Genomic DNA, 54,898 nt, shown 5'->3' with positions numbered 1-54,898 from the left:
TTCGACACGCTGGAAAGCGTGCGCATGCGCGTCGGCGCGCTGCCGCAATATCCGTCCAACGCACTGAACTACAATCTGACTTGGAGCACCGACGGCGTCATCAACGAATATTGCGAGCCCTGCGAGGCGATCGTCGAGGGCGAGCTGATCGAAGTGCCGCCGCTGGAGGAGCGCGAGGAATTCTCGCTCGACGGCGTCACTTACGAAGCCTTCAACACCTCGGGTGGGTTGGGCACCTTGGCCGAGACGCTGAAGGGCAAGGTGCGAACGCTGAACTACCGCACCATCCGCTATCCCGGCCATGCCGCGATCATGAAGGCGCTGCTCAACGATCTCGGCCTGCGCCACCGCCGCGACGTGCTGAAGGACATTTTCGAAAGCGCCCTGCCGGCGACGCTGCAGGACGTGGTCATCGTCTTCGTCACCGTGTCGGGCCGCCGCAACGGCCGGCTGCTGCAGGAGACCTACGCCAACAAGATCTATTCGCAGCGCGTCGGCGGCGTGGTGCGCAGCGCCATCCAGATCACCACCGCGTCCGGCATCTGCGCCGTGCTCGACATGCTGGCCGATGGCTCGCTGCCGGCGAAAGGCTTTGTCCGCCAGGAAGACATCGCGCTCGACACCTTCCTCGCCAACCGCTTCGGCCGCGCCTATGCCCAGCACGAAATGGTGAGCCGGCTGGCGAGCTGAGCTGCGCCTTCTCCTTCTCCCCTTGTGGGAGAAGGTGGATCGGCGCGCCAGCGCCGAGACGGATGAGGGGTGTTCCAGGGAAAGCCGACGTCTCACTTCGCTGGAGCACCCCTCATCCGTCGCCTTCGGCGACACCTTCCCCCACAAGGGGGGAAGGGGGAGCTAAATATGCAGCGCGTGACCCAGCGCCTTGAGCGCTGCTTCCTGGAACGCTTCGCCCTGGGTCGGATGTGCATGGATGGTGCCGGCGATATCCTCCAGCCGCGCGCCCATCTCCAAAGCCAGGCCGAACGCCGCCGCCAATTCCGACACGCCCTGGCCGACCGCCTGGATGCCGAGCACCAGATGATTGTCCGCGCGCGCCACGACCCGCACGAAGCCGTCCTCGCCTTGCCTGGTCATCGCGCGGCCATTGGCGGCGAACGGGAACTGGCCGATCTTGATCTCGCCGCCCAGCGCCTTCGCCTCTTCGGGCGTGAGACCCGCGGTGACCAGTTCCGGATCGGTGAAGCAGATGGCGGGAATAGCGCGCTTGTCCCAGCTGCGTTTATGCCCGGCGACGATCTCGGCCACCATTTCGCCTTGCGCCATCGCGCGGTGCGCCAGCATCGGCTCGCCGGTGACGTCGCCGATGGCATGGATGCCGCGCATCGAGGTGCGGCACTGGTCGTCGATGCGGATGAATTTTCCGACCCTGCCGAGATCGATCTGCTCGAGGCCCCAGCCTTCGGTGAGCGGCTTGCGGCCGACCGTGACCAGGATCCTGTCGGCGGCGATCTTGGCGTTCTTGCCGTCCGCCGTTTCGACCAGCAGCGCATCGCCCTTGGTCGACAATCCCTTGGCTTTCGCCTGGGTCATCACCTCGACGCCGAGCTCACCGAGCCGCTTCAGCACCGGCCGGGTCAGATCGGCGTCATACTGCGCCAGCACACGCGGCAAGGCTTCGACGATCGTGACCTTGGCGCCCATCTTGGCGAAGGCCATGCCGAGCTCCAGCCCGATATAGCCGCCACCGACGACGGCAAGCGTCTTCGGCACCTCGCTCAGCGCCAGCGCCTCGGTCGATGAGATCACCGGGCCGCCAAACGGCAGGAACGGCAATTCCACCGGGGCCGAGCCGGTGGCGATCACCACGATCTCGGCGCGGATGATTTGCGTGCCGGTCTCGGTCTCGACCGCGACCGTCTTGCCGTCGCGGAACGTCGCCCAGCCCAGCACGGTCTTGACCTTGGCTTTCTTCAACAGCCCGGCGACACCACCGGTCAGCCGGCTAACGATACCGTCCTTCCAGGCGATCGTCCGCGCCAGATCGAGCGTCGGCGCCCCGACCTTGATGCCGAGCGGATCCTTGTCGCTGGCCATATGCGCGACCTTGTCGAACTCCTCGGCCGCATGGATCAGCGCCTTGGACGGGATGCAGCCGATCGTGAGGCAGGTGCCGCCCGGCTTCGCAACCTCGACGATCACCGTGTCGATGCCGAGCTGACCGGCCCGGATGGCGCAGACATAACCGCCGGGACCCGCGCCGATGACGAGCAGCTTGCAGGAGATTTCTTTCATCTTGGCACGCTCTTTCTGGCGAAGGCCCCCTCATCCGGCCGCTTCGCGGCCACCTTCTCCCCGCGGGGGAGAAGAGACTGGCGCCGGCGTCGACGACCTCCTCTCCCCTCGGGGAGAGGTCGGATTGCCCCGAATTGCCCTTCGCAATTCGGCTGGCAATCCGGGTGAGGGGGAGCCTTCAGCAACAACCTCATCCCCCTCAATCCACGAAAATCAGCGCCGGCGTTTCCAGCAGCGCCTTGATCCGCTGGACGAACACCGCCGCGTCCCAGCCGTCGATGACGCGATGGTCGAAGCTCGACGACAGGTTCATCATCTTGCGCGGGACGAACTGCGTACCGTCCCAGGCGGGCCGCACCATCATCTTGTTGACGCCGACGATCGCGACTTCCGGGTAGTTGATCACCGGCGTGGTCGCCACGCCGCCCATGGCGCCGAGCGAGGTGATGGTGATGGTCGAGCCGGACAGCTCCTCGCGCGTCGCCGTGCCCGACTTCGCCGCTTCGGCCAGCCGATTGACCTCGGCGGCACTTTCCCAGATGTCGCGCGCCTCGGCATGCTTGACCACCGGCACCACCAGTCCATTCGGCGTCTGCGCGGCGATGCCGATATGGATGCCTTCATGCTGATGGATGATACCGGCCTCGTCGTCGAACAACGCGTTGAGGTTGGGCTGGTCGGCGATCGCCTTGACCATCGCCCGCATCAGGAACGGCAGCAGCGTCAGCTTCGGTCTCTCCGCGCCGCTCTTGCCGGCGCGCTTTTCCTTGTTGAGCGCGGCGCGCAATTCCTCGAGCGCGGTGACGTCGATCTCCTCGACATAGGTGATGTGCGGGATGCGCGACTTGGCGATCGTCATCTTCTCGGCGATCTTGCGCCGCAACCCGACAATTTTGATGTCTTCGACCCCGTCCTTGGGCGCAAGGCCCGCCGCACGCGCCACTTGCGGGCCGCGCGCCAGGAAGGCGTCGATGTCCTCATGGCCGATGCGCCCCGCCGGACCGCTGCCCGCAATCTGGCGCAGATCGACGCCGGCCTCCTTTGCGCGCAGGCGAACGGCCGGCGACGCCAGCGGTTTTTCACCCTCCGGGCGCGGCGCACCGGAAGGGCCGGATGTCGCGCTGGTGGATTTCGCCCCGCCTGACGCAGCGCCGCTTATCTTGGAGCCGTCATCCTCGGGCTTGTCCCGAGGATCTACCGTGCGACGAGAATTGGACGCCACCGGTCCTGAGGCGTCGGCGGATCCTCGGGACAAGCCCGAGGATGACGACTGTGCGGGCTTTGAAGTTGATGGCGGCGCAGAGTCGGGAGAAGACGGTGCGAGGCCGGAAGACGATGGCGCGCTACCTGAGGGCGTCGCGGCTGTCCCATCCTGCACATTGCCTTCGCCGGCTACTTTCAACCGCACGATCGGCGAACCGATCGCCACCGTGTCGCCGATCTCGGCGCCCAGCCACAGAATCTCGCCATCGACGGGCGACGGGATCTCGACGGTCGCCTTGTCGGTCATGACGGCGGCCAGCACCGCATCTTCGCGCACCAGGTCGCCGACCTTGACGTGCCATTCAACGAGCTCGGCCTCGGCGACGCCTTCGCCGACATCGGGCAGCTTGATGACGTGCTCGCCCATGTCAGGCCTCCATCGTTTCAATCAAGGCCCGCCCAACCCGCGCGGGGCCGGGGAAATAATCCCACTCCTGCGCGTGCGGATAGGGCGTGTCCCAGCCGGCGACGCGGGCCACCGGCGCCTCCAGATGGTAGAAGCAGTTTTCCTGCACCAGCGAGACCAGCTCGGCGCCGAAGCCGGAGGTGAGCGTCGCCTCATGCACGACGACGCAGCGCCCGGTCTTCTTCACCGATGCGACGATGGCGTCGAGGTCGAGCGGCAGCAGCGTTCGAAGGTCGATGATCTCGGCGTCGATGCCGGTCTCCGCCGCGGCGGCCTCCGCGACATAGACCATCGTGCCATAGGCAAGCACGGTGACCGCGGAACCTTGCCTGCGGATCGCTGCCTTGCCGAGCGGAATCGAATAGTGGCCGTCGGCGACTTCGCCGAGCTCATGCTTTGACCATGGCGTTATCGGCCGGTCATGATGGCCGTCGAACGGACCATTGTAGAGCCGCTTCGGCTCAAGGAAGATCACCGGATCCGGATCCTCGATCGCCGCGATCAGCAAGCCTTTCGCGTCATGCGGATTGGATGGCACCACGGTCTTCAGGCCCGACACATGCGTGAACAGCGCCTCGGGGCTCTGGCTGTGCGTCTGGCCGCCGAAGATGCCGCCACCGGTCGGCATGCGCACCACGATCGGGCAGGTGAAGTCGCCATTCGAGCGGTAGCGCAGCCGCGCCGCTTCCTGCGTCAACTGGTCGTAGGCCGGATACATGTAGTCGGCAAACTGTATCTCGACGCAGGGCTTCAGCCCGTAAGCCGCCATGCCGATGGCCGAGCCGACAATGCCGGATTCGTTGATCGGCGCGTCGAAGCAGCGGCTGCGGCCGTACTTGGCCTGCAGCCCTTGCGTGGCGCGGAAGACGCCGCCGAAAAAGCCGACATCCTCCCCAAAGACGATGACACGCTCGTCGCGTCCCATCGAGACATCCATGGCGTCGCGGATCGCCTCGATCATGGTCTTTCTGGCCATGGTCAGACCCCCGCCTGCTGGCGCTGACGTCTGAGATGCGGCGGCATCTCTTCGTAGAGGCCTTCGAACATCTCGCGCGTCGACGGCTTGCCGCCGGCATGCAGCGTGCCGTGGCTTTCGGCTTCCTTCTGCGCCGCGATCACCGTTTCCAGGATTTCCGCTTCCGCCTGGGTGTGGCGCTCTTCCGACCAGACGCCCTTCAGGATGAGGTGGTTCTTCAGCCGGATCACCGGATCGCCGAGCGGCCAGGCATCCGATTCCGCCTTCGGCCGGTAAGCCGACGGATCGTCCGAGCTCGAATGGGCGCCGGCGCGGTAGGTGACATATTCGACCAGCGTCGGTCCGAGATTGGCCCGCGCGCGCTCGGCCGCCCATCTGGCGACCGCATGGACTGCCAGGTAATCATTGCCGTCGACGCGCAGCGCCGGGATGCCGAAGCCGAGCCCGCGCGCGGCAAACGTGCCGGAGCCGCCACGCGCGATGCCCTGGAATGTCGAGATTGCCCACTGGTTGTTGACGACGTTGAGGATGACCGGCGCCTTGTAGGTCGAGGCAAACACCAGGGCCGAATGGAAATCGGACTCCGCCGTCGAGCCGTCGCCGATCCAGGCCGCCGCGATGCGCGAATCGTTGGAGATCGCCGAGGCCATCGCCCAGCCGACCGCCTGGATATACTGCGTCGCCAGATTGCCGGAGATCGAGAAGAAGCCGTGCTCCTTCGACGAGTACATGATCGGCAGTTGCCGGCCTTTCAGCGGGTCGGCCTCGTTGGAATAGATCTGGTTCATCATCGTGACCATCGGATAGCCGTCGGCAATCAGCAGGCCCGCCTGTCGATAGGTCGGGAAATTCATGTCGCCCGGGTTGAGCGCCTTGCGGAAGGCGCAGCTCACCGCCTCTTCGCCCAGATGCTGCATATAGAAGGACGTCTTGCCCTGGCGCTGCGCCATCTGCATGCGCGCATCGAAGGTGCGAAGCGTCATCATGTGGCGCAGGCCTTCGAGCAGCTCTTCGTCCGAGAGCAGTCCCGCCCACGGCCCGACCGCCTCGCCGGCGCGGTTCAGCACACGGATGATCGAAAACGCCATGTCGCGGATGGTGCGCGGATCGACATCGATCTCGGGACGCGGCACCGAGCCGGCCTTGGGGATGGGCACATTCGAAAAGTCGGGTGTGCCGCCGGGCCGAACCTCGGGCTCCGGCACATGGAAGCGCAACATTCCAGCATCGGCCATGACCTTCATCCTCCAATGTTGCCGGTGCGATCTTTGCACATCCGCGCCGCCAATTCATCGGGCCAGATGATGAGCCGTCCCCTCGGTCATTCGCCCTCTCGAGGCGAAAGCGGCGCGCGCCGACAAGATGCAGATATGACAACGAAATTTCTTGTCGATGTTTTGGAGCGGAGCGCAATTTGGCGGAAGTTTGCGGGGCAATTGCCGCCAGATAAGGCCAATTGCGGGCATTGTGGGAGAAGGGAAGAACCCTCCGCCGTCCCGCTTCGCCGTTCACTCCGTCCTCTCGCCATGCTAACTCACCCCGCATGGCACAAAAGAAAGGATACGAGGTCGATTCGTGGCTCGCGCGGCCGGACCCTTCCATGGCCATCGTGCTGCTCTACGGCCCCGATCGTGGACTCGTCGCCGAGCGGGCGAAAGCTTTTGCCACGAAAACCGGCCTGCCGCTCGACGATCCCTTCTCGGTGGTCAAGCTCGACGGCGCGGAGGTCGACCGCGACCAGGGCCGCCTGCTCGACGAGGCGCGCACCGTGCCGATGTTTTCCGACCGGCGGTTGCTTTGGGTGCGCAACGCCAGCGGCCAAAAGGCGCTGGCCGACGACATCAAGGCACTGACCGCGGAGCCCGCGCGCGATGCGATCATCCTCATCGAAGCCGGCGATTTGAAGAAAGGCACGGGTCTCAGGGCCATTGTCGAGGCTGCCGCCAACTCCATTGCCTTGCCCTGCTACGCCGACGAGGCGCGCGACCTCGATACGGTGATCGACGACGAATTGCGCAAGGCCGGCATGTCGATGACATTGGACGCCCGCCAGGCGCTGCGCCGCAACCTCGGCGGCGACCGGCTGGCCTCGCGCGGCGAGATCGAAAAGCTGGTGCTCTATGCGCATGGCCGCAAGGAGATCGGCATCGACGACATCAACGCCATGTCGGGCGACGTCTCCGGTGCCTCCTTCGACGATGCGGTCGACGCGGTGCTCGACGGCAAGGTCGGCGACTTCGACATCGCGTTCAGCCGCCATTGCCAGTCCGGCGGCCACCCCTTCGTGATCCTGTCCTCGGCGATGCGTCAGTTGCAGGCGATCCAGGTGATGCGCGGCCAGATGGACTCCGGCGGCCGCAACGCCGCCTCGGTCGTCGCCGGCGCCCGCCCGCCGGTCTTCTTCACCCGCCGCAAGCTGGTGGAAAAGACCCTTGAGCGCTGGAATGTCGACGCGCTCGGCCGCGCGCTCGGCCGGCTGCAGACGGCAGTGCTGCAGACGCGCAAACGGCCGGATTTGTCGGAAGCGCTGGCAAGACAGGCGCTGCTCGGCATCGCGATCGAGAGCGCCAGGCTGGGACAGCGGTAACGGGTGAAATCGCCAATCGCCACCGGATATGGATTTCAACCTGGAATTGTGGTTTGATGCTCGGCGACACTGTTTTTGAGCGACGACCCCGGGGAGAAATGATCAAGAAGGTTGTTATCGGTTTCGGTTTCAGCGTGTTGTTGACGATCGCCTTTTGGCAGGTCACGGCGCGTCTGCCGCTTGGCCATGATCTGGACAACATCGCCTTCCTAGCCAGCCCGATCCTGGCGATTGTTATTTCGGTATTGCTCGTTCGCTCGAGGCTGATGAACAACAGCCAAGCAGGCGGATAGGCGAGCGATGCTTTCGTCCGGAAGCCTTCCTGGTCAATTCATCATCATTCCGTCGGCCGGCTGGAAGGTCGGCAGCGCCTGTGGAACGACCAGCACCGCCGCGCCATAAGCCAGCAGAGCGATGCCCGACAGCTTGGCTATGCGGTCTCCCGACGGGAGGGTCTTTTCCGCAAAGATCAGCAAGGTGACCACGGCCATTGCGGCGACATTCATGATCCCGAGCGGAAAAAGGGCGAGAAACAGCAGCCAGCAGCAGCCAAGGCAAAAGCCTCCATGCTCGAGACCCATGCGCGCCGCGCCCCAGCGGCCGTCGCGCCATGAGGTCAGGATGAAACCGATCGGCGTGCGGCATTTAGCCAGGCAAAGATCCTTCAACGGAGAGAGCTGGTAGGCGCCCGCAACGATCAGCAGCGCGCCGCCGATGCGCGCGGCGGTCGCGGTGGACATTCCCATCTGCCCGCCAAGCATCTCCGCGCCTGCCGCGCCGGCAAAGGCGAGAACGCCGATCGCGCTCCAGACCAGCATGTAGCCGGCCACGAACACCCAGGTGGCGACGAAGGTCTCGCCGCGCCCCTGCTTGGCCGCTTGAACCTGGTGAAACGTCAGGATCATGGGCGCGGCCGTTGGAAACATCATGGCAATCATCATGACGATCCAGACGGCAAGAAACAGCGGCGCCGTCATGCCCATAGTGGGAGAGTACATTTCCATACCCATGCCCGCGTCGATGTCGGTGTGCTGCCGGATAAGCACGGCCCACGACGCAGCGGCGCCGGCAATCAGCAGCGCGAGAATGATGTTCCGCTGCAATGTCAGCGTCATAGGCGAGCCCGTTCCGGCCTAAGGCTACGCCTGGCCTGACCAGTCGATTGGAGCGTAGTGCGCGTTCTGGCGGGAATTGTCCCAGCTCATGCCATGGTCGCTGAAAACGTTGCCTTCCACGCCCATTGCGAGGCCGAGCCAGTCGGGATTGACGGGATGGCCGGTGGCCGCCCACATCTGCCCGTCCTCGCGCATTGTCGGCAAGGGTTCGATCGCCAGTTGCATCACGCCGGCAACCTGCACCGACCGCTTCTTGTCGTTGACCTGGTACCTGATAGGCACCTTCTTGGCCCCGAGATTGGTGCTGATCATCGGCGCGAAGGCAGCCATGGGCCCACCGGCCGCGCCGGTGAAGATGGCGCCCAGCGCTTCCGTTTGCCGGTCATCCGCACGATCGTCGATATAGGCCGCCGCCGTCCAGTTGCCCTCCGCCATCGGACCTGGCGTGTGCGCGACCATCGCCACGCTGAGGCCATCCAATCGGACGTCGCCGAAATTGCCCTTGTCGATATGAAAGACCAAGGCGACGTCGCAAACGCCTTTCGTCGGCCTCGATGTCAACTGCGCTTTGGTGGAGATCAGGCAAGGACATACGACATCGCAGCTACAATTCTCGAAGTAGCTGCCAGATAATCGCCAACTGACTGCCATTTGCACCTCCCGTTTCGTCAGGCGCGTCGGCATGTCGCTTTGGAGAGCCGTTCACGACTATGTTGCGGGAACGGCAGGTGGCTCCCGCAGCGACTGTTCGGCACGCCAGGGTATTATATAAGCTACACCTAATTTCAGGTTACGCCCTTGCCCGGCACTGTCAAGCCGCAGGCATCACGGCTGGCGATTGGCGAAAAGCCAAAATGCCGGCTGACCTCTCCCCTTGCGGAGGAGATGGCCGGAGACCGGAGGGGGCCGCTGCTCCGCCAACCTGTCGGCAAGAAAGCGCCCCTCCGCCTTGCCGCATCTCCCCCTTTGCGAGCCCTCAGGGGGAGATCAACCAATCACCAGCGCCTTCGCCAATGGACCACCGCCCACAAAAAAAGGGCCGGCGCTACGCCCAGCCCTTCATTATCTATCACCGATATATCAGATATATCCAACCTTAAGCCAGAACCTCACATGCCAGCCGAATACCGTTATACCCCAGCCGACTACCGCTCATCCTTCAAGCGCCGGCAGATCTCATCGAGCTGCTCCAGCGAGCGATAGGCAACCTGCAATGTGCCGCCCTTGCCCTTATGGTCGATGGTCACGATCATGCCGATCGTGTTGGTCACAAGCTTCTCGAGCGCCAGCGTGTCGGGGTCCTTTTCCGGCGCGCTTGGCGCAGATTTGGTCTTGGCCGGCGTCGGCCCTGCAGGCATCTGCGCCAGCGCCTCGGCCTGGCGCACCGAAAGCCCCTCCTCGACGATCCGCTTGGCGAGCCCGGCCGGATCCTCGGCCGTCACCAGCGTGCGGGCATGGCCGGCCGACAGCGCGCCGTCGACCAGCATGTCGTGGATGACATTGGGCAGCTTCAACAGCCTGAGCGTGTTGGCGACGTGGCTGCGGCTCTTGCCGATCACCTGGCCGAGATCGGCCTGGGTGTAACCATGCTCGTCGATCAGCTGCTGATAGCCATGCGCCTCTTCGACCGGGTTGAGGTCGGCGCGCTGCACATTCTCGATGATCGCCAGCTCCAGCGCCGTGCGGTCGTTGACGTCGCGCACGATCAGCGGGATCTCGGTCAGTCCGGCGCGCTGCGCCGCCCGCCAGCGCCGCTCGCCGGCGATGATCTCGTAGCGACCAGGCTGCGACGGCGACGGCCGCGCCACCACAGGCTGCACCACGCCATGCTCGCGGATCGACTGGGCGAGATCGGTCAACTCGGCGTCGCCGAAATGCCGGCGCGGGTTCTTCGGATTGGGGCTGACGAACTCGATCGGCACCTTGCCGTCCGCCGCCACGGCTGCGTTCGGCTTTTCCGGTGCGGCCGGACGGTCTATCTCGCCGATCAGCGCTGCCAGGCCGCGGCCAAGTCTCTTTCGTGATTGGTCTTCACTCATTGGATTATCCAGATCGTTTCGGAATCGAATCGGCTAATTAACCAGGGGCTGAAAATTCAGGCGGCACGCAGCTTGCGCTCGCGGCGGATGACTTCCGAGGCGAGCTGCAGATAAGCCTGGCTGCCCGAGCACTTCAGATCATAGAGGATCGCCGGCTTGCCATAGGATGGCGCCTCGGACACCCGCACATTGCGCGGGATGATCGTCTCATAGACCTTGTCGCCCATATGCGTGCGCACGTCCTGCACCACCTGGTTGGCGAGGTTGTTGCGGCCGTCATACATGGTGAGCACGATGCCCTGTATGGTGAGATCCGGGTTGATCGTGCGGCGCACCTGCTCGACGGTTTCGAGCAGCTGGCTGAGACCTTCGAGCGCAAAGAACTCGCATTGCAGCGGCACAAGAACGGAATCGGCTGCCGCCATTGAATTCAACGTCAAAAGATTGAGCGAAGGCGGGCAGTCGATCAGCACATAGCCGAAGGGCGCCGCGCGTTCGGTGGCGGCGCGCAGCGCATTTCGCAACTTCAGCACCCGGTCAGGCGCCGAGGCGATCTCCATTTCGATGCCGAGCAGGTCGAGGGTCGAGGGAATGATCGACAGCCCGGGCACGGCCGTCGGCACGGCGGCGGCTTCGAGTTCGAGTTCACCGGTCAGCACATCGTAGGATGAGGTGGTGCGATCCTTGCGGTCGATGCCGAGGCCGGTGCTGGCATTGCCTTGCGGGTCGAGGTCGACGATCAGCACGCGCTCGCCGATCGCGGCCAGCGCCGTCGCCAGATTGATCGCCGTCGTCGTCTTGCCGACGCCGCCCTTCTGGTTGGCAACGGTGATGATACGCGGTCCAGTTTTCATGGGTCTATGCCACTGATTCATTGCAGATTCGCCGGGCGCAATTCGCTGATTTCCAGGATGACGCCATGGGCGTCCGTCATGCTTGAATGTTCTACCAGATCGAAGGCCCAGCGGTGAGCGCTTTCTTCCACTTCGGCGCGATAATCCCGGCCTTTATGGAAAAGCGCGCGTGCGCCTTTGGTCAGCCATGGCGCCGACAGATCGAGCAAATCGGGAAGCGCGGCAAGAGCCCGTGCGGTGACGATTTGCGGTTCAGGAACAAGAGCATAGCTGTCGTCAATGCGCCGCGCTATGACCCGCGCCGGCAAATCGAATTGGCCGGTGACCGATTGCAGGAAAGAAGCTTTCTTGCGGTTGCTTTCGACCAGGTCGATGGCCGCGCCAGGGCGCTCCGACAGCAGGAAACCCAGCACAAGGCCCGGAAAACCGCCGCCGGAACCGAGGTCGACCCAGCGTGTCGCATTGGGTGCGATTCGCGCGAGCTGCGCGCTGTCCAGGATATGGCGGCGCCAGACATCATCCAGCGTCGACGGCGCCGCCAAATTGATGCTGCGATTCCATTTCAGGAACAGCTGTTCGAACGTCTGCAGGCGTTCGAATGTTTCACGTGAAACTGGTCCTGCGGCATTCTGCAGGTCATCCCAGGCATCAGCACTCACGCGACGTTCCTTCGCGCAGCCAACTCGACATTGCGAACATGCGCGACGATGATCGCCAGCGCCGCCGGCGTCATGCCCTCCATACGCTGCGCATCGGCGATCGAACGCGGCTGCCGCGTCTTCATCTTCTGCTTCAGCTCGTTCGAGAGGCCGGGAACCTCCGAGAAGTCGATGGCATCCGGGATAAGGCGCGACTCCTCATGCCTGATCTGCGCGACATCGGCTTGCTGCCGGTCGAGATAGACGGAATATTTCGCCTCCGTTTCAAGCCGCTCGGCTGTCTTGACGTCAACAGCTGCAAAGCGCGGTTCGATACCCGTCAGCCAAGCCATGTCGACGCCCGGATGCGCCAGCAGCTCATAGGCGGAGCGACGCACGCCGTCCTTGTTGATTTCCAGGCCGTACCGTGCTGCCTCGTTCGGCGTGAAGGTCACCGATTTTGCCAGCGTCCGCGCTTGCTCGAGCCTGCCGTTGACATCATGGAAACGCCGCAGGCGCTGCGAAGAGGCAATCCCGAGTTTTGCCGCCAGCGGCGTCAACCGCTCGTCGGCATTGTCGGCCCGCAGCGACAGCCGGAACTCGGCGCGCGAGGTGAACATGCGATAGGGTTCGGCGATGCCGCGGCTGGTGAGATCGTCGACCATCACGCCGATATAGGCTTCAGTGCGGCTAAGCGTGACCTGATCATCACCGGACGCCCTGCGCGCCGCGTTAAGGCCGGCGAGCAGACCTTGCGCACCGGCCTCTTCATAGCCGGTCGTGCCATTGATCTGCCCGGCGAGAAAAAGACCGGCGACACGCTTCGTCTCCAGCGTGGTCAGCAGCTCGCGCGGATCGACATGGTCATATTCGATCGCATAGCCCGGCTGCAGCATCGTCGCCTTTTCCAGGCCTGGAATGGTCTTCAGGATATCGAGCTGCACATCTTCCGGCAGCGAGGTCGAGATGCCGTTCGGATAGACGGTGTCGTCGTCGAGGCCCTCGGGCTCGAGGAAAATCTGATGGCCCTCACGGTCGCCGAACTTGACGATCTTGTCCTCGATCGACGGGCAATAGCGCGGCCCGACGCCTTCGATCGAACCGGAATACATTGCCGAGCGGCCAAGATTGGCGCGGATCAGCTCATGCGTCGCCGGCATGGTGCGGGTGATGCCGCAATGGATCTGCGGATTGACGATTGCGTCGGTCATCAACGAGAACGGCACCGGATCCTCATCCGGCGCCTGGCTGTCCAGCGACGCCCAGTCGATCGTGCGGCCATCGAGGCGAGGGGGTGTCCCGGTCTTTAATCGGCCAAGCGTGAAGCCGGCCCGGCTCATCGTGGCTGACAGACCTAGGCTCGCCTGCTCGTTCATGCGGCCGGCGACGATCTTCTTTTCGCCGATGTGGATCAGACCGCGCAGGAAGGTGCCGGTGGTCAGCACCACGGCGCCGCATGCCAGGCGGCGATCGCCGGAAACCTGGACGCCCGTAATCCGCCCATCCACAATCTCGAAATCCAGGACCTCGCCCTCGACGACGTCGAGATTGGCTTGCTCGTTGATCGCGGCCTGCATGGCCAGGCGATAGAGCTTGCGGTCGGCCTGAGTGCGCGGTCCGCGCACAGCCGGGCCCTTGCGGCGGTTGAGCAAGCGGAACTGGATACCGGCCGCATCGGCGACACGTCCCATCAGCCCATCCATGGCGTCGATCTCGCGCACCAGATGCCCCTTGCCGAGGCCGCCGATCGCCGGGTTACAGGACATGACGCCGATCGTGTCGAAGCGCAGCGTCACCAGCGCGGTCCTGGCGCCGGCGCGCGCGGCGGCACTTGCCGCCTCGCATCCGGCATGGCCGCCGCCCACCACCACCACATCATAGTGATTGGTCATTTTCCAGGAATCCGCTTTCAGAGATTGCCCGACACATGTCCCTGCCGTGGCGCGCTGTCAAGAAGCGCTCGCCGTTTCACGTGAAACAAAGCTGCCCCGAGCAGACAGTCAAATGTTTCACGTGAGTCATTGGCTCGCCTTGTTTCACGTGAATCACTTGCCGATGCAGAATTGCGAGAAGATGACATCGAGCAGGTCTTCGACATCGACCACGCCGACGATCCGTCCCAGTCGGTCCGCGGCCAAACGCAGCTCCTCCGCGCGCAGCTCTTGACCTTGACCCGCCGAAGCCGCGACGAGGAAGCCCTTCGCTTCATTCAACAGGTCGACGTGCCTCAGCCTGGACGGCAGAACGTCGGCGGCGTCGCCGATCGCATCAGCGGCGCGCCGTCCAATCTCCTGCAGCAGCTGTCCCAGACCGGTCCCCACCTTGGATGAGATCGCCAGATCATAGGTGGCCGCGCTCGAAGGCTTGAGGTCAACCTTGGTGCCGACCCGGATCATCTCGACTCGTTCCGGGATGACGCCGACGGGCAGCGGTTCGACCACGTCCTCAAGCAACAACACAAGATCCGCGCTTGCAGCCTTGGCTCGCGCGCGCTCAATGCCGATGGCCTCAACCTTTCCGGTTGTCTCGCGCAAACCAGCCGTATCGACGATACGAACCCGCATTCCATCGAGGTCGAGAACAACTTCCAGCAAGTCGCGGGTCGTGCCTGGTTCATCGGTGACGATTGCCGCCTCGCGCTGGGCAAGCGCATTGAACAGACTGGATTTCCCGGCGTTGGGCGCGCCAAGGATAACCACCTCGAAGCCATCACGGATGATCTCGGCAGCCTTGTACCCGTCCACATGATGCTCGATCTCCCCGATCAAGGCCCTGACGTCCGACCAGACCGCATCCGAAACGGAACCGGGCACATCGTCTTCATCGGGAAAGTCGATCTCCGCTTCGATCATCGCCCGCGCATGGATCAGCCGCCGGCGCCAACTCGAATAGAGCTCGCTCTGCGCGCCTTCGGCGTTGCGCACGGCAAAGCGGCGTTGCGCCTCAGTCTCGGCGTTGACCAGATCAGCCAGCGCCTCGGTCTCGACCAGATCGAGCTTGCCGTTGAGAAAGGCGCGTCGCGTGAATTCGCCGGGCTCGGCATGCCGGACGCCTTCAAAGCCCACGATCGTTTCCAGCATCTTTGCGGCGACCGCCCGGCTGCCATGGACCTGGAATTCAGCGACATCCTCGCCGGTGAAGCTGCCCGGCCCGGGAAAGAACAGGACGAGGCCGTGGTCGATGAGCGAGCCGTCATCCGCGCGTAGCCTCCGCAGATTGGTAAACCGGTCCTTAACGGACCCGGCCATCGTTTCGACTACGAATCGAGTCCGCGGCCCGGAAACCCGGATCACAGCGATGCCGGCAGGCAGGCGACCGCTTGAAAGCGCTACGATCGTGTCTCGTGAAACCATTTGCCGGACCTGCCCAACCGCCCTAGCCTTTGCCCGTGTCAAACCAAGTCAAAACCATCAACCCGAGCCGCCAATCGTGACCTTGCCCGCCCAAAACCTGCTTGCCGACGAGGCGAGCCCCTATCTGCAGCAGCACAGCGACAACCCTGTGCACTGGCGGGCGTGGTCCCCGGCGGCGCTTGCCGAAGCCAAGCAGCTCGGCCGGCCGATCCTGCTCTCCATCGGCTATGCCGCTTGCCACTGGTGCCATGTCATGGCGCATGAAAGCTTTGAGAACGACGCCGTCGCCGCCGTCATGAACCGGCTCTATGTGAATATCAAGGTCGATCGCGAGGAGCGCCCGGACATCGACCAGATCTACATGGCGGCGCTCCACGCCATGGGCGAACAGGGTGGCTGGCCGCTGACCATGTTTCTGACGCCCGAAGGCAAGCCTTTCTGGGGCGGCACCTATTTCCCGCGCGAGGCGCGCTATGGCCGGCCGGGCTTTATCCAGGTGCTTGAAGCCGTCGACAAGGCCTGGCGGGAAAAGCAGCAGAGCCTCGCCGAAAGCGCCGACGGGCTGACCGCCCATGTCGAGCAGCGGCTTTCCGGCGCGAAGGGCAAGGCTGTCCTCGAGCGCGACGTGCTCGCTGATCTCAGCAACCGCATCGACGGCATGATCGACCGCGATCTCGGCGGCCTGCGCGGGGCGCCGAAATTCCCCAACGCGCCTTTCATGCACACGCTGTGGCTCTCCTGGCTGCGCGACGGCCAGGCCGCGCACCGCGACGCCGCGCTCGTCAGCCTCGAAAAGATGCTCGCCGGCGGCATCTACGATCATGTCGGCGGCGGCCTGTCGCGCTACTCTACCGACGCCGAATGGCTGGTGCCGCATTTCGAAAAGATGCTCTACGACAACGCCCAGCTCATCCGCTTGTGCAATTGGGCCTATGCCGCGACAGGCAAAGACTTGTTCCGGGTGCGAATCGAAGAAACCGTCGCCTGGCTGCTGCGCGAGATGCGGGTCGACGGCGGCGCCTTCGCTGCCAGTCTCGATGCCGACAGCGACGGCGAGGAGGGGCTTTTCTACACCTGGAGCAGGGACGAGATCGAAGCTGCGCTCGGTGACGATGCGGCGACCTTCTTTCGCTGTTTCGAGCTTGCCGCGCCGCATGGCTGGGAAGGCAAACCGGTGATTCGCCAGAACCAAGCGCAGCAGCGTGAAAGCCTCGCTGACGACAGCCGGATTGCGCCGCTGAAGGCCAAGCTGCTCGTCATCCGCGAACAGCGCGTCAGGCCTGGCCGCGACGGCAAGGCGCTCACTGACTGGAACGGGCTTGTAATTGCGGCGCTCACCGAAGCGGGCCGCTCGCTTGGGAGACGTGACTGGATCGACGCCGCGGCCAAGGCCTTCGCGCATATTGTCGGCGCCGGCGACAATGGCCGCTTGCCGCATTCCATGCTTGGCGCGAAGAAGCTCTTTCCGGCGCTATCGAGCGACTACGCGGCAATGACCAATGCGGCGATCGCCCTGTTCGAAGCAACCGGCGATCCGGCCTATTCGGACCATGCGAAGGCTCTCATCGCTGAACTCGATCGCTGGCACCAAGACAGCGACAAGACCGGCTACTGGTTGACCGCGTCGGACAGCGGCGACGTACCTATCCGCATCCGCGGCGATGTCGACGAGGCAATTCCGTCGGCCACCAGCCAGATCGTCGAAGCGCTGGTGCGGCTGTCTTCACTCACCGGGGATCTCGATGTCTGGGAAAAAGCCTGGACGACCGCCGAGCATGCCATGGGTCGCGCCGCGCAACTGGCCTATGGCCAGGCCGGCATCGTCAACGCCTGCGCGTTGGCGCTCGAGCCGCTAAAGCTGGTGCTGGTCGATTCCTCAGAGAGTCCAAGCCTCGTTCCGGTTGCGAATCGGAATCCTGACCCGCGTCGGGTAGATATCGTCGTGCCGATCGGTACGGAAGCGAATCGACCATTATTGCCAGGCGGCGTGCTGCCTTCGACTGACAAGGCGGGTGCCTGGCTCTGCACTGGCCAGGTGTGCTTGCCGGTGGTGACGGATGCGGCTGAACTGGAGAAGTTGTTGCGACGGGAGGCCTAAGTGAAGCTACAATTACGGACGCCGGCGCTGCCCCTCATCTGGCTGCCGCCACCTTCTCCCCGTAAACGGGGAGAAGGGACCTTGTCGCCGCCGATTTCGCCAATCGTTCGAGAAAGAGCGCCGGGTTTGCCAACAGCCTCTTTCTCCCCGTTCACGGGGAGAAATGCCCGGCAGGGCAATGAGGGGCGGCGCCGACCTTTGCCCTTGTCGTCCGGCGATCACGCGATCGCTCTGAAAAGCAAGAAGGACGGAAATCTCCGCCCTGCTTCTGGCCCAATCACGTATTCATCGAATCGAAGAAGTCGGCGTTGGTCTTGGTCTGCTTGAGCTTGTCGATGAGGAACTCGATCGCATCGGTCGTTCCCATGGGGGCCAGGATGCGGCGCAGCACGAAGATCTTCTGCAGGTCCGCTTTCGGAACCAGAAGGTCTTCCTTGCGGGTGCCGGACTTGAGGATGTCCATAGCCGGGTAGATGCGCTTGTCGGCCACCTTGCGGTCGAGCTGGATTTCGCAGTTGCCGGTGCCCTTGAACTCTTCGAAGATGACTTCGTCCATGCGGCTGCCGGTATCGATCAGCGCGGTCGCGATGATGGTCAGCGAGCCGCCTTCCTCGATGTTGCGGGCGGCGCCGAAGAAGCGCTTCGGACGCTGCAGAGCATTGGCGTCGACACCGCCGGTCAGCACCTTGCCGGATGACGGCACGACGGTGTTGTAGGCGCGGCCGAGGCGCGTGATGGAATCGAGCAGGATGACCACGTCGCGGCCATGTTCGACCAGGCGCTTGGCCTTTTCGATCACCATTTCGGCGACCTGCACGTGGCGAACCGCCGGCTCGTCGAAGGTCGAGGAGATCACCTCGCCCTTCACCGAGCGCTGCATGTCGGTCACTTCCTCGGGCCGCTCGTCGATCAAAAGCACGATCAGATAGCATTCCGGATGATTGGCCGTGATCGAGTGGGCGATGTTCTGCATGAGCACCGTTTTACCGGTACGCGGCTGCGCATTGATCAGCGCGCGCTGGCCCTTGCCGATCGGCGCAACCAGGTCGATCACGCGCGGCGAGATGTCCTTGCTGGTCGAATTGTCGACCTCCATCTTCAACCGCTTGGTCGGATAGAGCGGCGTCAGGTTATCGAAGTGGATCTTGTGCCGGATCTTTTCGGGATCGTCGAAATTGATCGTGTTGACCTTGAGCAGCGCGAAATAGCGCTCGCCCTCTTTCGGGCTGCGGATCGGCCCTTCGACCGTATCGCCGGTCTTCAGCGAAAAGCGCCTGATCTGCGACGGCGAGATATAGATATCGTCGGGACCCGGCAGGTAGTTTGCATTGGCCGAGCGCAAGAAGCCGAAACCGTCCTGCAGCACCTCGACCACACCGTCACCGATGATCTCGATGTCCTGCGCGGCCAGTTTCTTCAGGATTGCGAACATCAGCTCCTGCTTGCGCATGACGCTGGCGTTCTCCACCTCGAGCGTCTCGGCATAAGCGATCAGCTCTGGCGGTTTCTTGTTCTTGAACTCAGTGAGTTTCATTTCTTGCATTAGATAGACTCTGGGTAAGCTTTGGGGAGGAATATCGGCTGGATGCGACAAATGCCGGGCGCGGCCGAAAGCGATAAAAGGGCGGCGCATGGCGGAAAGGAAGACCCGTCTTGTATCGTCGGTCGCTTGAAAGAGCAAGCCGCCTTTTGCCGGGCTTCTGCTGGAGCGGGAAAGCCTAGAACGGCTTCACGATGACCAGGATGACGATACCGATCATCAACAATGTGGGGATCTCGTTGACGATCCGCCAGTGCCGCGCCGGTTTTTCGTTCTTGTCCTCGGCGAACTTGCGCACAGCGCCCGCAAGATAGCCATGCAGGCCCGACAAAACGAGCACCAGCGCGATCTTGGCGTGCAGCCAACCGCCCTCAAAATGAAAAATCCTCCAGGCCATCCATAGACCGAACACCCAGCTGACGATCATTGCCGGATTGATGATGCCGCGCAGCAGCCGGCGTTCCATCACCTTGAACGTCTCGGACTGCACCGAGCCTTTCTCGGCATCGACATGATAGACGAAGAGCCGCGGCAGATAGAGCATGCCGGCCATCCAGGCGATGACGGCAATCACATGGATCGCTTTCGCCCAGGGATAGAAGCTCTCGTCCGCCACGTAGAAAAGCAGGACCGTCAGCACAACCAGAACGCCGATCCCAATTGCCATGCGCTTCATAGCCTGGCCGGTGCTGTTGGCGTTGCCGGCATCGGTCATCGCTGGCTCCTCACCTGTTTCACCATTGCCTCGACATGCGCCACCGGTGTCTCCGGCGTGATGCCGTGGCCGAGATTGAAGATCAGCGGCCCACCGCCCAAGCTTCGAAGGATAGCATCGACGCCGTCAGCCAGCGCCTTGCCGCCGGCAACCAGCCGCAGCGGGTCGAGATTGCCTTGCACCGCGCCTTCGGCCTGCAGCGCCTTTGCCATCGACAGCGGCACCGTCCAGTCGAGACCGAGGCCGGTGATGCCGGTCTTGCCCCTGTAGTCGCGATAGCGATCGCCGGCTCCCTTCGGGAAACCGATCACCGGAACGTCCGGGTAGACCGCCTTCACCTGGCGCACGATCTCGGCAACGGGCTTGACGCAGAAGGCTTCGAAGCAAGCGTCGTCGAGCACACCCGACCACGAATCGAAGATCTGCACCACATCGGCGCCGGCCTCGATCTGGCGGATGAGATAGGCAGCCGAGTGATCGGCGAGGATCTTCAGGAGCCGTGCAAAGGCCTCGGGCTCGCGATAGGCGAAAAGCCGCGCCGGGCTCTGGTCCGGCGTGCCGTGACCGGCGATCATATAGGTCGCCACCGTCCAGGGCGCGCCGCAAAAGCCGATCAGCGTCGTTTCACCAGGCAGCTTTGCCCGCAGCCGGCGCACCGTCTCGTAGACCGGTTCGAGATTCACGTGAAACGTTTCGCCGGTGAGGTCCGCAATCTCGCCCGCCGCGATCGGCTTCAAGATCGGCCCGCGGCCCTCCTCGAAGCGAACCTCGCGGCCCAGCGCATGCGGCACGACCAGAATGTCGGAAAACAGGATCGAGGCATCGAAGCCGAAGCGTTCGATCGGCTGCAGCGCCACTTCGACGGCAAAGTCCGGGTCATAGCAGAGGTCGAGGAAGGATCCGGCCCGCTTCCTGGTATCGCGGTATTCCGGCAGATAGCGGCCTGCCTGACGCATCATCCAGAGCGGTGGCGGTGAAGCCGTCGCGCCCCTTAGGACGTTCAGCATGATGCGTTTTCCTGGCATTCAGCGCTGTCCTCTCCAGCCTTCTCTTAAAACAAATATCTATTCTAAATGAGTCTTCTGATTCTAAGAGTCTGTTGGTTATGGTGGTTGTGACCTGTCCCGTCTCGCGCCCCGAAATTCCAGTCAGCATATTGTCGCGCGGTCGCATTCGCAATTTGGAGGGATCTGGGGAAGAGCCGGATTCTGCTTTTGGAGTCAGCGGCTTGGCGTTTCGCTATCGCGCCTCCGGCTGTGGATGAAATCACCTGAGAAAAATTGATCCCCACTTTTGTCCCCAGCGCCCCGATAAAGCCGACAGCAGAGCGAATTGTGGACAACCTGCCATCTGATACAGTCGCCTCGCCCGGACAGGCTTCCCCATCCCGCCTTGTCCACAATTGCCCACAGCCTGGACCCACCCCCTGTGAACAAACCGCAAAGCTTCTTCCATCTGCATCTGATCTCCGACGCCACCGGCGAGACGCTGCTGGCGGCCGGCCGGGCCGCGTCCGCGCAATACAAGGACGCGCGCGCCATCGAGCACATCTATCCGTTGATCCGCACCGAAAAGCAGGTCGCCAAGGTCTTCGAGGACATCGAGGAAGAGCCCGGCATCATTCTTTATACCGTCGTCGACCAGAAGCTGGCGCGCGGCATCGACGAGCGCTGCGCCACCATGGGCCTGCCTTGCGTCTCGGTGCTGGAGCCGGTGCTGACCGTTTTCCAATCCTATCTCGGCACGCCGGCCGGACGCCGCGTCGGCGCCCAGCATGTGCTCGACGCCGAATATTTCCGCCGCATCGATGCCTTGAACTTCACCATGGAGCACGATGACGGCCAGCTGCCGGCCAATATGGACGATGCCGACATCGTGCTGATCGGCATTTCGCGCACCTCGAAGACACCGACCTCGATCTATCTCGCCAACCGCGGCATCAAGACCGCCAACATCCCGATCGTGCTCGGCGTACCGCTGCCGGAAAGCCTGATCGATGCCAAGAAGCCGCTCGTCGTCGGTCTCATCGCCACGGCCGAGCGCATTTCTCATGTCCGCCAAAACCGCATTCTCGGCAACAGCAGCAGCTTTGTTCCGAACGACTATGTCGATCGCGCCGCGATCAACGAGGAACTCGCCTATGCGCGCCAGCTCTGCACCCGCCACGGCTGGCCGATGATCGATGTCAGCCGTCGTTCGATCGAGGAAACGGCGGCGGCGATCGTTGCCCTGCGCGGCAAGAACAGATAAGTGGCCCGCTGAACCGGGAGCGCTGCTGCGCGAAAGATCATGGCTGAGACAATCATCCTCGCTTCGGGCAGCCCCTACCGCAAGGCAATGCTCATCAACGCCGGTCTCGACATCCAGGCGGTGCCGGCCGACGTCGACGAGCGCGCTCTTGAAGCTCCCCTGAAGGACAGTGGCGTCTCGCCGGAAGACGTCGCTGCGATCCTGGCCGAGGCCAAGGCCAGCGAGGTCAGCGAGCGCAATCCAGGCGCGCTGGTTCTGGGCTGCGACCAGACACTGTCGCTTGGCGACGAGGTCTTTCACAAACCCGCCGACATGGAAGGCGCCCGCCGCCACCTGCTCGCGCTGTCCGGCAAGACGCATCAATTGAACAGCGCCGCGGTGCTGTGCCGCAACGGCGCGGTTCTTTGGCGCCATGTCGGTATCGCCAATCTCACCATGCGCAAGCTCGGGCCGGCTTTCATCGGCCGCCATCTGGCGCGCGTCGGCGTCAAGGCGTTGTCCAGTGTCGGCGCCTACCAGATCGAGGGCGAAGGCATCCAGCTGTTCGACAAGATCGAAGGCGACTATTTCACCATTGTCGGCCTGCCGCTGTTGCCGGTGCTGAAGGAACTGCGCACACTTGGAGCGATCGATGGCTGAGAAAAAGGCCTTCGTCACCGGACATCCGATCGCGCATTCGCGCTCGCCGAAGATCCACGGCCATTGGCTGGCGACATACGGCATCGACGGCAGCTACCAGGCGATCGATGTCAGGCCGGATGATTTTGCGTCCTTCCTGAAATCGCTGGGCGCGAACGGCTATCGCGGCGGCAATGTCACCATTCCGCACAAGGAGGCGGCGTTCGCCCTGGCCGAACGCCGCGACGAGGCCGCCGAAGCGATCGGCGCGGTCAACACGCTGTGGTTCGAGGATGGCGTGTTGTGGGGCGGCAATACCGACGGCCTCGGCTTCGCCGGCAATCTCGATGATTATGCACCGGGCTGGGCGGACAATGGCCCCGCGGTCGTGCTGGGCGCCGGCGGCGCCTCGCGCGCGGTCATCCATGCGCTGAAACAGCGCGGCATAAAGGACATCCGCATCGTCAACCGCACGCTGGCAAGGGCCCAGGAGCTTGCCGACCGCTTCGGCATCGGCGTTTCAGCCCATGGTGGCGAGGCTGTCGGCGCGCTGCTCGCCGATGCCGGTCTCCTGGTCAACACCACCGCGCTCGGCATGCATGGCAATGAGGGTCTTGCCGCCGATCCGGCGGGCCTGCCCGGCCGCGCCATCGTCACCGACATCGTCTATGTGCCGCTGGAAACGCCATTGCTCGCGGCCGCCAGGGCGCACGGCCTGAAAACGGTCGATGGTCTGGGCATGCTGCTGCACCAGGCGGTGCCCGGCTTCGAGCGCTGGTTCGGCAGGAAGCCTGAGGTCAGCGCCGAGCTGCGGCGCATGATCGTCGCCGATATCGAGGGCCATTGATGATCGTGCTTGGCCTCACCGGATCGATCGGCATGGGCAAGTCGGCCACGGCAGAGATGTTCGCTGACGCCGGCGTGCCGGTGCATGATTCCGACGAGACCGTGCATCGTCTCTATTCCGGCAAGGCCGTCCCTTTGGTCGAGGCGGCATTCCCCGGCACGACGCAAGCCGGCGTCGTCGATCGGGTGAAGCTGGCGGCAAAGGTGCTTGCCGATCCGGCGGCGCTGAAAAAACTCGAGGCAATCGTCCATCCGCTGGTCCGTGCCGACGCCGACGCGTTTCTGGCCAGGCATCGCGAGGCTGGGGCGCCGCTCGCCGTACTCGACATCCCGCTGCTTTTCGAAACCGGCGGCCGCAACCGTGTCGACAAGGTCGTGGTCGTCACGGCGGCGCCCGACATCCAGCGCGCCCGGGTGTTGGCACGTCCCGGAATGAGCGAGGAGAAGTTCGCCTCGATCCTGGCCAAGCAGGTGCCGGATGCCGAAAAACGCCGCCAGGCCGATTTCGTCATCGACACCGGGCACGGCTTCGAGGCCGCGCGTATGGCGGTCGCGGCGATGATTGCCGAGTTGGCAGGGGATAAGCCCGGAACCCCTCGCTCCTGACGCTTGCCGTCAGCAGCAGCCATTGCCATTTCTTGCCGAAGCACGATGCTGTCTCGTGCAAGGACGAACTGATTCGAATGCGTGAGATCATCTTCGATACTGAAACCACCGGCCTCGATATGCGCGACGACCGCATCATCGAGCTTGGCGGCGTCGAACTGGTCAATCGCTTCCCGACCGGGCGCACGTTCCACAAATTCATCAACCCGCAAGGCCGAGCCATCCATGCCGAGGCGCAGGCGGTGCATGGCATCAGCGCCGCCGACCTCGTCGGCAAGCCGACCTTCGCCGAAATCGCCCAGGAATGGCTGGACTTCACCGACGGCGCCAAGCTGATCGCGCACAACGCGACTTTCGACATCGGCTTCCTCAACATCGAGTTCAGCCGGCTCGACCGACCGGCCATCGATATCGGCCGCGTCGTCGATACGCTGGCGCTGGCGCGGCGCAAGCACCCGATGGGGCCGAACTCGCTCGACGCGCTCTGCCGGCGCTACGGCATCGACAACACCCGGCGCACCAAGCACGGCGCGCTGCTCGACTCCGAATTGCTGGCCGAGGTCTATATCGAGCTCATCGGCGGCAAGCAGGCGGCGCTGGTGCTCGAGGCCGTTGCCGTGCAGATGAACGGCGCCGGCGAGGTGGCCGACATCGACATCTCGATCGGCGCCAGGCCGATCGCCTTGCCGCCGCGGCTGTCGGAGGCCGACCGAGCCGCGCATGCCGGGCTGGTTTCAACGCTCGGCGAAAAGGCGCTGTGGCTGAAAGTGGCGGCGGGGTAACAACTGGGCAGGCAGCGATCCTTCGCGCCCCCCTCTGCCCTGCCGGGCATCTCCCCCACAAGGGGGGAGATCGATGTCACGCCGGCTTTCGCCAATCTCGAACGTTGCAGAATAGGCGGCGCGCCGAAACTGCCAATCTCCCCCCTCGTGGGGGAGATGGCCGGCAGGCCAGAGGGGGGCGCTGTCCCGCCGACATCTCCAACAAAAAAGCCCGGCGCGAAGCCGGGCTCTCGGTGCGATACGGTGCCAGACCTTCTCAGCTCACCTGGACCTTGCTCGCCGCCTGATCCTCGGCCATGCGCTGCTGGAACATCTGCGCGAAATCTATCGGGTCGAGCATCAGCGGCGGGAAGCCGCCGTTGCGGGTGGCGTCGGCAATGATCTGGCGCGCGAAGGGGAACAGAAGCCGTGGGCATTCGATGAACAGGATCGGCAGCATATGCTCCTGCGGGAAGCCGCCGATGGCAAAGACGCCGCCATAAACCAGCTCGACGTTGAACAGCACTTCCTGGTCGAAGGACGCCTTGGCGTTCAAGGTCAGGTTGACGTCGAACTGCTTGTCCGAAAGCGGGTTGGCGTTGACGTTGACATTGATGGCGATGCCGGGCGCCTTGTCGCGGCCGCGCAGCGAGTTCGGCGCGCCGGGGCTTTCGAAGGACAGGTCCTTCACATACTGGGCCAGCACATTGAGCGAAGGTTGGGTCTGGGTGCCGTTGCCGTTGGCGGCGCCCGGCTGGGCGTCATCATTGCTGGCCATGAGCCTTTAGTCCTTTTGCTGGGCAGCATTGCTGACCGGATTGGAATCGGGGGGTTCGCTACCATGGCCGGCAGGACAAGACAAGTTTTGCCGCCTCGACCCGATCTCAGGTCGAAACCGGTGGGATGACGTTCGAAAACGCGGCGCGCCTCAATCGTTCTTCAGTCGCCGCCATGGCGAATTGTGATCCGGCCGGTTCGGATAATCGTCGCGCGAATAGTCTGTGTCGTCGAGGTCGATGACCTTGTCGCGCCGGCGGGCCGAAAAGCCGCCGCCGAAGCTGGTCACCGTGACGATGCGGCTCTTGAGCGCCCGCCAGGCGAGGTCGCGCACCGGCGGCAGCAGCAAAAGGATGGCGAAAATATCGGTGATGAAGCCGGGGATGATGAGCAGGATTGCCGCCAGCACGATCATCGCGCCATGCGCGAGGGGACGGCTGGGATCGCGCCCGGCGTCCATTTCGGTCCGCACCCGCGCCATCACGCCAAAACCCTGGTGCCTGAGCAGCAGGCTGCCGGCGATGCTGGACAGGATGACCAGCCCGACCGTCGCCAAAGCGCCAATTTCACGGCCGACAACGACGAAACCGGCTATTTCCAGCAGCGGCAGCAGGAGCAGGAACAGCGGGATGAACGAAATGCGCAAGTCTTGACCGGTCGCTTTCTTGTTTTGCGGCCCAGCACGACTATCGCCGCTGGCCTCGGCGCCCTTAGATAGGTATGGCTGCCTTTGATTTGAATGATTGCGCCTGCCGTTCTATATGCTTTGGATGTTGAACGCTATGCGACCGGCGCCCCGGTGAGGGTCATGCCGGTCCGGCCAGGACAGGGATCGAGTTGGCGGACAATATGGGTTTCTTCGACTTCGGCACGATTTTCTTCCTGATTGCGGCGGTTGTGATCTTTTTCCAGCTGCGCAACGTGCTTGGACGTCGCACCGGCAGCGAGCGGCCGCCCTTCGATCCCTATTCGGCCAGCCGCACGCGCGAGCAGGAGGCGGCCCAGAGTTCCGAAAATGTCGTGTCGCTGCCGCGCAAGCGGCTTCCCGGCGAAACCGCGGCCGAGACCTATGCCGCGATCGATGCCTTCGCCAAGCCCGACACCGATCTCAACAAGGGTCTGCGCACGATCAAGGACAATGATGCGTCTTTCGAGCCGAAGGGTTTCGTCGACGGCGCCAAGCAGGCTTACGAGATGATCGTCATGGCCTATGCCGATGGCGACCGCAAGACGCTGAAGAACCTGCTGTCGCGCGAGGTCTATGATGGCTTCGTCGCCGCGATTGGCGAGCGCGAGGCGAAATCGGAAAAGATCCAGTCGTCCTTTGTCGGCATCGACAAGGCCGATATCGTCGCCGCCGAAATGAAGGGCTCCGAGGCGCATATTACGCTGCGCATCGTCTCCGAGCTGATCTCGGCGACCCGCGACAAGGCCGGCGCCGTCATCGACGGCGACCCGGAGACGGTGGCCGAGGTCAAGGATGTCTGGACCTTCGCCCGCGACGCCCGCTCGCGCGATCCGAACTGGAAGCTCGTCGCCACCGAAGAAGAAGACTAATCAGAGCATGATGCCGAAAAGTGTGAAGCGGTTTTCGGACGACATCATGCTCTTTCTCCTTGATTTAGAGGCGGATTCAGATTTCAGGTCGAAGCGACCTGAAATCATCCGGCTCTAGGCGGCGGGGCTCAGTCGTGCCGCTTTCTTCCGCATTCAGCGAAAAATCCTTCGGCGATCTTGCGGGCTGGGATGATGACGATCACGTGGCGGCCTTTGCGGCGTTGCGCCGCTCGGCGTTCCATGCGCCGGTAAAGCCTTACCGCACCGGATCTCTAGGGATCGATTTCAATGCTTTTGCCGAGGCCTATGCCGAGGCGCGCGCTGTTTCGGAACCGAATCGGTCGGTGGCGCGGGCATTTTTCGAGCGGCACTTCGTTCCGATGCTGGTCAAGCCGGAGAGTGGCGCAGGTCTCGTCACCGGTTTCTACGAACCGCAGGTCGAGGCATCGCCGTTCAAGACGGACCGGTTTGTCGTGCCGCTGCTGTCGCGCCCGGCCGATTTGGTCGATATCGACGACACCAACCGCCCGTCGGGCATGGATCCCTATCTGGCGTTCGCGCGCGACACATCGGCGGGACCGGTCGAGTATTTCGACCGCGGCGCGATCGAGCGTGGCGTTCTTTCCGGCCAACGTCTTGAAATCGCCTGGCTGGCCGAGAAGGTCGATGCCTTCTTCATTCATGTCCAGGGCGCCGCGCGCCTGAAGATGCCCGACGGCAGGCTCAGCCGCGTCACCTATGCCGCAAAATCCGGCCAGCGTTTCACCGGTCCGGGCAAAATTTTAAGCGAGCTCGGCGAGATCCCGCTCGAGAAGGTGACGATGCAGTCGATCCGAGCCTGGTTCAAGGCGCATCCCGAGCGCATCGACGAAATTCTCTGGCAGAACCGCTCCTACATCTTCTTTCGCGAAGCGCCGGTCGAGGACGTCTTGCTTGGCCCGATCGCCGCCGCCAAGGTGCCGCTGACGCCGGGCCGGTCGGTGGCCGTCGACCGGCTGCTGCACACCTTCGGCACACCCTTCTATATCGACGCGCCGACGCTCACGGCTTTCGACCGGAAACCCTTCCGGCGGCTGATGATCGCGCAGGACACCGGCTCGGCCATCACCGGGCCGGCGCGCGGCGACCTCTTTGCCGGCTCCGGCGACGCCGCCGGCGAGATTGCCGGCGTGGTCCGCAATGCCGCCGATTTCTATGCGCTGGTGCCGCGCGCGCTGCTTGACGGAAGGCGCCGATGAGCCGCCGCGACGACAAGCTCAGCGAAGACGACCGCATCCTGTGGAACCTCATCGCGCGCACGGCGCGGCCGCTCAAAGGCAGGACCGCCGTCGAGATCCCCGACATTATCGAGCCTAAGCCAGAGCCGGCGGCCGCTCCGGTCAACGGGGGGCCGGCCGCTGTCGCAAAACCCAAGACGCAGCATGTCTCGCATGTGCTCGACGACCAGACCCTCAACAAGCTGAAGAAAGGCAGGCTGCCGCTCGAAGGCCGTGTCGACCTGCATGGCATGACGCAGGACGAGGCCTATTCGCTGCTGCTCACCTTCCTGCATCGCGCGCATGCCGGCGGTGTCCGCTATGTGCTGATCATCACCGGCAAGGGCTCGTCGTCGGGTGGCGCCGGCATCTTGCGCCGCGCCGTGCCGGCCTGGCTGTCGACGCCGGCGTTCCGCCATCTTGTCTCCAGCCACGACCATGCCGCCCGCAATCATGGCGGCTCCGGCGCGCTCTATGTGCGGCTAAGGCGGACACGCTCATGAGATCACTTGGCATCGGGGTGCGCCAATGACGCCGTTCGGCGAAAAATTGCGCGCGCTGCGCGCCGAACGCCGCGTCAGCCAGAAAGCGATGGCGCAAGCCATCGGCGTCAGCGCCGCCTATCTTTCGGCGCTCGAGCACGGCCGCCGCGGCGCGCCGACCTGGACGCTGATCCAGAAGATCATCGGTTATTTCAACATCATCTGGGACGACGCCGAGGATCTCGCCCGCCTCGCCGAAAGCTCACACCCGAGGGTGCGGATCGACACGTCGGGCCTGTCGCCGGCAGCGACGGAGCTGGCCAACCTGCTGGCCGAGAGCATCGAAAAGCTCGACGAACAGCAACTGCGCAAAATCACCGCGTTGGTCCGGACTACGCTGCGCGGATGAAAGGATGATTGCCAACTGATGGGGTCAGCCGAAGCGCTCGAACTTCGTCATCCACGGGCGGAGCGTCCGCTCCGCTCCTTGCTCCGCCCTGGAATGACGAAGCTTCGAGGGCCGAGGCCCGAGCACTATGCAGGGGCCGGTCCTCGCGCTCCTCACTCTGGCGATCAGGGCTTGCCGGCTCCGTTGGTACTGCCGCCCCGGCTGCCATTGCCGTTGTGGTCACGGCCACCGTTGCCGCCGCCTAGGCAATCCGCGCCGCCGGCGCTGCAGCAGCGACCGGCCCACAGATCATGAAGGTTGGTCTTGGCGCAGGACACGGTCTGGTCGGCCAGAGCCGATCCGGTCAGAGCCGATATCGCGGCGGCGGCGAGGAGGGTGTTTCGCAAAAAAGCAGTCATTTGAATTCTCCATGGTTGGGTTTGTTGTCCACGCCTGTGTGTCTCCGGCCGGACGCAAATGGTTCATGGAGGGGTGCGGAAAAATGGTTTTCGAGAGAGCGGAACCCTTTCTTCGTCATCCTCGGGCTTGACCCGAGGATCCATGCCGTGACGTTAAGGTGTTGAATACGATGCAGAATCCTACACCGTCGCACTCTATGGTCGATGTCACGGCATCGATCCTAGGGTCTGCGCGCGTCGCTTCGCTCCATGCTCCGCCCTAGGATGACGAAGCTAAGGTTGCGGTGGCCAGTTCCTACTGCACCGATCCCACTAGCACCGCCTGGCCTTCGCGGATCGACACCCAGCGTCCGGTGTTGTCGATCGCCTGCCGCTTGAGGAAGCGGTAGCCGGTGGCGTCCCAGGCTTTGACCTTGTCGGTCAAATTGTCGAGGACGTAATCGCCCTTGTCGGTGCGCACCGTCAGCACCGAATGGCCTTCGCCATCGGGCTTGCGCACCACGGTGATCAGAAGATCGGCAAGTGAAATCCCCATGCGCGAAAGCTGGCGGCGCTTTTCGAGCACATAGTCCTCGCAATCGCCATAGCCATCGTCCGGATAGGCCCAGACTTCGTCCTTGCCGTAATGATCGAGATCGCTCATCGGCTTGACGGCGGCGTTTACCCTGGCGCTCACATTGATCAGCTTGCGCAAGAAACCGTCGGTCATCTTGGCCGGCGCCAGATTGGCCGGACGGATGTCGCATTCGCTTGGATGCAACTTGCAGAAATCATAATGTCCGATCGGCTGCGAGGTCAGCCCGCCGGTGACCATGGCGCCCGCCGCCCAGGCCGGCACGGCCCAGTGGGCTGAGATCGTCAGCCCTGCAACCGCGCACAAACGCAATATTCGCGTCATCGCTGAGGAAGTCATTGTCCCCGCCGCCCTGTTTGTTAACAAAACGTTAAAGGGGATTTACACTCCGTGTCAATTAGCGATGGCGGCGAGTTGGCGTCATGGTTACCTGCGCGATCCCGACCGCGACACTTTCGCAACAGAGGCAATCGGACAATGCAGGAAGGCCGCGCAATGGCGGCCGGCGGCTACGCTTTTGTCCAGCTCAGCTCCTGGCGGAGCGGACCAGCTTCGGCTTCGCGGCCACCCGCTGCTGGCGGCCATAGCTGGAAATGAAGTCGACGATGCGCGGCACGATTTCCGAGCGGAAGCGCGAGCCGTTGAAGACGCCGTAGTGACCGACGGCAGGCTGCATGTAATGGGCATGCTTGTCGGCCGGGACGTTGACGCAGAGGTCATGCGCGGCCTGGGTCTGGCCGAGGCCGGAAATATCGTCGTTCTCGCCCTCGATGGTGAGCAGCGCCACGTTGCGGATCGCCTTCGGGTCGACCGCCTCGCCACGATGCGTCATCTCACCCTTGGGCAAAGCGTGGCGCACGAACACCGTATCGACCGTCTGCAGGTAGAATTCGGCGGTCAGGTCCATGACCGCCAGATATTCGTCATAGAAGTCGCGATGCTTCTCTGCATTGTCGCCGTCATGCTTCACAAGGTGCATGAAGAAGTCCTTGTGGGCGATGATGTGACGGTCGAGGTTCATGCTCATGAAGCCCGACAGCTGCAGGAAGCCGGGATAGACCTCGCGGCCGAAGCCCGGCACCGGCCAGGGCGCTCGCATGACGACATTGTCGCGGAACCAGTCGATACCCTTTTCCTTGGCCAGAAGATTGACCGCCGTCGGGTTGCGCCGCGTGTCGACCGGGCCGCCCATCAGCGTCATGGTCGAGGGCACGAAAGGATCGCCGCGCTTTTCCATCAGCGCCACCGCCGCCAGCACCGGCACCGAAGGCTGGCACACCGCCATGACATGGGTGTCGGGGCCGAGCGCGTGGAACATCTCGATGACATAGTCGATATAGTCGTCGAGATCGAAGCTGCCCTGCGACAAAGGCACCATGCGGGCGTCGACCCAGTCGGTGATGTGGACGTCGGCGTAAGGCAGCATCGCTTCCACCGTGCCGCGCAGCAGCGTCGCGTAGTGGCCAGACATCGGCGCCACGATCAGAAGCTTCTGGTCGGGCTTGCGGCCGGCCGGAACGGAACGCTCAAAGCGGATCAGATTGCAAAACGGCTTCGACCATACGGTCTTTTCGCTGACGTCGACGCTCTTCCAGTCGACGACGGTCTTGTCGAGGCCGAATTGTGGTTTGCCGTAGCGGCGGGTGGTGCGCTCGAACAGTTCCGCGGTCGCCGCCACCGAGCGGCCGAAGGCGGTGTGCGAGATCGGGTTGAGCGGATTGGAGTAGAACAACCGAACAGTATCGGCATAGAGGCGCGCGGGCTGCAGCGCCGCATGGTTCAATTCGTAAAGCTGGTAGAACATCAAGAACCCCGCTGCTGCCCGACCACCGAAGGGACGACGGGCAACGCCGAGCCTTGAATGTCTCGCGCGAAGGTTAACAAGATATTGTTGCGATGCAATACGTCATTTTGTCTGACGAATGCATCCTTGGTCCAAGCTGTTGAAAACCGGCCTTCGGCGCCGGAGCCGGCTCAATGTGCGCTGCCGAAATGTGAAGGATATGTGTCCGGCCCCTCTTGCCGGACACTCCACAAACTAGACCCGCGCCATGCAGACGGCGGTCTGGCCCGAACCGATGAAGCCCAGCTGGCCTGCGGCCCCGCGGGAGAGGTCGAGCACGCGTCCCCTTATGAACGGCCCGCGATCGTTGATGCGCACGACAACGCTACGGCCATTGTTCTTGTTGGTGACCCTGAGCTTGGTGCCAAAGGGCAGTGTGCGATGAGCGGCAGTCATTGCCGAGGGGTTCATGCGTTCCCCTGAGGCGGTTCTGGAATGCAGCGCATACCAGGAAGCGCGGCCGCATTGCGCGGCGGCGGAGGAGGCGGACGAAGCTCCGGCCATCAGGCCAGCCGCGATCGTTACCGCGACAAGCGCGGTCTGGTTTGTTTTCTTCATGCTTTGGGGGATGGCTCCGTTACAGATAGGCCCCGCCGTAAGTGCCGAATGAGGCAGGAAATGCGGCGGGCATCTGGCGGTTCCATGGCAACGGCACACGTTTGGAGTCGCCGGGAAACAGTTTGTCATGATGTTTCCGGCGTCATCCGGACGTATTCTGAATGAATATCGGATCGATTGCCTCGCTGTTTCAGGCAGCGCCGATCGTCAAACTGCAAGTAGAGCGGAACGAGACTGCGTCGGTTCCTCTCGGTCAATTGTCACGTGCATATGGCAGTTCAGGATCGACTTTCGGAGAGGGTCTGACCGATGCGATTGATCAGGATTGTGCTGGCGCTGCTTGTACTTGGCGTCGGGGTGCTGTGGTCGCTGCAGGGGCTCGGGCTCGTCCATGGCTCCTTCATGACCGGGCAGCGCCAGTGGCTCTATATCGGCCTCGTCACCATGCTGATCGGCCTCGTCGGGCTCCGCTGGGCGAACCGCTCGCGTGTCTGAAACGCTGCCGTTTGGGCTTTCGACCGCGGACCTCTTAGGCCGGTGGCTCTCTCCCGCGCGGTAAGGGGCGCTGTCCCACCAGCGTTGAAGGAACAGCGCCCTGCTTGTCGTCAGGCGGCCTTAGCGGTCGACTTGGCCGATTTGACGTGGGTGACGCTGCGGCGTCCGTCGACGCTCACCGGCACATCGCCGTCGACGGTGGCGCGGCGCACGATGCGCTGCTCGCTGCCATAGTCGTTCACTGCATAGTGCTGCGTGGCCCGATTGTCCCAGATGGCGACGTCGCCGGCCTGCCAGCGCCAGCGCACGGTGTTCTCCGGCGCCGTCACATAGCTCTGGAACAATTCGTAGAGTTTTGAAGAGTCGCTCTTCGACAGGCCGACGAAACGCTGCACGAAATTGCCGAGCAGCAGCGAGCGCTCTCCGGTTTCGGGATGCACGCGCACGACCGGATGCTCGGTTTCGTAGACGGTCGAGGTGAAGACCTCCTCGAAGTGCTTGCGTTCCTCGGCTGAGGCGCGGGGACGGACGGCGGCGTAGTCGTAGACATTGCTGTGGATGGCCCAGAGGTTCTCCGCCAGGAGCTTGAGCGGCGCCGGCAGGCTTTCATAGACGGCATGCGTGTTGGACCAGATCGTATCGCCGCCGGCCACCGGAATGACGACGCCGCGAAGCACGGAGAATTTCGGATAGGCATCCACGAAAGTGACGTCGGTATGCCATTGGTCGGCGCGGCCGCCGCCACGGCTGGAATCCAGGTTGAGGATCGAAGCGGTGCCGGCGATCGGCCCTTGCGTCGGATGCGGCACAAGATCGCCCAGGCGCCGCGCGAACAACTCGTGTTCGGAATCGTCGAGATGCTCCTGGCCGCGGAAGAACACCACCTTGTGCTTCAAAAGCACCTGGTTGATCGATTGGATGGTGGCGTCCGACAGGTTTCCATCGAGGCGAATGCCCCGGATTTCCGCTCCGACACGGGCAGTGAGCGGAACGACTTCGATCGCGGCAATGGCATCGTTGGCTGCTGTTGGGTCACTCATGGGAATCTCCTCGTTTCTGTTGGGGGAAGGCGGGGGCCGGGCAATCACTGGGACCAGTACTGCCAGGCCCAATAGAAACTCTCGTCGCGCGGCGGCAGGCGGTCACGTTCGCCATCCAGCTTGACCGGCGCCGGCGATTTCGGTTCAGGACCCGATGTCCGGCTGTCGGCGGGAAGCCGCAAAAGCCAGTTGCCGACATGGGCGAAAAGCACTGCGGTAGAATGTGTCATCATCCTTCTCCTTCGCTCCGTTCAATCCCGCCCTGCCCAGGGCACCAGAATCCGCTCGATCCGGCGGATGACGAATTCGAGCGCGAAGGCAATTGTTGCGATCACCAGGATGCCCATCACCACCACGTCGGTGACCAGGAACTGCGCGGCCGACTGGATCATGAAGCCAAGCCCGCGCGTCGCCGCCACCAGCTCGGCCGCGACCAGCGTCGACCAGCCGGCGCCGAGCGCGATGCGCAGGCCGGTGAGGATCGAAGGCAGGGCGCTGGGCAGGATCACATGGCGCACCACCTGGGCGCGCGTGGCGCCCAGCGATCGCGCGGCATTGATGCGCTCGCGCGAGACGCCGCGCACGCCGGCGGCCGTCGACAGCGCCACCGGCGCCAGCATGGCGATGGCGATGACGAGGATTTTCGACGGCTCGCCGATGCCGAACCAGATGACGATCAGCGGCAGATAGGCGAGCGGCGGGATCGGCCGCAGGAATTCGAGCAGCGGATCGAACACGCCGCGGCCGATCCTGCTGACGCCGATGGCGAGCCCGACCGGGACGCCGATGAGGATCGCGGCCACCAGCGCCGCGAAGACGCGCCAGAGACTGGCGGTAATGTGTTCAAGCAGCGTCGCGTCGACAAAGCCGTTGCGCGCGACGACGACGAATTTTGCCCATACTGCCGCCGGCGAGGGCAGGAAGACGGGCGAGACGAGCTTCAATTGGGCGGAGATCGCCCAGGCGGCGAGCAGGACGAGAATGGTGATCGCGCTGACCAGCCGGGCCGAGATGGCGGCCCGCTTCGGCTTCGGCCGCGACCACGGCACGGACAGCCCGTCCGTCTCGCCGGCCTTGGTGGCAGGGCGTTCGGTATAGGCGCTGACGCTCATGCCGCTTCTCCTTCGAAGATTGCGTCGGTGAGCTCGGCGCGGGCGGTGGTAAAGGCCGGGTCGGCCTTGATGGTGCGGATCGGCTCGCCTGCGGCATAGCGGCGGCCGAAATGGGTCTCGAAGCTCCGCACCACATGGCCGGGCCCCGGCGCCAGCACGACGATGCGGGTGGCGAGCACCAGCGCCTCCTCGATACCATGCGTCACCATCAGCACGCCGACTTGGGCCGCTGCCCACAGATCGAGCAGCGTCGTCTGCATGCGTTCGCGCGTCAGCGCGTCGAGGGCGCCGAGCGGCTCGTCGAGCAGCAGGAACTCCGGCTCGGCGGCCAGAGCGCGAGCAAGGCCGACACGCTGGCGCATGCCGCCGGAAAGCTCCCAGATGCGCTTGTCGCCGGCGTCCTCGAGCTTGACCAGCGACAACAGCTCATCGGCGCGCCGCGCCCGTTTGCCGGCGCTCACGCCGCGCAGTCTGAGCGCGAAGGCGACATTTTCCCGTGCCGTCAGCCAGGGAAACAGCGCGTCGTTCTGGAACACCACGGCGCGGTCGGGTCCTGGCGCGGTGATCGGCCGGCCACCGATCGTCGCCTGGCCGCGCGTCGGTTCGACCAGGCCGGCGGCGACGTTGAGCAGCGAAGTCTTGCCGCAGCCGGAGCGGCCGACCAGCACGACGAAATCGCTCTTGCCGATATCGATCGACACGCGTTCGACCGCAGGCGCCGGCTGGCCGTCATAGTGGACGCTCACCTTATCGAGAACGAGATGCGGCATCGGGATCGGACCTCAGTTGGATCAGGGGCCTGCCCCGAATCCGCTCCTCGTAAAGCGGTTCCGGGGCAGGCAAGCGCAAGGCCAGGGAAGAAGGCCGCGCTTGTCGGGCAATCCGGGGAAAGGCGGTCAACCTTGCGGAATTGCGTGGCGAAAAGCTCAATTCGAGGCGAGCGCCTCGCTGGCGTATTTCGACGTGACGTATTTCGAATAGTCTGGCAGCACGGCGTCGATCTTGCCCTGCTCCTTGAGGAAGGCCGACGTCGCCGCGACTGCCTTTACCGTGGCGCCGCCGAGGAACTTGTCCGATGCCTGTTCGTCGAGCGTCGGGAAGACATAGCCCTTGAGCAGTTCCGGCACCTCTTCCAGCTTGGCGCCGGTGAGCTTGGCGATCTTGCCGGCTTCGGGCGAGGACACCGACCAGGCCCCGGGCTTGGCCAGATACTGGGCATAGGCCGCGCCGGTCACCTTGACGAAGTCGCGCACGGCTTCCGGATGCTTGTCGGCGAAATCGGTGCGCACGATCCAGGCGTCGAAGGTCGGCGCGCCCCAGGCGGCGACCTGCGAGGAATCCAGCACCACCTTGCCGGAGGTCTTGATCTGGCCGAGCGCCGGATCCCAGACATAGGCCGCGTCGATGTCGCCGCGGGCGAAGGCTGCGGCGATCTCCGGCGGCCTCAGATTGAGGATCTGCACCGATTTCGGATCGACGCCTTCATGCTTGAGCGCCGCAAGCAGGCTGTAATGCGTGGTCGACACGAACGGCACCGCGACCTTCTTGCCGGCGAGGTCGGCGACCTTCTCGATGCCGGCGCCATTGCGGGCGACCAGCGCTTCCGACGGGCCGATCAGGCCGACGACGAAGATGGTCTGGATCGGCAGCTCGCGGCTGGCGGCCGCTGCCAGCGGGCTCGAGCCGACATAGCCGATATCGACCGAGCCGGAAGCCACCGCCGCGATGACATCGGCGCCGGAATCGAACTTGCGCCAGTCGATCGCGGCCTTGGTCGCCTTCTCATACACGCCGTCGGCCTGCGGCACTTTCGAGGGCTCGACCACCGTCTGGTAGCCGATGGTGATCTTGAGATCCTGCGCCTCTGCCGGACCGAGCAAGGTGGCGCCGGCCAGAGCGGCGGCCGACGACAGAAGCAGAATGCGTCGTGAAATGGTTGACATTGAAAGGCTCCATAAACCCCTGAGAAATCGGATTGCCTTTCTATCGTCGGTTAATTCTATCGGGTTTGTAGAGTTAAATCCTTCCAACGAAGTGGGTTTTGTTGGAAAAGTGTCGCCAGGTAGCGACGGCGGAAGCGCAAAAGGACAGTCGCGGATGTTTACTTCGCGATGCCGGTCCGGTCGCGCCTTCCATGCCGTGACATAAGAGCGATGATAGGGTGCAGAACTATCTTTTCAGGGAGGTTCAAAGGGGGTCCATTCTCGACCGCTGCATTTGTCTCGAAGGTCGCGGCATGGATTCTAGGGTCTGCGCTCCGCTTCGCGTCGCTCCGCCCTAGAATGACGAAGGGAGGGGTAGGGCGTCGCTCTCGGATATCGACCGAACGGAAAATCCGCCTGTCATCCCAACTCGGCAAAACCATGCTTCAAATAGCGAGCGAATTGGAAACCGGGTTTCGTGTGCGGAGCGGTTAGTATAGTAATCTTATCAACATTGGGAGTGAGAGAACGATGCGCGACCTTTTGAAGACCGTTCCGGCGATCGTTCGCGGCCCCAGGCCGCCGGCGGCGGTCGTCGCGCGCTGACCGCTCCGTCAGGTTTTCGGCTCGCCACCATGGTTGGACGCGGCAACTCCATCATCATTGTCGGCGGCGGCGCCAGCGGTGTCGTGCTCGCCGCGCATCTCTTGAAATCGTCCAATTCGGACCTGCGCGTCACGCTGATCGAGAAGCGGCCGCATTTCGGCCAGGGCATGGCCTATTCGACGCTGCTCTCGGCGCATGTGCTCAACGTCAATGCCTCCGGCATGAGCGCCTATGCCGACGACCCGGGCAATTTCGCGCGCTGGCTGCTGGATCGCGGCTTTGCCAAACCCGACCAGGGTCCTTTCTATGCGCCGCGCAGCCTCTATGCGCGCTATCTGCAGGACCTGCTCGACGAGCTCGAGGAACGCGAGCGCGAGAGCGGCCGGTTGCGGCTGATCCGCGAGGAGAGCCTGTCGATCTCGCCGACGCCGGCGGGCGTCGAGGTGGCTCTCGCGAATGGAACAAGCGTCGTCGGCCATCTGGCGGTGCTCGCCACCGGCCATGACGAACAGCCCGGCGCCTTCCAGGGCCAGGCCGTCCGCATGGGCTCCGAGGGCGACAGCGCGCTCGATCCCGAGGCGCCGGTTCTGCTTTTGGGCACCGGTCTGAGCATGGTCGACGCCTTCCTGTCGCTGGAGCAGCGTGGCCATCGCGGCGCGATCATAGCTGTGTCGCGGCGCGGCCTGCTGCCTTCGCCGCACCGCAAGGGCAATCCGATCAAGCTGGACGTCGCCGACATCCCGCTCGGCACGCAGCTTTCCTATTTCGTCGGCTGGTTCCGCAATCTGATCCGCGAGACGCAGAAGGCCGGCGGCGACTGGCGTGACGTGGTCGATGGTCTGCGGCCCTTCAACCAGACGATCTGGCAGAACTGGCCGTCCTCTGCCAAGCGCCGCTTCGTCGAGCACACCAAGGCCTGGTGGGACATCCACCGTCACCGCATGGCGCCGGAGGTCTATGCGCGGGTCACCGAAGCGGTCCAGTCGGGCCGCATCCGGCTCGTCGCCGGCCGGGTCGTGGATGTCATGCCGAACGATGGCTTCGTCGTAAAAATCCAGCCGCGCGGCAAGCAGGACATAGAGACCCTCGATGTCGCGCGCATCTATGACTGCATGGGCATCGCCCGCGACATATCGCGGACCTCGAACCGCGTCGTGCGCGCGCTGGTCGAGCGTTCCCTGGCGCGGCCCGACCCGCTGCGCCTCGGCCTTGACGTCACCGGCAAATGCGAACTGATCGCGGCCGACGGCACGGTGTCGTCAAAACTGCTCGCCGTCGGGCCGTTGACGCGCGGCACCTTTTTCGAGATCGACGCCATTCCCGACATCCGCGTGCAATGCGCGAAGCTGAGCAAGCTTCTTCTCGGCTAGCAATTCCAGGAAAAGTGTGAAGCGATCAGGCTCGGCGGCTTCGCCGTAGCCCTTCCGTCCGGAATTGCGTCAAAACAAATAAAGTCTAACCTCCCAGCGCCTCGCACACCACGCGCGCGGTTTCGGCGCCGGAAAAATTCTGCTGTCCGGTGATGAGGTTGCCGTCGCGCACGGCGAAGCCGCGCCAAAGGCCGGCCTGGATATAATTGGCTCCGATCGCTTTCAGCTCGTCCTCGATCCGCCACGGCATCAGATGCTTGCCGCGTTCCAGCGCGCCCATTTGCCAGGTGGCGTTGTCGGCGAAATCCTCCTCGACATTGGCAAAGCCGGTTACCGTCTTGCCCGCGGCAAGCAGCGACCCGTCGGCCCGCCTGGCGTAGCGCAGGACAGCGGTGCCATGGCAGAGCGCTGCCGCCACCTTGCCGGCCTCGTGGAAGGCAACGAATTTTTCCTGCAGGCCGATGGCGCGCTCATAGCTGAACATCGGCGACTGCCCGCCGGCGACGACGATGGCGTCGAAGCGCGCGACATCGATCGCCGAGACCGGCCTCGTGTTGTCGACCAGCGCCTGCAGTTTCGGGTTCGAAATGAAGCCGAGCGAAATGAGGTCGGTTTCCGAATAGCCCGAAGCATCGCGCGGGTCGCTCAATGCGTCGGCCTCGCATTTGCCGCCGTCCGGCGAAAAGATCTCGACCTCATAGCCGCGCTCGGTGAAGGCGAACCAGGGATGGGTGAGCTCGCTCCACCAGAAGCCGACCGGCCAACCTGTCGTGGTCGAGACCGCCGGGTTGGCGATGACGATCGCCACCCGCTTTGGGTTGCGCGCATTGACCGGATTGGGATCCCGAACACTCATCTCGCTCTCCTCCTGATGAAACGCTGCCCGACAAGGTCGGGCTCTTCAACCCCGCCAGATGGCGGGGCAATTTCCGCTTTCGCCTCGCCCGCCCCTTGCCTAGGATCGGCGCATGACACAACGCGGTAGACTCTATGGCTGCCCGGTCGAGTTCGCGCTCGACGCGCTCGGCGGCAAGTGGAAGACGGTGATCCTGGCCCGCATCAAGCAGGGGCCGCTGCGCTATTCGGAACTCCGCCGGTTGATCCCCTCGCTCTCCGACAAGATGCTGACGCAGCGCCTGGCCGACCTGGTCGAGATCGGCTTCGTCACGCTGGAGACCTCGCCCGACGGCAAGGCGCGCTACGCCTTGAGCCCGCGCGGCCACGATATCGCCGCCGCCCTTCAGGCGCTTTACGACTGGGGCGACGTGCACGGTCGCGCCGAGGGCGTGCGCTTCCGCACCGACGTCGAGGCGGCGGCTTAGAGCAATTCCAGGAAAAGTGTGAAGCGGTTTTCCGTCCGGAATTGCGAAACAAAAGAAAATCATTCTATGCGCCGGCAAGCGCGATGCGAAAGCCGGCGACATCGGTGACGATGGCTTCGCCGAGGAAGCGCAATGTCGCCATCGAACGGTCGCGCGCTTGCCTGTTGCCGAAGCCGCAGGCGTCCTCGATCACCACGGCGACGAAGCCGTTGTCGGTCGCCTGTCGCACCGTCGGCTCGATGCCGATCTCCATGGCGATGCCGGCAAGCGCCACCGCGCGCACACCGCAATCGCGCAAGGCAAAGCCGAGCGCGGTGGAATCGAAGGCCGACATGGTCAGCTTGTCGAACACCGCCTCGTCCGCGCGCGGTTCCAGCTCTGACACGATCCGCGTTGCCTCGGCGTCGCGCGGGAACCAGGGCCGCACCGCGTCAGGACTGTCCAGGCGCTGCCAGGCCATGGCGGTGCGCAATTGCGTGGCGCCCATCCATGCCTTCGGCAGCGACAGATGGCGCGTGAAGGCAACCCGCATGCCGGCCGAGCGTGCTGCTTCGAGCACGACGCCGGTGCGCTCCACGATCGTCGCCCCGCCCTCGACCTGGCGGCAGATGCCGACCTGCACGTCATAGACCACCAGCGCCATGCGGCGCGGATCGCACCATTCGGCGAGGGTCGTTGGAACCTCTATCCCGTCACTGGAGCGGATCATGCCGCGGTCCGATCCCATGGCTTGGCGATGTCGACGGTCGGGTCGAACAGGAATTCGAGCGGCAAGGGCGCGTCGAAGGCAATGAAATGCCATTCGAGCAGGCCGGCCTTGGACAGGGGGAAATCGTCGGTATAGCGCTTCGCCTCCTCGACGCTGTCGAGCTCGAAGACGATGATGACGCCACCGATATCGGCGCGCGCATAATTCTCGCGCACGATGCCTGCCTTCCAGAGCCGCCAGACATTGGAGACCTCCTCGGGCAGGTAGGGTCTGAGCTCATCGAGCGTGACGCCGGGCTTGAAATTGTCATAGGCAAGAATCTTCATCCGACCGTTCCTTGGCAATTGCCGTCCGCCCCGCGCCCCGTTCGGCTAACATGGTGGAAAAGGCACCGGCAACGAACGACATGGTGCGTTGAAATGGTCTCCTGACAGACGCGATTTGAGCCGATCGATTGAGTAAGCACCTGGAGGAAGAACGGCGTGAGCATTGAAAGACTGAACCCTGAAGGCATGCACAGCAACCCAGCCTATTCGCAAGGCGTGTCGCTGCCCGCCTCGGCCCGCATCGTGCTGGTCGGCGGCCAGAACGGGGTCGACGCCGACGGCAACATCGTCGGCAAAGGCGATCTGGCAAAGCAGACGACGCAGGCGCTGGCCAATCTGGCCAAGGTGCTCGAGGCCGGCGGCGCGAAGCCGGAGGATCTGGTCAGCCTGTCGATCTATATCGTCGGCGATCAGGACATCCGCCCCGGCTTCGGCGCCTGGATGGCCTTCTGGGCCAACCGCGCCCCGCCGCCTATCATCAAGGCGCTGCGCGTGGCGGGCCTCGGCCACCCGGATTTTTTGATCGAGATCGAGGGACAGGCTGCAGTTCTCGGCGGCTGATTGATCGGCGCAGGCGCATCGCGCCGGCCTTTCGACATTGAGAAGCGGCTTCCCGCGAAATTCCATTCCCCGACTCGCCACCCGATTGGCACGATCTATCTTCTTTCGGGAAGCAAAGGGCTGGAAAAGACGGTTCCGTGCAATCCGCGAACCCGGAATGGATTCCGCTCGCATCATGCGCAAGATTGCCGGACCCGCGTCGACCTGCTGCCACGGAGCGTCCAGATGAGCGAGCATAAAAAAGCAGCGCCTGACCGCGCCGACCCCAATCTGTCGAGGCTGCGCCCGCCTTACGGCTCGGTGCTCGACCTGATCGGCCAGACGCCGGTGGTCGAGCTGACCAAATTCGACACCGGCAAATGCCGGCTGTTCATCAAGCTCGAAAGCCAGAATCCCGGAGGCTCGATCAAGGACCGCATCGCGCTGTCGATGATCGCCGCGGCCGAGAAATCGGGCGCGTTGAAGCGCGGCGGCACCATCGTCGAGGCCACAGCCGGCAACACCGGCCTCGGCCTCGCCCAGGTCGGCATCCCGAAGGGCTACCGCATCATCCTGGTCGTGCCCGACAAGATGTCGCGCGAAAAGATCCAGCATCTGCGCGCTTTAGGCGCCGAGGTGCGCATGACGCGCTCCGACGTCGGCAAGGGCCATCCCGAATATTACCAGGACATGGCTGAGAAGATCGCCGCCGAGCTGCCCGGCGCCTTCTACGCCAACCAGTTCGCCAATCCGGCCAACCCGCTGGCGCATGAGACCACGACCGGGCCGGAGATATTTTCGCAACTCGATGGCGACGTCGACGCGGTGGTGGTCGGCGTCGGCTCCGGCGGCACGCTCACCGGGCTCGGCCGCTATTTCGCGAAACACTCGCCGAAGACCGAAATGGTGCTGGCCGATCCGGTCGGCTCGGTGCTGGCGCCGCTGATCAAGACCGGCAAGATGGAAGAGGCCGGCAGTTGGACCGTCGAGGGCATCGGCGAGGATTTCGTGCCGCCCAATGCCGACCTGTCGCTGGTCAGGAAAGCCTACTCGATCCCCGACAAGCAGAGCATGCTGGCGGTGCGCGACCTGTTGTCCAAGGAAGGCATTTTGGCCGGTTCGTCCTCCGGCACGCTGTTGTCGGCCGCGCTTCGCTATTGCCGCGAGCAGACGACACCAAAGCGCGTCGTCACCTTCGTCTGCGACAGCGGCAACAAATACCTGTCGAAAGTCTTCGACGATTTCTGGTTGGCCGAGCAGGGCCTGGCCGAGCACGAGCAGCATGGCGATCTGCGCGACCTCGTCATGCGCTCGCACCGCACCGGCGACACCGTCTGGGTCGGCCCGGACGAGAGCCTGCTCAACGCTTACGGCCGCATGCGCCGTTCCGATGTCTCGCAACTGCCGGTGCTGGACGACGGCAAGCTGGTCGGCATCGTCGACGAGAGCGACATTTTAGCCAAGGTCGACGGTCCCTATGACGGCCGTTGGGATCGCTTCAACGGCCCGGTGCGCACGGCCATGACGTCGAACCTGCACACGCTGCAGGCCAGCCAGACCCTGGACGCGCTGCTGCCGGTCTTCGACCGCAACGAGGTCGCCATCGTCTTCGATGGCGAGGAGTTCATCGGTCTGATAACCCGTATCGACCTGATCAATCATTTGAGGCGCCGCGCAACATGACCAAATCCGGCAAGAACCGCCTGGCCTTTTCCACCCGCACCATCCATGGCGGTCAGAGCCACGACCCGCTGACCGGCGCGGTGATGGTGCCGATCTATGCCACCTCCACCTATGGCCAGCAGTCGCCCGGCGTGCACAAGGGTTTTGAGTACGCCCGCAGCCAGAACCCAACGCGCTTCGCCTTCGAGCGTGCGGTGGCCGATCTCGAAAGCGGCTCGGCCGCCTTTGCCTTCGCCTCCGGCCTGGCGGCGATCGGCACCGTGCTCGAACTGCTCGACAGCGGCGCCCACATCGTCGCCACCGATGATATCTATGGCGGCTCCTTCCGGTTGATGGAACGGGTGCGCAAGCGCTCGGCCGGCCTGCAGGTCAGCTTCGCCGACTTCACCGACCTTGCCGCCGTCGAGGCCGCGATCCGGCCGGAGACGAAACTGCTCTGGGTCGAGACGCCGACCAACCCGCTGCTGCGCATCGTCGATCTCGAAGCGGTGGCGGCACTGGCCAAACGCAAGGGGGTGCTGACGGTCGCCGACAACACCTTCTGCAGCCCTTATATTCAGAGGCCGCTGGAGCTCGGCATCGACATCGTCGTCCACTCGACGACGAAATATCTCAACGGTCATTCCGACATGGTCGGCGGCGTGGCGGTGGTCGGCGACAACAAGGACCTCGCCGCCCAGCTGAAATTCCTGCAGAACGCCATCGGCGCCATCTCCGGCCCGTTCGACAGTTTTCTCGCGCTGCGCGGCATCAAGACCCTGGCGCTGAGGATGGAGCGCCACTCGTCGAACGGCCTCAAAATAGCGCAATGGCTGGAAGCCCGCAAAGATGTCCGCCGCGTCATCTATCCAGGCCTCGCCAGCCACCCGCAGCACTCCATTGCCGTTCAGCAGATGCATGCCTTTGGCGGCATGATCTCGGTCGATCTCGATCGTGATCTTGCGGGGACAAAACGCTTCCTCGAGCGAACGCAGCTGTTCACGCTGGCCGAAAGCCTCGGCGGCGTAGAAAGCCTGATCGAGCATCCGGCGCTGATGACGCATGGCTCGATCCCGGCGGAAAAACGCGCGGCAATCGGCATCACGGATTCGCTGGTCAGGCTGTCCTGCGGCATCGAGGACGGCGACGATCTGATCGCGGATCTGGAGCAGGCGTTTGGGGGCTAAACGGCTTCGCCGCGATCCGTGGCGCCCCCTCTGTCCTGCCGGACATCTCCCCCACGAGGGGGGAGATTGGCAGCTTCGGCACCCCGCGCAATCCTGCGACGCTGCCAGTTGGCGAAAGCCGCGATGATAGCTGATCTCCCCCCTCGTGGGGGAGATGGCCGGCAGGCCAGAGAGGGGCGCTGTCCCGCTGACATCTCGGTGTGTGTGCCATTGCAGACCGCCATTCACTCATTAAACTACCCCCAACTTTGCGATCTCCGGAGGCGTTATGCGCGTGATCGTGTTGGGTGGCGGCGTGGTTGGCGTCACCACGGCCTATCAGCTGCAGAAGGACGGGCACGAGGTCGTCATCCTCGAGCGCCAGCCTCAGGTCGCCGCCGAGACCAGCTGGGGCAACGCCGGCATGATCGCGCCCGGACATTCCTTCGTCTGGTCGTCGCCCCGGGCGCCCATCATCCTGCTGAAATCGCTGGTGCTGAAGGACCAGGCGCTGCGCTTCAGGCTGTCGGCCGATCCGAGGCTCTACAGCTGGTCGTGGCTGTTCCTGATGGAATGCACCGCCGAAAAGGCGAGGCGCAACACGCTGCTCAAGCATCGCCTCGCCGTCTATTCGCAAAGCGTATTGCATGAGGTGATCGCCGACGAGGCGATCGACTATGACCGCAACGATCGCGGCATTCTCTACTTCTATCGCAGCCAGCAGGCGCTCGACAAAGGCGTCGAGCACATGCGGCTCTTGGAATCCGACGGCCAGCTGATCAAGGTGCTCGACCGCGACGCGATCATCGCGCTCGATCCGTCCTTGGCTTCGGCGAAGGAAAAAATCGCCGGCGGCATCCATTGCCCGACCGACGAGACCGGCGACCCGGCGAAGTTCACCAGGGCGCTTGCCGCGAAGGTGATCGAACGCGGTGGCGACATCCGCACCGGCACCACCATCACCGGCATCGAGACATCCGGCGACGGCATTGCCCAGGTGATGACTGACAAGGGCGCGTTCAAGGGCGACGCCTATGTGCTGGCGCTCGGCTCCTACAGCCCGCTGATGGCGAAAACGATCGGGCTCAACCTGCCGATCTATCCAATCAAGGGCTATTCGCTGACCATTCCCATCGGCAACCGGCCGCTGCCGCCGGCCATTGCGGCCATCGACGAGCACAATCTGGTCGCCGTCTCGCGTTTCGGCGACCGCCTGCGCGTCACCGCCACGGCCGAGTTCGCCGGCTACGACACCAGCCACAAGCCGGCCGACTTCGCTTTCATGAAGGGCGTGACCGAGGAGCTTTACCCGGAAGGCGCCGATTATGACCGCGCCGAGATGTGGGCGGGCCTGCGGCCGATGACGCCGAACAATCTGCCCGAATTCGGCCAGCGGCGCCTGCGCAATCTCTACCTCAACACCGGGCACGGCCATATCGGCTGGACCATGTCGCACGGCTCGGCCCGCATCACCGCCGACCTGATCGCCGGCTGCAAGCCGGCGATATCGATGGATGGGCTTTTGAACTGAGAGAATGATCAAAAAAGATCGATAAGAAAGGGAACGCCATGTCTGCCGGACTCGCCGCCTCTGTTTCTCCAGCCGCCGGACCGGTGGATCTCGGCGTGCTGCCGTCCGAGATCGACGGCGGCCTCGCCTCGCGCGCGGCGATCGGGCTCGCGATCCTTGCCACCGACCAGACGCTGGAGCATGAATTCCGCGCCCTGGTGCGCATTCCAGGCGTCGCCTTCTACGAGGCGCGCCTGTTCAACGACAACGACATCACGCCGGAAACTTTGCGCGCCATGGGGCCGCGCATCGCGCCGACCGTCGATTTGATCCTGCCCAGCATCCCGCTCGATGTGGTCGGCTTCGGCTGCACCTCGGCGACGATGACGCTCGGCGAGGAAGCCGTGTTCGCCGAAATCCGCAAGGCGCGGCCCGGCGTCGCCTGCACCACGCCGGTCACCGGCGCCTTGGCCGCCTTCAAGGCGCTCGGCACCCGGGGTATCGGCCTGCTGACGCCTTACGCGCCGGAGATCAACCAAGGCCTGGTGCGCTATTTCACTGGCCGGGGCCTCGACATCGCGGCCGTCGCCACCTTCGACCGGCGTGACGACCGCGAGGCCGCCCGCATCTCGCTTGCTTCGATCGAGGCCGCCGCCGAGCGGATGGCGAACGTGCCCGGCGTCGACGCCATCTTCATCTCCTGCACCAGCCTGCGCGTCGCCGAAGCGGTGGCCGCACTCGAGCAGCGCATAGGCATTCCCGTCACCTCTTCCAACCACGCCATGGCGTGGCACTGCCTGCGGCTCGCCGGCATCGATGACGTGGTGCCCGCCGGCGGCCGGCTGTTCGCGCTGAAGGCTAGCTGACGCGCAATTGTCATCCGATCCGATGCGTTCCTGCGGCGGGCGTTTCGCTGGCGGATGTCTGATACCGTGTCTCACTCGGTAATTATCTGACGCAAATCTGTCAGAGAGACCATGAGCGTCATTGGGTTCAGCGGTGAAGGGCTGAACCCCAGCGCTGTGTAGAAAGCCTGAGCCTCGTCCGAGATTGCGTGGACCAGGATACCACGAATGCCGAGCGACTGCGCCGCATTCATCACCCGACGAGCCGCGTCTTGCACCAGCGCCCGGCCCAGGCCTCGGCGTTGATGGGAAGCATCGATCGCGAGGCGGGCAAGGATGGCAACGGGAATGGGATCCGGCATGTTGCGCCGGAAGCGGCCTGGTGCCTGGCTGGCGATGACGTTGCCGGAAGCGAGCGCATAATAGGCAACAATCCTTGAATCCTGGCAAACGACAAAAGTCCTTGTCGCACCGCTATCCTGATTGGCCAGCGCCCGGCGCTTGAGCCAGTCGTCCAGAACCGGAACGCGCGATGAGAATGAGGATAGATCATGGCTACGGTCCAGCGGCACAGGCGGCTGGAGCGTCACTTGCTCTTCCAGGGCAACGGTGCATTCATCAGCCGAGAGAGCCGCTCGTTAGGTTTGGCCGGCGCGTCGAGCAAGGCCAGAAACTCCGCATAAGCCTCCGGCGAGACCTTGATGATCGTCCGGTCAAGCAACGTGTCCTCGGCCATGCGCCGGGCGGCATCGAGGATGAAATCCGTTCGGGTCTTGCCAAGCGCGCGCGCAGCCTCGTCGATCAGGCCGCGCTCCTCCGGCTTGATGCGAATATTGAGCGTGCTTCTCTTGGAAGTCTCGTCCGGAGATTCGTGTTTCATGGTTTGAGAATAGCAGGTCGTAATGACGTTGTCATTACCCGGCGACTCATCATTGCGTGGGCGTTGAAATCCCCCGCGTTAACCGAATCGGAAGGGGTTGTTTAACGCTTCGTCTCTATGTCCCGCCCGGGGAGGCGCAGACAGAGCGAGCATGATGAACGACGAAAAGCGAAATGAATGGCGCGCCATCTTCTACGTGCAGGCCCGCGTCGCCATCCTGTTTGTGCCGGTTGTCGTCAGCCTGCTCATCATCGGCGCGCTCGCCGGCAACGACCGCGACCCCAATGCCGTCGACCGCACCGTTACCGGCTCGGTGCGTTAGCTGGCTGCCGGCTGGCGGCAGTATTCTCAGACAAACTTCGGGATCGGCCCGTTCTGCGGCGTCGTATCGCCCTCGAGGTCGACAAACACCTCGTCGACAAAGCACCAGGCCCAGCCCTCCGGCGGGTCGTAGCCTTCGATGATCGGATGCTGCGTGGCGTGAAAATGTTTTGTCGCGTGGCGGTTGGGCGAGTCGTCGCAGCAGCCGACATGGCCGCAGGTGCGGCAGAGCCTCAGATGCACCCACCACGATCCGCTTTTCAGGCATTCCTCGCAGCCGAGCGCGCTCGGCGTGACCTTTTTGATGTCCCTGGTGTGCCTGCATTCGTCCATCGCGCTTCTCCTGGAAAATTGCTCTATCGCTTTGTTTTGACGCAATTCCGGACGGAAAACCGCTCACACTTTTCCTGGAATTGCTCTAGGCGCCGCCGCCGTTCTGCGCCAGATAGGAATGCAGCGCCGCGACCACCTGGGCGCCTTCGCCGACGGCTGCCGCAACGCGTTTAACCGAGCCGCTCCGGACATCGCCGATGGCGAAGACGCCGCTCCGGCTGGTCTCCATCGGCCCATGCCCCGGGGTCGTGTCCGGCCCGGTGCGGACAAAGCCCTTGGCGTCGAGCGCGACGTTGCAATTGGCCAGCCAGTCGGTGTTCGGGTCGGCGCCGATGAACAGGAAGAGATGGCGGATTGGTCGCGTCGTCACCGCGCCGCTCGCCTGGTTGCGCCAATGCAGCTGGTCGAGATTGCCGTCCTGGCCTTCCAGCGCCTCGACCTCGGTCTCGGTGACCACCTCGATGTTCGGCTGCGCCTCGATGCGCTCGACAAGGTAGCGCGACATGGTGTCGTCGAGGCCGCGGCGCGCCAAAAGCGTCACCTTGCGCACCTGGCTCGCCAGATAGACGGCCGCCTGTCCGGCCGAATTGCCGGCGCCGACCAGCGCCACCTCCTGGCCCTGGCAAAGCCGCCCCTCAATCGGCGAGGCCCAGTAATGCACCGATGTGCCTTCGAACTGCGCCAGATTGGCGACATCGAGCCGGCGGTAGCGCGCGCCGCTGGCGATCACCACCGTGCGCGTGCGCACCGCCTCGCCATCGCCGATGGCAAGCCTGTAGCGGGCGCCGGATGCATCGTCGGCGGCACCGAGCAATTTGGCTTCGTCGGGGATCACCATCTCGACGCCGAACTTCTGCGCCTGGTTGTAGGCGCGCGCCATCAGCGCCATGCCGGTGATCCCGGTCGGGAAGCCGAGATAGTTCTCGATGCGCGCCGAGGCTCCCGCCTGTCCGCCGAAGGCGCGGCAATCGAGCACGATGGTCGACAGCCCTTCGGAAGCCGCATAGACCGCCGCCGCCAGCCCCGCCGGCCCGGCGCCGACGATGGCCACGTCGTAGACCTTGTCGGCATCGACCGGCCGCAGCAGCCCGGTGCAGCGGGCGAGCTCGGTCTCGCCGGGATTGTGCATCAGCTTTCCGTTCGGGCAGAGCACGATCGGCAGATGGTGCGGATCGACATGGAAACGCTCGATCAGCGTCTTGGCGCAAGGGTCGGTGTCGGAATCGAGCGCCCGGTGCGGCAGTCCGCTGCGGCGTAGGAATCCCTGCAGCCGCAACACGTCGCCATGGCCGGGCGGGCCGACGATGATCGGTCCGCTGATGCCGCTTTCGAGCAGGCCGACGCGGCGCAGGATCAGCGCCCGCATGACGCGCTCGCCGAGATTGGCTTCCTGCACCATCAGGTCGCGCAGTCGCTGCGAGGGGATGACGATCGCCTCGACCGGCTCGACCGCCTCTGCGTTGACCAGTGACGGCCGGTTCGACAATTGCGCCAGCTCGCCGATGAAATTGCCCGCACCGTAAGTGATGATCGCTTCGCTGAGGCCAAGCCCGGCCTGGGTGATATCGACCTTGCCCGACAGGACGAGGATCAGCCCGGGTGAAACCGTGCCGGCGGTGACCATGTGCTCGCCCGCCGCATAGGCGCGCGCCTCGCCGAACCGGCGCATGCGCTCGATATCCGCATCCGAGAGGATCGGAAACATCTGGTCGTGGCGGTTGGCGATGGTCGGGCTGACGGTCGGGGTCATGTCGCGACCGTAGCGCCGAGGTCGCTGCGTTTGAAGCGGTTTGTTCGGCGACTGGCCGGAAGGGGAGGTTTCGCGCTTTCCACGCTTTCCTGCGATGTGGCGTTTGCTACAGTGAAACGCTGTGCCCAAAAATGGGTTTCAGTGCTGAAACGACCGACCCGGTGGGTGGATGCCCAAGTTCAATCTGGCTTTCTATTGCTATCCGAAGAAGGAGGCGATCGATGATTTTCGCCGCGCCGGCGCGTTGATCCAGGCGCGCGCGCCGGACATCAAGGTCAGCGTGCTGTCGACGGCCTCGCCGCTGACGAAACTGCACACGCCGATGCTGGCCCTTAAGCCCACCCTGTCCGTCGAGATGGATCGAGTGAAATGGCTGAAGCCGCTGCGCGGAACGCGCCTCGTCCATCAGCGCATCACCAAGATCGCCGAACTGTCTGCTTTTGACGCTGCAGGACTTCCTGTCCCCAAATGGACCGAGATCGTCCCGGAGACAAAACTCGACCCGGCGGTTTGGGGGCCGTATGTGGTCGTAAAACCCTCGCGCGGCAGGCGCGGCGCTTTCGTGCGCATCGCCAAGACCGGGCGGGTGCGCTACATCGCCCCGGCCGACCATCCGGAAGATCACCCGGGCAGAGGCGCGGCGATGATTGCCCAGCAATATGTCCATACCGGTCCATGGCCGACGGCCTACCGCGTCCTCACCTATCTCGGCCGGCCTCTGGCCGCTATCCGCTATGAGGGCCGGCGCGACCTCAACCCGCTTGGCGATGCTGCTGGTTTCCGCTCGGCCCCTGGTGCATCCATCGTCGCCTCGGCCAAAGGCTGCATCATCATGCTGGCGGCGGACCAGGATGTCCTGGACCTTGCCGCTCGCACTCACGCCGTCTTCCCGACCATTCCCTCGCTGGGCGTCGACATCCTGCGCGACGCCGCGACCGGCAAACTGTTCCTCATCGAAATCAATCCGGTCGGTGACAGCTGGATGCTGTGTGGTCCGGCTGGACGCAACATACAGAGCCAGTTCGGCCTCGATTTCTACAAACAGTTCGGCGCGCTCGATATCATCGCCGAGGCCTCGATCGAGGCCACCCGCGCGCTGGCCAGCTGACGGCAGTCGCCTTGCGCAAAAAAAGTCCGAATGACCGAGGCTTCTTGTCAGGCCTCTGAGCCGAAAACGGCTCGAAGCCGGAATTTGGTGCCAAGAAGAGGACTCGAACCTTCGCCGACCTTCATCAGCTTCTCACCCGGCCGAAATATCCACTTCAAAAAGGTCAGGATGGGTAACGCGCGGTCGTGCCTCCATCGATGGCCAATCAACTCTTTTGTCGCTACACTGACGGCAGAGTGGTTTGGACTTGGCGGAGACAGATATCGTGGAGTGGAATCATCTTTCCGGGTACCAAAAGACGCTTTTGCGGAAAACTTTGCTTTCAGCATATCCCACGTCGAACGACTTCGACATGTTTTTGCAAACGCTGGACAAAGGCACTTTGAACAACACCGTTGGCCCGGATGCCTATGAAGTTCAAATCTTCAAATTTCTCCCGCAGGCGGAAGCTGAAGGGTGGACCGATAAGCTGGTGGATGCGCTTCAGCAGGATAAGCCGGACAACTTTCTTGTACGAAATCTTCCTGACGCAATCAGAGCAGCCGGTTCGGGGCCACCAGCACGATTTCCGATGGGCACATTCGGCCTGGAAAAGATCGTTCAGGGCGGAGGCTTTTCAGATGTCCGGCTGTGGGCTCAGTCGCTGGCGCTGATCAGCGAAGCCACCTGCCGCATCGAATCCCCGTCCGGGACAGCGCAAGGGACCGGTATCCTCATCGGGCCGGATCTGGTGCTGACCAATTTCCACGTGGTGGAGGGATTGTCGCTCGGACAAGACGAAGTGGTCTGCCGTTTCAACTATGCCAACGATACGTCCGGGCTTAGCCAGGGAACGCCCTATGGTCTCGCCGGCGGCGAGCAAAGCGAAGTTGCCGAGAGCCCTTATGACAAGGTAGCCGACATGGCAGGCAAGGGCGATGCTCGCCTTGATTGCCTCGATTATGCGTTGCTTCGCCTCAGGGCGCCCATCGAAGGCGCGCGGCCAATTCCCATAAAGCCCGGCATAGCCCCGTCGGGCAAGGACCTGCCGGTTCTCATCGTTCAGCATCCGAGGGGAAGGCCACAGGCATTGGCGATCGGCAAGTCGCTGGGCGTCACCGAAAACGGTTCGCGGTTCCGCTATGATGCGGACACGCTGGACGGGTCGTCCGGTTCGGGCGTGTTCAATCAGAAGCTGGAGCTGATTGCCCTTCACCACGCCGGCGATCCGACGGCCGCTATCGTGGCGGAATTCAATCAAGGTATTCCGATCAGCCTGATCGCGGCATCGATAGCGGAAAAGACGGCCGCCAAAGCAGTTCCCGGAAAAGTGTGAAACGGCTGGGCGTTTTGAGTGAACGGTGAAACGTTCTAAGGGCCGGCTGTGCCATAGGCGCCGGCCGCCGGCGCTTGCTCAAGGCGCGGCATGCGACCTTCCAGGTCGGCCAGAACCGCGTCGGCAACGGCCTGGTGCGACAGCCGGCAGTGCATGGTTTCGGTGCTGTCGAACGATCCGTTCTCGGCCAGCTTGTTCGATGGCGCGCCGCCGAGGCAGACATCGAAATAGGGACAGCTTTCGCGACACCGCTTCACGCCGGCCTCGATCTCGGGCCACAACGCCTGGAAGGTCGGAGATGCAAGGATCCGGTCGACTGAAGCGCCGGGCAACTGCCCGATGCTGAAATCTCCGAACCGGTCATGCCGGGTGCCGGCCAATTCGGGCGAGAAGGTGAACAATCCGCCGCCCACCGACACCGTGACAATGCCGAACGGCACATTCTGCGAATTATAGCCGAACTTCCCAAAGCCTGGGCTTTCGAGGCAGGCGAGCAAATCCTCGCGCTCGCGCAGGCGGATGACCGGCACCGCCTGCGATGCGCGTTCGATCACGCGCGCGAAAAACGCTCGAAAGCCTTGCTGGGACCCGTCCGCCTGGAGCGTCGATGTGTGGATCGGCCCCTCGATTTCCTCGATGTTGAGGCCGATGTTGGAAATCCCATGCGATTGGAAGAAGTCCATGAATTCGTCCGCCGCTGCGAGCGTCGGCCGCCCGACAACGGCGATGATGTGAAATGCAACGCCACGCCGTTGCAGCTGCTCGATGCCCCGCATCACCCGGCCGTGCGTGCCCTGGCCGGATCGCGTCTTGCGCCGGGCGTCGTGGAGCCGGGCCGGCCCGTCCAGGCTGACGCCGACGCGCATGCCCGTCTCGAGGAAAAAATCGCACCATTCCTCATCGATGAGCATGCCGTTGGTCTGGATGGCATGCGGCAGCGTCAGGCCCTGGGGAGCAACCTCCTGCATCGCGGCCAGCGCAAGCCGATACCATCGCGGCCGCACGACCAGCGGCTCGCCGGCATGCCACACCACGGTGAAACCTGGCGCGTTCAGACCCGCGTCGAAAATGAAACGAGCGGCATCGCGCGCCGTCTCGACCGTCATCGCGGTGCGATCGCCCCGGTTTGGCAGGTAGCAATATTCGCAGTCGATGTTGCAGAAGGCCGTCGGCTGCATGATCAGCAGCTGTGTCACGCCCCGGAAGGACGCGGGATTCAAAAATTCCGCCATCCGTTCAGCCAATTGTTCCAGTTTGCCCAATTCGGGAAATTGGGAAAGTTCGGAAAATTGCCCCAATACTGGGCAACTTTAGTCCGGTCGTCCTGCTTTTCCTGTCCGAGCGCATCGACATAGGCACGGCGTATTTCATGCAGCCTATGGATCGGGCTCTCTTGCTCCGGCGAGACGGCAGCTTGGACCGGCAAGGTGTTCAACGCGGCAGCCAGGGCGTTGAGCCCGGCAAGTGCGACTAGGGATTTTCTTCGGCGCATGTCTGGCTGCCTTCCGGGGACGCACCCCTTAAACGTTTAGTCTTCTGGTTTTCCAGGCCACGTATCGTCGCTCTTCTGATCTATATAACTCTTGCAGCCTTCATCCAGAGCACAGGACCTTGGAATTCGATACTCAGTTGCGGAAATGTCATCGGAATCTTTGCTGAGCGGCTTCCATTTCATGCCGAGCCATCGCAATTCCAGCATTCTTCGCGTAGGATCGATGCCGACAAGATATCGTTTTGTCTTCTGTTCCTTGCCCAATCCGTACCTAAGCCAAAGCCACCCATCATCTATCTTCGCGC

At 63.7% G+C, this 54,898-nt stretch carries 59 protein-coding genes (2 of these 59 running past the window's edge); 24 read left to right on the top strand and 35 right to left on the bottom strand.

Annotation, left to right across the window (positions count from 1 at the left end):
• Nucleotides 1–690: the 3' portion of a saccharopine dehydrogenase C-terminal domain-containing protein gene (locus tag AB6802_RS17570; RefSeq protein WP_371011419.1), read on the top strand. It extends 414 nt beyond the left edge of the window; only the last 690 of its 1,104 coding nucleotides appear in the window; its start codon lies off the left edge, out of view; it ends in the stop codon at nt 688–690.
• A gap of 162 nt (nt 691–852) precedes the next feature.
• On the opposite strand, the gene lpdA is transcribed toward AB6802_RS17570, so the two are convergent.
• The 4 genes from lpdA to AB6802_RS17550 form a co-directional block, all read right to left on the bottom strand.
• Complete coding sequence (gene lpdA / locus AB6802_RS17565; RefSeq protein ID WP_371011418.1) at nt 853–2,250, bottom strand: dihydrolipoyl dehydrogenase; 1,398 nt, start codon at nt 2,248–2,250, stop codon at nt 853–855.
• A 199-nt stretch (nt 2,251–2,449) separates the two neighbouring features.
• Complete coding sequence (locus AB6802_RS17560; protein WP_371011417.1) at nt 2,450–3,880, bottom strand: dihydrolipoamide acetyltransferase family protein; 1,431 nt, start codon at nt 3,878–3,880, stop codon at nt 2,450–2,452.
• Nucleotide 3,881: 1 nt separating this feature from the next.
• Nucleotides 3,882–4,895 carry an alpha-ketoacid dehydrogenase subunit beta gene (locus tag AB6802_RS17555; RefSeq protein WP_371011416.1) on the bottom strand — a complete coding sequence of 338 codons (1,014 nt, stop codon included), beginning with the start codon at nt 4,893–4,895 and terminating at the stop codon, nt 3,882–3,884.
• A gap of 2 nt (nt 4,896–4,897) precedes the next feature.
• Nucleotides 4,898–6,130 carry a 3-methyl-2-oxobutanoate dehydrogenase (2-methylpropanoyl-transferring) subunit alpha gene (locus tag AB6802_RS17550; protein WP_371011415.1) on the bottom strand — a complete coding sequence of 411 codons (1,233 nt, stop codon included), beginning with the start codon at nt 6,128–6,130 and terminating at the stop codon, nt 4,898–4,900.
• A 308-nt stretch (nt 6,131–6,438) separates the two neighbouring features.
• Here AB6802_RS17550 and holA point away from each other — a divergent pair, with 308 nt between their 5' ends.
• Complete coding sequence (gene holA, locus AB6802_RS17545; RefSeq protein ID WP_371011414.1) at nt 6,439–7,482, top strand: DNA polymerase III subunit delta; 1,044 nt, start codon at nt 6,439–6,441, stop codon at nt 7,480–7,482.
• Nucleotides 7,483–7,580: 98 nt separating this feature from the next.
• Entirely contained in the window at nt 7,581–7,775 is a 195-nt protein-coding gene (locus tag AB6802_RS17540; RefSeq protein WP_371011413.1) for a hypothetical protein, read from the top strand.
• A 33-nt stretch (nt 7,776–7,808) separates the two neighbouring features.
• On the opposite strand, the gene AB6802_RS17535 is transcribed toward AB6802_RS17540, so the two are convergent.
• From AB6802_RS17535 to mnmE, 7 genes are all read right to left on the bottom strand, one after another.
• On the bottom strand, nt 7,809–8,597 hold the full coding sequence (locus AB6802_RS17535; protein WP_371011412.1) for a DUF2182 domain-containing protein: 789 nt from the start codon (nt 8,595–8,597) through the stop codon (nt 7,809–7,811).
• Nucleotides 8,598–8,621: 24 nt separating this feature from the next.
• Nucleotides 8,622–9,281 carry a DUF1326 domain-containing protein gene (locus AB6802_RS17530; protein ID WP_371011411.1) on the bottom strand — a complete coding sequence of 220 codons (660 nt, stop codon included), beginning with the start codon at nt 9,279–9,281 and terminating at the stop codon, nt 8,622–8,624.
• A 461-nt stretch (nt 9,282–9,742) separates the two neighbouring features.
• Nucleotides 9,743–10,636, bottom strand: a complete 894-nt coding sequence (locus AB6802_RS17525; protein ID WP_371011410.1) for a ParB/RepB/Spo0J family partition protein — start codon at nt 10,634–10,636, stop codon at nt 9,743–9,745.
• Between the two features lie 56 nt (nt 10,637–10,692).
• Nucleotides 10,693–11,490, bottom strand: a complete 798-nt coding sequence (locus AB6802_RS17520) for a ParA family protein (protein WP_371011409.1) — start codon at nt 11,488–11,490, stop codon at nt 10,693–10,695.
• Between the two features lie 17 nt (nt 11,491–11,507).
• The gene (rsmG, locus tag AB6802_RS17515) at nt 11,508–12,149 is read right to left on the bottom strand and encodes a 16S rRNA (guanine(527)-N(7))-methyltransferase RsmG (protein WP_371011408.1); all 642 of its coding nucleotides are present in this window, start codon (nt 12,147–12,149) and stop codon (nt 11,508–11,510) included.
• Nucleotides 12,146–14,020, bottom strand: coding sequence for a tRNA uridine-5-carboxymethylaminomethyl(34) synthesis enzyme MnmG (mnmG, locus tag AB6802_RS17510; RefSeq protein ID WP_371011407.1), 1,875 nt, complete (start codon nt 14,018–14,020; stop codon nt 12,146–12,148). The genes rsmG and mnmG overlap by 4 nt, the downstream gene beginning before the upstream one ends.
• A gap of 153 nt (nt 14,021–14,173) precedes the next feature.
• On the bottom strand, nt 14,174–15,481 hold the full coding sequence (gene mnmE / locus AB6802_RS17505; RefSeq protein WP_371011661.1) for a tRNA uridine-5-carboxymethylaminomethyl(34) synthesis GTPase MnmE: 1,308 nt from the start codon (nt 15,479–15,481) through the stop codon (nt 14,174–14,176).
• A gap of 76 nt (nt 15,482–15,557) precedes the next feature.
• Here mnmE and AB6802_RS17500 point away from each other — a divergent pair, with 76 nt between their 5' ends.
• A complete protein-coding gene (locus AB6802_RS17500; RefSeq protein ID WP_371011406.1) occupies nt 15,558–17,579 on the top strand; it encodes a thioredoxin domain-containing protein in 2,022 nt (673 codons plus the stop codon).
• Between the two features lie 277 nt (nt 17,580–17,856).
• On the opposite strand, the gene rho is transcribed toward AB6802_RS17500, so the two are convergent.
• The 3 genes from rho to hemE form a co-directional block, all read right to left on the bottom strand.
• Nucleotides 17,857–19,122: a transcription termination factor Rho gene (rho, locus tag AB6802_RS17495; RefSeq protein ID WP_371011405.1), complete on the bottom strand. Its 1,266-nt coding sequence runs from the start codon at nt 19,120–19,122 to the stop codon at nt 17,857–17,859.
• 175 nt (nt 19,123–19,297) lie between these two features.
• Nucleotides 19,298–19,834, bottom strand: coding sequence for a protoporphyrinogen oxidase HemJ (hemJ, locus tag AB6802_RS17490; protein WP_371011404.1), 537 nt, complete (start codon nt 19,832–19,834; stop codon nt 19,298–19,300).
• Entirely contained in the window at nt 19,831–20,859 is a 1,029-nt protein-coding gene (gene hemE, locus AB6802_RS17485; RefSeq protein ID WP_371011403.1) for a uroporphyrinogen decarboxylase, read from the bottom strand. The genes hemJ and hemE overlap by 4 nt, the downstream gene beginning before the upstream one ends.
• A 403-nt stretch (nt 20,860–21,262) precedes the next feature.
• On the opposite strand from hemE, the gene AB6802_RS17480 reads away from it, so the two are divergent.
• From AB6802_RS17480 to dnaQ, 5 genes are all read left to right on the top strand, one after another.
• The gene (locus AB6802_RS17480; protein WP_371011402.1) at nt 21,263–22,084 is read left to right on the top strand and encodes a pyruvate, water dikinase regulatory protein; all 822 of its coding nucleotides are present in this window, start codon (nt 21,263–21,265) and stop codon (nt 22,082–22,084) included.
• 39 nt (nt 22,085–22,123) lie between these two features.
• Nucleotides 22,124–22,723: a Maf-like protein gene (locus AB6802_RS17475; RefSeq protein WP_371011401.1), complete on the top strand. Its 600-nt coding sequence runs from the start codon at nt 22,124–22,126 to the stop codon at nt 22,721–22,723.
• On the top strand, nt 22,716–23,549 hold the full coding sequence (locus AB6802_RS17470) for a shikimate dehydrogenase (RefSeq protein WP_371011400.1): 834 nt from the start codon (nt 22,716–22,718) through the stop codon (nt 23,547–23,549). The genes AB6802_RS17475 and AB6802_RS17470 overlap by 8 nt, the downstream gene beginning before the upstream one ends.
• On the top strand, nt 23,549–24,154 hold the full coding sequence (gene coaE, locus AB6802_RS17465) for a dephospho-CoA kinase (protein WP_371011399.1): 606 nt from the start codon (nt 23,549–23,551) through the stop codon (nt 24,152–24,154). Before AB6802_RS17470 ends, coaE begins: the two co-directional genes overlap by 1 nt.
• A gap of 77 nt (nt 24,155–24,231) precedes the next feature.
• Complete coding sequence (gene dnaQ / locus AB6802_RS17460) at nt 24,232–24,936, top strand: DNA polymerase III subunit epsilon (protein ID WP_371011398.1); 705 nt, start codon at nt 24,232–24,234, stop codon at nt 24,934–24,936.
• Between the two features lie 256 nt (nt 24,937–25,192).
• Here dnaQ and secB read toward each other — a convergent pair whose 3' ends face one another.
• On the bottom strand, nt 25,193–25,693 hold the full coding sequence (secB, locus tag AB6802_RS17455) for a protein-export chaperone SecB (protein ID WP_371011397.1): 501 nt from the start codon (nt 25,691–25,693) through the stop codon (nt 25,193–25,195).
• 150 nt (nt 25,694–25,843) lie between these two features.
• On the bottom strand, nt 25,844–26,338 hold the full coding sequence (locus tag AB6802_RS17450; protein WP_371011396.1) for an FxsA family protein: 495 nt from the start codon (nt 26,336–26,338) through the stop codon (nt 25,844–25,846).
• 203 nt (nt 26,339–26,541) lie between these two features.
• Between AB6802_RS17450 and AB6802_RS17445 the strand changes: the two genes are divergently transcribed.
• The 4 genes from AB6802_RS17445 (at nt 26,542) to AB6802_RS17430 (ending at nt 29,396) form a co-directional block, all read left to right on the top strand.
• Entirely contained in the window at nt 26,542–27,249 is a 708-nt protein-coding gene (locus AB6802_RS17445; RefSeq protein ID WP_371011395.1) for a Tim44/TimA family putative adaptor protein, read from the top strand.
• 134 nt (nt 27,250–27,383) lie between these two features.
• The gene (locus tag AB6802_RS17440; RefSeq protein WP_371011393.1) at nt 27,384–28,487 is read left to right on the top strand and encodes a murein transglycosylase A; all 1,104 of its coding nucleotides are present in this window, start codon (nt 27,384–27,386) and stop codon (nt 28,485–28,487) included.
• The gene (locus tag AB6802_RS17435; RefSeq protein ID WP_371011391.1) at nt 28,484–29,008 is read left to right on the top strand and encodes a Smr/MutS family protein; all 525 of its coding nucleotides are present in this window, start codon (nt 28,484–28,486) and stop codon (nt 29,006–29,008) included. Before AB6802_RS17440 ends, AB6802_RS17435 begins: the two co-directional genes overlap by 4 nt.
• Nucleotides 29,009–29,033: 25 nt before the next feature.
• Nucleotides 29,034–29,396 carry a helix-turn-helix domain-containing protein gene (locus tag AB6802_RS17430; RefSeq protein ID WP_371011390.1) on the top strand — a complete coding sequence of 121 codons (363 nt, stop codon included), beginning with the start codon at nt 29,034–29,036 and terminating at the stop codon, nt 29,394–29,396.
• Between the two features lie 164 nt (nt 29,397–29,560).
• On the opposite strand, the gene AB6802_RS17425 is transcribed toward AB6802_RS17430, so the two are convergent.
• The 4 genes from AB6802_RS17425 to AB6802_RS17410 form a co-directional block, all read right to left on the bottom strand.
• Nucleotides 29,561–29,794, bottom strand: coding sequence for a hypothetical protein (locus tag AB6802_RS17425; protein ID WP_371011389.1), 234 nt, complete (start codon nt 29,792–29,794; stop codon nt 29,561–29,563).
• Between the two features lie 295 nt (nt 29,795–30,089).
• Nucleotides 30,090–30,707, bottom strand: a complete 618-nt coding sequence (locus AB6802_RS17420; RefSeq protein ID WP_371011388.1) for a transglutaminase-like cysteine peptidase — start codon at nt 30,705–30,707, stop codon at nt 30,090–30,092.
• A 187-nt stretch (nt 30,708–30,894) separates the two neighbouring features.
• Nucleotides 30,895–32,172 carry a polyhydroxyalkanoate depolymerase gene (locus AB6802_RS17415; protein ID WP_371011387.1) on the bottom strand — a complete coding sequence of 426 codons (1,278 nt, stop codon included), beginning with the start codon at nt 32,170–32,172 and terminating at the stop codon, nt 30,895–30,897.
• Nucleotides 32,173–32,406: 234 nt separating this feature from the next.
• On the bottom strand, nt 32,407–32,769 hold the full coding sequence (locus tag AB6802_RS17410; protein WP_371011386.1) for a septal ring lytic transglycosylase RlpA family protein: 363 nt from the start codon (nt 32,767–32,769) through the stop codon (nt 32,407–32,409).
• A gap of 309 nt (nt 32,770–33,078) precedes the next feature.
• Here AB6802_RS17410 and AB6802_RS17405 point away from each other — a divergent pair, with 309 nt between their 5' ends.
• Nucleotides 33,079–33,264 (top strand): hypothetical protein, encoded by a 186-nt coding sequence (locus AB6802_RS17405; protein WP_371011385.1) that lies wholly within the window; start codon nt 33,079–33,081, stop codon nt 33,262–33,264.
• 110 nt (nt 33,265–33,374) lie between these two features.
• On the opposite strand, the gene AB6802_RS17400 is transcribed toward AB6802_RS17405, so the two are convergent.
• From AB6802_RS17400 to tauA, 5 genes are all read right to left on the bottom strand, one after another.
• A complete protein-coding gene (locus AB6802_RS17400) occupies nt 33,375–34,304 on the bottom strand; it encodes a TauD/TfdA dioxygenase family protein (protein WP_371011384.1) in 930 nt (309 codons plus the stop codon).
• Nucleotides 34,305–34,348: 44 nt separating this feature from the next.
• Nucleotides 34,349–34,534 (bottom strand): hypothetical protein, encoded by a 186-nt coding sequence (locus AB6802_RS17395; protein WP_371011383.1) that lies wholly within the window; start codon nt 34,532–34,534, stop codon nt 34,349–34,351.
• 21 nt (nt 34,535–34,555) lie between these two features.
• Complete coding sequence (locus AB6802_RS17390; RefSeq protein ID WP_371011382.1) at nt 34,556–35,416, bottom strand: ABC transporter permease subunit; 861 nt, start codon at nt 35,414–35,416, stop codon at nt 34,556–34,558.
• On the bottom strand, nt 35,413–36,186 hold the full coding sequence (locus AB6802_RS17385; RefSeq protein ID WP_371011381.1) for a taurine ABC transporter ATP-binding protein: 774 nt from the start codon (nt 36,184–36,186) through the stop codon (nt 35,413–35,415). The genes AB6802_RS17390 and AB6802_RS17385 overlap by 4 nt, the downstream gene beginning before the upstream one ends.
• A gap of 156 nt (nt 36,187–36,342) precedes the next feature.
• On the bottom strand, nt 36,343–37,359 hold the full coding sequence (tauA, locus tag AB6802_RS17380) for a taurine ABC transporter substrate-binding protein (RefSeq protein ID WP_371011380.1): 1,017 nt from the start codon (nt 37,357–37,359) through the stop codon (nt 36,343–36,345).
• A gap of 614 nt (nt 37,360–37,973) precedes the next feature.
• On the opposite strand from tauA, the gene AB6802_RS17375 reads away from it, so the two are divergent.
• Nucleotides 37,974–39,314, top strand: coding sequence for an FAD/NAD(P)-binding protein (locus tag AB6802_RS17375; RefSeq protein WP_371011379.1), 1,341 nt, complete (start codon nt 37,974–37,976; stop codon nt 39,312–39,314).
• Between the two features lie 85 nt (nt 39,315–39,399).
• On the opposite strand, the gene AB6802_RS17370 is transcribed toward AB6802_RS17375, so the two are convergent.
• Nucleotides 39,400–40,170 (bottom strand): type 1 glutamine amidotransferase domain-containing protein, encoded by a 771-nt coding sequence (locus tag AB6802_RS17370; protein ID WP_371011378.1) that lies wholly within the window; start codon nt 40,168–40,170, stop codon nt 39,400–39,402.
• Nucleotides 40,171–40,282: 112 nt separating this feature from the next.
• On the opposite strand from AB6802_RS17370, the gene AB6802_RS17365 reads away from it, so the two are divergent.
• A complete protein-coding gene (locus AB6802_RS17365; RefSeq protein ID WP_371011377.1) occupies nt 40,283–40,636 on the top strand; it encodes a winged helix-turn-helix transcriptional regulator in 354 nt (117 codons plus the stop codon).
• 64 nt (nt 40,637–40,700) lie between these two features.
• Here the strand turns inward: AB6802_RS17365 and AB6802_RS17360 are convergent, their stop codons facing one another.
• Entirely contained in the window at nt 40,701–41,345 is a 645-nt protein-coding gene (locus tag AB6802_RS17360) for a cysteine hydrolase (protein WP_371011375.1), read from the bottom strand.
• Nucleotides 41,342–41,671 carry a hypothetical protein gene (locus AB6802_RS17355; protein ID WP_371011374.1) on the bottom strand — a complete coding sequence of 110 codons (330 nt, stop codon included), beginning with the start codon at nt 41,669–41,671 and terminating at the stop codon, nt 41,342–41,344. Before AB6802_RS17355 ends, AB6802_RS17360 begins: the two co-directional genes overlap by 4 nt.
• A gap of 156 nt (nt 41,672–41,827) precedes the next feature.
• Between AB6802_RS17355 and AB6802_RS17350 the strand changes: the two genes are divergently transcribed.
• From AB6802_RS17350 to AB6802_RS17330, 5 genes are all read left to right on the top strand, one after another.
• Entirely contained in the window at nt 41,828–42,232 is a 405-nt protein-coding gene (locus AB6802_RS17350; protein ID WP_371011373.1) for a RidA family protein, read from the top strand.
• A gap of 225 nt (nt 42,233–42,457) precedes the next feature.
• Nucleotides 42,458–43,894 carry a pyridoxal-phosphate dependent enzyme gene (locus tag AB6802_RS17345; RefSeq protein ID WP_371011372.1) on the top strand — a complete coding sequence of 479 codons (1,437 nt, stop codon included), beginning with the start codon at nt 42,458–42,460 and terminating at the stop codon, nt 43,892–43,894.
• On the top strand, nt 43,891–45,060 hold the full coding sequence (locus tag AB6802_RS17340; RefSeq protein ID WP_371011371.1) for a PLP-dependent aspartate aminotransferase family protein: 1,170 nt from the start codon (nt 43,891–43,893) through the stop codon (nt 45,058–45,060). The genes AB6802_RS17345 and AB6802_RS17340 overlap by 4 nt, the downstream gene beginning before the upstream one ends.
• A 268-nt stretch (nt 45,061–45,328) precedes the next feature.
• Complete coding sequence (locus AB6802_RS17335; protein ID WP_371011370.1) at nt 45,329–46,570, top strand: D-amino acid dehydrogenase; 1,242 nt, start codon at nt 45,329–45,331, stop codon at nt 46,568–46,570.
• Nucleotides 46,571–46,608: 38 nt separating this feature from the next.
• A complete protein-coding gene (locus AB6802_RS17330; protein WP_371011369.1) occupies nt 46,609–47,415 on the top strand; it encodes an Asp/Glu racemase in 807 nt (268 codons plus the stop codon).
• 71 nt (nt 47,416–47,486) lie between these two features.
• Here the strand turns inward: AB6802_RS17330 and AB6802_RS17325 are convergent, their stop codons facing one another.
• Nucleotides 47,487–47,984 carry a GNAT family N-acetyltransferase gene (locus AB6802_RS17325; protein ID WP_371011368.1) on the bottom strand — a complete coding sequence of 166 codons (498 nt, stop codon included), beginning with the start codon at nt 47,982–47,984 and terminating at the stop codon, nt 47,487–47,489.
• Nucleotides 47,981–48,274, bottom strand: a complete 294-nt coding sequence (locus AB6802_RS17320; protein ID WP_371011367.1) for a DUF1778 domain-containing protein — start codon at nt 48,272–48,274, stop codon at nt 47,981–47,983. The genes AB6802_RS17325 and AB6802_RS17320 overlap by 4 nt, the downstream gene beginning before the upstream one ends.
• Before the next feature lie 151 nt (nt 48,275–48,425).
• On the opposite strand from AB6802_RS17320, the gene AB6802_RS17315 reads away from it, so the two are divergent.
• Nucleotides 48,426–48,596, top strand: a complete 171-nt coding sequence (locus AB6802_RS17315; RefSeq protein ID WP_371011366.1) for a hypothetical protein — start codon at nt 48,426–48,428, stop codon at nt 48,594–48,596.
• Between the two features lie 26 nt (nt 48,597–48,622).
• Here the strand turns inward: AB6802_RS17315 and AB6802_RS17310 are convergent, their stop codons facing one another.
• Both AB6802_RS17310 and AB6802_RS17305 read right to left on the bottom strand, forming a co-directional pair.
• Nucleotides 48,623–48,928: a UBP-type zinc finger domain-containing protein gene (locus AB6802_RS17310; RefSeq protein WP_112128833.1), complete on the bottom strand. Its 306-nt coding sequence runs from the start codon at nt 48,926–48,928 to the stop codon at nt 48,623–48,625.
• Between the two features lie 85 nt (nt 48,929–49,013).
• Entirely contained in the window at nt 49,014–50,678 is a 1,665-nt protein-coding gene (locus tag AB6802_RS17305; RefSeq protein WP_371011365.1) for an FAD-dependent oxidoreductase, read from the bottom strand.
• A gap of 169 nt (nt 50,679–50,847) precedes the next feature.
• On the opposite strand from AB6802_RS17305, the gene AB6802_RS17300 reads away from it, so the two are divergent.
• Both AB6802_RS17300 and AB6802_RS17295 read left to right on the top strand, forming a co-directional pair.
• Nucleotides 50,848–51,786 (top strand): hypothetical protein, encoded by a 939-nt coding sequence (locus tag AB6802_RS17300; RefSeq protein WP_371011364.1) that lies wholly within the window; start codon nt 50,848–50,850, stop codon nt 51,784–51,786.
• 247 nt (nt 51,787–52,033) lie between these two features.
• Nucleotides 52,034–53,101 carry a trypsin-like peptidase domain-containing protein gene (locus tag AB6802_RS17295; protein ID WP_371011363.1) on the top strand — a complete coding sequence of 356 codons (1,068 nt, stop codon included), beginning with the start codon at nt 52,034–52,036 and terminating at the stop codon, nt 53,099–53,101.
• A 35-nt stretch (nt 53,102–53,136) separates the two neighbouring features.
• On the opposite strand, the gene grrM is transcribed toward AB6802_RS17295, so the two are convergent.
• The 3 genes in view from grrM to AB6802_RS17280 are tightly spaced (at most 36 nt apart) and all read right to left on the bottom strand, a layout consistent with a single transcriptional unit that may run on beyond the window.
• Nucleotides 53,137–54,333 (bottom strand): cyclophane-forming radical SAM/SPASM peptide maturase GrrM/OscB, encoded by a 1,197-nt coding sequence (gene grrM, locus AB6802_RS17290; protein WP_371011362.1) that lies wholly within the window; start codon nt 54,331–54,333, stop codon nt 53,137–53,139.
• Nucleotides 54,318–54,593, bottom strand: a complete 276-nt coding sequence (locus AB6802_RS17285; protein ID WP_371011361.1) for a hypothetical protein — start codon at nt 54,591–54,593, stop codon at nt 54,318–54,320. The genes grrM and AB6802_RS17285 overlap by 16 nt, the downstream gene beginning before the upstream one ends.
• Nucleotides 54,594–54,629: 36 nt before the next feature.
• Nucleotides 54,630–54,898: the end of a hypothetical protein gene (locus AB6802_RS17280; protein WP_371011360.1), read on the bottom strand. Its footprint extends 3,163 nt past the window's final position; 269 of the gene's 3,432 nt are visible here — the last part of the coding sequence; its start codon lies off the right edge, out of view — the gene reads right to left on this strand; its stop codon occupies nt 54,630–54,632.

Source organism: Mesorhizobium sp. RCC_202 (genome assembly GCF_041355295.1).
Lineage (GTDB): Bacteria > Pseudomonadota > Alphaproteobacteria > Rhizobiales > Rhizobiaceae > Mesorhizobium.
The sequence above is the reverse complement of the archived record's forward strand: the minus strand, read 5'-3'. Positions and strand labels throughout refer to the sequence as shown.

Bases quoted from the DNA above. Each gene is read 5' to 3' on its own strand.
- AB6802_RS17345 (WP_371011372.1), top strand. From the start codon at position 42,458: ATGAGCGAGCATAAAAAAGCAGCGCCTGACCGCGCCGACCCCAATCTG.
- AB6802_RS17420 (WP_371011388.1), bottom strand. From the start codon at position 30,707: ATGACTTCCTCAGCGATGACGCGAATATTGCGTTTGTGCGCGGTTGCA.
- AB6802_RS17335 (WP_371011370.1), top strand. From the start codon at position 45,329: ATGCGCGTGATCGTGTTGGGTGGCGGCGTGGTTGGCGTCACCACGGCC.
- AB6802_RS17340 (WP_371011371.1), top strand. From the start codon at position 43,891: ATGACCAAATCCGGCAAGAACCGCCTGGCCTTTTCCACCCGCACCATC.
- AB6802_RS17330 (WP_371011369.1), top strand. From the start codon at position 46,609: ATGTCTGCCGGACTCGCCGCCTCTGTTTCTCCAGCCGCCGGACCGGTG.
- mnmE (WP_371011661.1), bottom strand. From the start codon at position 15,481: ATGGTTTCACGAGACACGATCGTAGCGCTTTCAAGCGGTCGCCTGCCT.
- AB6802_RS17305 (WP_371011365.1), bottom strand. From the start codon at position 50,678: ATGACCCCGACCGTCAGCCCGACCATCGCCAACCGCCACGACCAGATG.
- AB6802_RS17470 (WP_371011400.1), top strand. From the start codon at position 22,716: ATGGCTGAGAAAAAGGCCTTCGTCACCGGACATCCGATCGCGCATTCG.
- hemE (WP_371011403.1), bottom strand. From the start codon at position 20,859: ATGCCAGGAAAACGCATCATGCTGAACGTCCTAAGGGGCGCGACGGCT.
- AB6802_RS17375 (WP_371011379.1), top strand. From the start codon at position 37,974: ATGGTTGGACGCGGCAACTCCATCATCATTGTCGGCGGCGGCGCCAGC.
- lpdA (WP_371011418.1), bottom strand. From the start codon at position 2,250: ATGAAAGAAATCTCCTGCAAGCTGCTCGTCATCGGCGCGGGTCCCGGC.
- AB6802_RS17430 (WP_371011390.1), top strand. From the start codon at position 29,034: ATGACGCCGTTCGGCGAAAAATTGCGCGCGCTGCGCGCCGAACGCCGC.
- AB6802_RS17445 (WP_371011395.1), top strand. From the start codon at position 26,542: ATGGGTTTCTTCGACTTCGGCACGATTTTCTTCCTGATTGCGGCGGTT.
- AB6802_RS17285 (WP_371011361.1), bottom strand. From the start codon at position 54,593: ATGCGCCGAAGAAAATCCCTAGTCGCACTTGCCGGGCTCAACGCCCTG.
- hemJ (WP_371011404.1), bottom strand. From the start codon at position 19,834: ATGACCGATGCCGGCAACGCCAACAGCACCGGCCAGGCTATGAAGCGC.
- AB6802_RS17555 (WP_371011416.1), bottom strand. From the start codon at position 4,895: ATGGCCAGAAAGACCATGATCGAGGCGATCCGCGACGCCATGGATGTC.
- tauA (WP_371011380.1), bottom strand. From the start codon at position 37,359: ATGTCAACCATTTCACGACGCATTCTGCTTCTGTCGTCGGCCGCCGCT.
- dnaQ (WP_371011398.1), top strand. From the start codon at position 24,232: ATGCGTGAGATCATCTTCGATACTGAAACCACCGGCCTCGATATGCGC.
- AB6802_RS17360 (WP_371011375.1), bottom strand. From the start codon at position 41,345: ATGATCCGCTCCAGTGACGGGATAGAGGTTCCAACGACCCTCGCCGAA.
- grrM (WP_371011362.1), bottom strand. From the start codon at position 54,333: ATGGCGGAATTTTTGAATCCCGCGTCCTTCCGGGGCGTGACACAGCTG.
- AB6802_RS17400 (WP_371011384.1), bottom strand. From the start codon at position 34,304: ATGAGTGACCCAACAGCAGCCAACGATGCCATTGCCGCGATCGAAGTC.
- AB6802_RS17475 (WP_371011401.1), top strand. From the start codon at position 22,124: ATGGCTGAGACAATCATCCTCGCTTCGGGCAGCCCCTACCGCAAGGCA.
- AB6802_RS17390 (WP_371011382.1), bottom strand. From the start codon at position 35,416: ATGAGCGTCAGCGCCTATACCGAACGCCCTGCCACCAAGGCCGGCGAG.
- AB6802_RS17300 (WP_371011364.1), top strand. From the start codon at position 50,848: ATGCCCAAGTTCAATCTGGCTTTCTATTGCTATCCGAAGAAGGAGGCG.
- AB6802_RS17370 (WP_371011378.1), bottom strand. From the start codon at position 40,170: ATGAGTGTTCGGGATCCCAATCCGGTCAATGCGCGCAACCCAAAGCGG.
- AB6802_RS17540 (WP_371011413.1), top strand. From the start codon at position 7,581: ATGATCAAGAAGGTTGTTATCGGTTTCGGTTTCAGCGTGTTGTTGACG.
- AB6802_RS17355 (WP_371011374.1), bottom strand. From the start codon at position 41,671: ATGAAGATTCTTGCCTATGACAATTTCAAGCCCGGCGTCACGCTCGAT.
- AB6802_RS17520 (WP_371011409.1), bottom strand. From the start codon at position 11,490: ATGAAAACTGGACCGCGTATCATCACCGTTGCCAACCAGAAGGGCGGC.
- AB6802_RS17530 (WP_371011411.1), bottom strand. From the start codon at position 9,281: ATGCCGACGCGCCTGACGAAACGGGAGGTGCAAATGGCAGTCAGTTGG.
- AB6802_RS17550 (WP_371011415.1), bottom strand. From the start codon at position 6,130: ATGGCCGATGCTGGAATGTTGCGCTTCCATGTGCCGGAGCCCGAGGTT.
- AB6802_RS17435 (WP_371011391.1), top strand. From the start codon at position 28,484: ATGAGCCGCCGCGACGACAAGCTCAGCGAAGACGACCGCATCCTGTGG.
- mnmG (WP_371011407.1), bottom strand. From the start codon at position 14,020: ATGACCAATCACTATGATGTGGTGGTGGTGGGCGGCGGCCATGCCGGA.
- AB6802_RS17560 (WP_371011417.1), bottom strand. From the start codon at position 3,880: ATGGGCGAGCACGTCATCAAGCTGCCCGATGTCGGCGAAGGCGTCGCC.
- AB6802_RS17320 (WP_371011367.1), bottom strand. From the start codon at position 48,274: ATGAAACACGAATCTCCGGACGAGACTTCCAAGAGAAGCACGCTCAAT.
- holA (WP_371011414.1), top strand. From the start codon at position 6,439: ATGGCACAAAAGAAAGGATACGAGGTCGATTCGTGGCTCGCGCGGCCG.
- AB6802_RS17385 (WP_371011381.1), bottom strand. From the start codon at position 36,186: ATGCCGCATCTCGTTCTCGATAAGGTGAGCGTCCACTATGACGGCCAG.
- AB6802_RS17405 (WP_371011385.1), top strand. From the start codon at position 33,079: ATGCGATTGATCAGGATTGTGCTGGCGCTGCTTGTACTTGGCGTCGGG.
- AB6802_RS17365 (WP_371011377.1), top strand. From the start codon at position 40,283: ATGACACAACGCGGTAGACTCTATGGCTGCCCGGTCGAGTTCGCGCTC.
- rho (WP_371011405.1), bottom strand. From the start codon at position 19,122: ATGCAAGAAATGAAACTCACTGAGTTCAAGAACAAGAAACCGCCAGAG.
- AB6802_RS17310 (WP_112128833.1), bottom strand. From the start codon at position 48,928: ATGGACGAATGCAGGCACACCAGGGACATCAAAAAGGTCACGCCGAGC.
- coaE (WP_371011399.1), top strand. From the start codon at position 23,549: ATGATCGTGCTTGGCCTCACCGGATCGATCGGCATGGGCAAGTCGGCC.
- AB6802_RS17525 (WP_371011410.1), bottom strand. From the start codon at position 10,636: ATGAGTGAAGACCAATCACGAAAGAGACTTGGCCGCGGCCTGGCAGCG.
- AB6802_RS17315 (WP_371011366.1), top strand. From the start codon at position 48,426: ATGATGAACGACGAAAAGCGAAATGAATGGCGCGCCATCTTCTACGTG.
- secB (WP_371011397.1), bottom strand. From the start codon at position 25,693: ATGGCCAGCAATGATGACGCCCAGCCGGGCGCCGCCAACGGCAACGGC.
- AB6802_RS17415 (WP_371011387.1), bottom strand. From the start codon at position 32,172: ATGTTCTACCAGCTTTACGAATTGAACCATGCGGCGCTGCAGCCCGCG.
- AB6802_RS17535 (WP_371011412.1), bottom strand. From the start codon at position 8,597: ATGACGCTGACATTGCAGCGGAACATCATTCTCGCGCTGCTGATTGCC.
- AB6802_RS17425 (WP_371011389.1), bottom strand. From the start codon at position 29,794: ATGACTGCTTTTTTGCGAAACACCCTCCTCGCCGCCGCCGCGATATCG.
- AB6802_RS17395 (WP_371011383.1), bottom strand. From the start codon at position 34,534: ATGACACATTCTACCGCAGTGCTTTTCGCCCATGTCGGCAACTGGCTT.
- AB6802_RS17410 (WP_371011386.1), bottom strand. From the start codon at position 32,769: ATGAAGAAAACAAACCAGACCGCGCTTGTCGCGGTAACGATCGCGGCT.